This window comes from Citrobacter sp. CK202 (assembly GCF_030333225.1).
Lineage (GTDB): Bacteria > Pseudomonadota > Gammaproteobacteria > Enterobacterales > Enterobacteriaceae > Citrobacter_B > Citrobacter_B koseri.
Window position 1 is genome coordinate 1 of record NZ_JAOWGI010000020.1, and the last position, 56533, is coordinate 56533.

The following is a 56533-nucleotide window of genomic DNA, read 5'->3' on the forward strand; positions in this document are numbered from 1 at the left end:
AAGCGGGAATAGCTCAGTTGGTAGAGCACGACCTTGCCAAGGTCGGGGTCGCGAGTTCGAGTCTCGTTTCCCGCTCCAAATTCTTATCTCCATAAAATTATCCACAGCGTATTTTCACGTTGGGGACCTTTTGTTTTGCCTCTGAAACACTCTTGTAAACAGACTTATCCACAGGTCCAGGCATTATTCCTGGAATATAAAAAACTTCGCCTGGTGAATAGTAACTTTGTAACTTATTGAAATTAATAAATTAATTATCATTTCGAAATGTTAATGCGATCACTTGACGATTTTTTCCCTCTTGAATCGCAATGTCTTTTTATTTTTATACACAAGCTGTGGATGACTCAGGCGTCGCGCGGCAGTCCCTTTTCAATGACCCTGACCAGGCGTTGTTTCTTCGGTAATTGCACCTCCACCACGCAGGCATTTCGCTTCTCAATTTGCTGCGCAATCGCCCACTCTATGTGTTCATCGAGAAGTGGGTGCTCACCCCGGCGACTTTCCAGGGCGGTAATTACGGCGTTATCCCAGGGCGCATTGCCTAACGCGACGGCAATATTTCGCAGCCAGCGTAAGTGACCAATGCGGCGAATCGCCGATCCTTCCGTAACTTTTAAAAACCAGGCTTCGCTCCAGCCAAACAGTTCAATCAGCTCTGGCGCGTGAAGATGCTTGCGGGGACTGAAATCTTCTTCATCGGTCAGTTGCGAGTAGCGGTTCCACGGGCAGATAAGCTGACAATCGTCGCAGCCGTAAATCCGGTTGCCCATTAATGGCCGAAGCGCTTCTGGTATCGCCCCCTCCAGCTCAATCGTGAGATAGGAGATGCAGCGGCGCGCATCCACCGTGTAGGGCTCGACGATTGCGCCGGTCGGGCAGATGGTCAGACAGGCAACGCATTTCCCGCAGCCTTCTTCAACTGGCGCATCAATGGGGAGAGGCAAATCAATTAACAATTCCCCCAGGAAAAAGAACGAACCGGCTTCGCGGTTAAGGATTAGTGAGTGCTTACCTGTCCAGCCAAGCCCGGCTTTTTCAGCCAGCGGACGTTCCAGAATGGGCGCAGAATCGACAAACGGTCTAAAATTCAGCGAAACGCAGTGCTGCTGAATCCTCTCGCCGAGTTTTTTGAGACGGTTACGTAACAGCTTATGGTAATCACGGCCCAGCGCATAACGGCTGACGTAGCCCAGAGAGGGATTTTTTAGGGTACTGGCGAAAGCGGCATTGGCAGGCAGATAATTCATGCGCACACTGATGACGCGCAGCGTGCCGGGCAATAATTCGTGAGGGCGGGCGCGCATCATTCCGTGGCGAGCCATCCAGTCCATTTCGCCGTGGTATTGTTTATCCAGCCATGCCTGTAATTTGGGTTCGCTGGCGCTGAGATCGGTATCGGTAATACCGACCTGCTGAAAGCCCAGTTCCAGCCCCCACTGTTTAATATTTTGCGCTAACTGATTGAGATCGAGGGGCTCTGACATGACGGACCATACAATGAAGAAAAACCCCGCAAGTATACCACACTCCATCTGGCCCGCCGATGAGATCAAACGGGCGGAACGCGAGGCGGCGGACAGCTTAGGGCTGACGCTGTATGAGCTGATGCTGCGGGCGGGGGAAGCCGCATTTCAGGTTGCACGCGACGCGTACCCCGATTCCCGGCGCTGGCTGGTGCTTTGCGGTCACGGTAATAATGGCGGCGACGGCTACGTGGTGGCGAGGCTGGCGAAAGCCGCAGGTATTGAGGTGACTCTACTGGCGCAGGAGAGCGATAAGCCGCTTCCTGAAGAGGCGGCGCAGGCGCGCGAGGCGTGGCTCAATGCCGGGGGCGTCATTCATGCGTCGGATATCATCTGGCCGGATCATATTGATGTGATTATTGACGCCCTGCTGGGGACCGGCCTGACGCAGGCTCCGCGCACCTCCCTCTCTACGCTTATTGAACGAGCGAACAGCCATCCAGCGCCGGTGGTGGCTATTGATATCCCCTCCGGTTTGCTGGCGCAAACGGGCGCCACGCCTGGTGCGGTGATGAATGCCGCGCATACCGTTACCTTCGTTGCGCTGAAACCCGGTTTGCTGACGGGCAAGGCGCGGGATGTCGTGGGAGCGCTGCACTTTGACGCGCTGGGTCTGGAAAGCTGGCTGGCAGGACAAGAGGTACGTATCCAGCGCTTTGCGGCTTCGCAACTTTCCCACTGGCTGACACCACGCCGTCCGACGTCGCATAAAGGCGATCATGGTCGGCTGGTCATTATTGGCGGCGACCACGGGACGGCGGGAGCGATACGTATGACCGGCGAAGCGGCGCTGCGTGCCGGAGCAGGATTAGTGCGGGTGCTGACGCGTAGCGAAAATATCGCGCCGTTGCTGACCGCCCGTCCCGAACTGATGGTGCATGAACTGACGCCTCAATCTCTTGATGACAGTCTGCAATGGGCGGACGTGGTGGTGATAGGCCCTGGGCTCGGACAGCAGGAATGGGGTAAAAAAGCGCTACAGAAAGCTGAGAATTTTCGCAAACCGATGCTCTGGGATGCGGATGCGCTGAACCTGCTGGCAATCAATCCCGATAAACGTCACAATCGCGTGATCACGCCGCATCCGGGGGAAGCCGCGCGGCTACTGGGTTGTTCTGTCGCAGAAATTGAAAGTGATCGCTTACTTTCAGCACGTCGTCTGGTAAAACGGTATGGTGGCGTGGCGGTGCTGAAAGGTGCGGGAACGGTCGTCGCCGCCCAATCGCATGCGTTGGGCATTATTGATGCCGGTAACGCCGGGATGGCCAGCGGTGGAATGGGCGATGTGCTTTCCGGCATTATTGGCGCATTGCTTGGACAGAAGTTTTCCCCGTATGATGCAGCGTGTGCGGGATGTGTTGCCCACGGTGCGGCGGCGGATGTTTTAGCGGCGCGTTATGGCACCCGCGGCATGCTGGCAACCGATCTCTTTTCTACGCTACAGCGTATTGTTAACCCTGATGTGATTGACGTAAACCATGATGAATCGAGTAATTCCGCTACCTGACGAGCAGGCGACTTTAGACCTGGGACTACGCGTAGCGAAAGCCTGTGACGGTGCGACCGTCATCTATTTGTACGGCGACCTGGGGGCGGGGAAAACCACCTTCAGCCGGGGATTTCTACAGGCGTTGGGCCACAAAGGTAATGTGAAAAGCCCGACCTACACGCTGGTTGAACCCTATACGCTCGATAACTTAATGGTGTATCACTTCGATTTATACCGACTTGCGGACCCTGAGGAGCTGGAATTTATGGGGATCCGTGATTATTTTGCCAACGATGCCATTTGCCTGGTGGAATGGCCGCAACAAGGTAAAGGTGTACTGCCTGACCCGGATGTCGAAATACACATAGATTACCAGGCGCAAGGTCGTGAGGCGCGCATTAGTGCTGTCTCCTCATCAGGTGATTTGTTGCTGGCGCGTTTGGCCGGTTAACCTTAAGGGTGGCGGGATGATTTATCGCATCAGAAATTGGGTGGTGGCAACGCTGGTCCTGCTGTGCGCGCAGGCGGGGGCCGCCAGCCTCTCCGATATTCAGGTATCTAACGGCGATCGGCAGGCGCGGATTACGTTCAGTTTTATCGGCGATCCTGATTATGCGTTTTCGCAAGAAGGTAAACGTACCGTCGCGCTGGATATCAAACAGACCGGCGTGATTCAGGGACTGCCGTTGCAGTTTAGCGGCAACAACCTGGTAAAAGCGATTCGCTCCGGTACGGCGAAAGATGCGCAGTCGTTGCGGTTGGTTGTCGATCTGACGGAGAACGGTAAAACCGAGGCTGTGAAACGACAGAGCGGCGGTAACTATACCGTGGTCTTTACCATCAACGCCGATACGCCTCCGCCGCCACCTCCACCGCCTGTCGTCGCAAAACGCGTTGAGACGCCGGTGGTCGCTCCGCGTCCGACTGAACCTGCGCGAAATCCGTTTAAAACAAACCAGGATCGCGCTACCGCTGTCACCAGCAGCAATACGGTAACGCGCCCGGCAGCGCGGGCGACATCCAGTAACGGCGACAAAGTGGTGATTGCCATTGATGCCGGTCACGGCGGGCAAGACCCCGGCGCTATTGGCCCCGGCGGGACGCGGGAGAAAAACGTGACGATTGCTATCGCCCGTAAGCTGCGCACGCTGTTGAATAACGATCCGATGTTCAAAGGCGTATTGACCCGCGACGGGGATTATTTCATCTCCGTGATGGGGCGCTCCGATGTGGCGCGTAAGCAGAACGCCAATTTCCTCGTCTCCATTCATGCGGATGCCGCGCCAAACCGCAACGCGACGGGCGCCTCGGTATGGGTGCTGTCAAACCGGCGCGCCAACAGCGAAATGGCGAACTGGCTGGAAGAACATGAGAAGCAGTCTGAGCTGCTGGGCGGCGCTGGCGATGTGCTGGCGAACAGCCAGGCTGACCCCTACTTAAGCCAGGCGGTACTGGATTTGCAATTCGGTCATTCCCAGCGCGTAGGGTATGATGTGGCGACAAACATGTTAGGTCAGTTGCAGCGCATTGGTTCGCTGCATAAGCGTCGCCCTGAACACGCCAGCCTCGGCGTGTTGCGTTCCCCGGATATCCCCTCGGTGTTGGTTGAAACGGGCTTTATCAGCAACAGCGGCGAAGAGCGTTTGCTGGCAAGCGATGCTTATCAGCAGCAGCTGGCAGAGGCGATTTACCAAGGGTTGCGTAACTACTTCCAGGCGCATCCGGTGCAATCCGGGCCGCAGAGCGCTCCGGCGCAAACGGCCAGCGCGGTGTCGCCGGGCGAGTCGTTGATTAACTAAGGATTTTACATGCCGATTCAGGTTCTACCGCCGCAACTGGCGAACCAAATTGCCGCAGGTGAGGTGGTAGAGCGACCTGCGTCGGTTGTGAAAGAACTGGTGGAAAACAGCCTTGATGCAGGGGCGACGCGGATCGATATTGATATCGAACGCGGCGGCGCAAAGCTTATTCGTATTCGCGATAATGGCTGCGGAATTAAAAAAGACGAGCTGGCGCTGGCGCTGGCTCGCCATGCTACCAGTAAAATCGCCTCGCTTGACGATCTCGAAGCGATTATCAGCCTCGGATTTCGCGGCGAAGCGCTGGCAAGTATCAGCTCGGTTTCGCGTTTAACCCTCACGTCACGTACCGCGGAACAGGCGGAAGCCTGGCAGGCCTATGCCGAAGGGCGTGATATGGACGTGACGGTAAAACCGGCGGCGCATCCGGTCGGCACCACGCTGGAGGTGCTGGACTTGTTCTACAACACGCCGGCACGGCGCAAGTTTATGCGCACCGAGAAAACCGAGTTCAACCACATTGACGAAATTATCCGCCGCATTGCGCTGGCGCGCTTCGACGTCACCCTTAATTTGTCGCACAACGGTAAAATGGTGCGCCAGTACCGCGCGGTTGCGCAGGACGGGCAGAAGGAACGTCGATTAGGCGCGATTTGCGGCGTACCGTTTCTGGAACAGGCGTTGGCGATTGAATGGCAGCACGGCGATCTGACGCTGCGCGGCTGGGTGGCCGACCCTCACCACACCACGGCGGCGCTGGCGGAAATCCAGTACTGCTACGTGAACGGCCGCATGATGCGCGACCGGTTAATCAATCATGCGATTCGTCAGGCCTGTGAAGACAAACTGGGTGGCGATCAGCAACCGGCATTTGTGCTGTATCTGGAGATTGACCCGCATCAGGTGGATGTGAACGTGCATCCGGCGAAACATGAGGTGCGTTTCCACCAGTCGCGGCTGGTGCATGATTTCATCTATCAGGGCGTATTGAGCGTGCTACAGCAGCAGCTTGATGCGCCGCTGCCGCTGGCGGAAGAAGAGCCTGCGCCGCGTCACATCCCGGAAAACCGCGTGGCGGCCGGGCGTAATCATTTCGCTGAACCGGCCTCTGCGCGGGAACCCGCCGCGCCGCGCTATTCCACGTCGTCAGAGGCAATAGGCGGACGTCAGCCTGCTGCCAGTTGGCCGCATGCCCAGCCGGGCTACCAGAAACAGCAGGGCGAAGTGTACCGCCAGCTGTTACAGACGCCCGCTCCGCGACAACCGGCGCTTGCACCGGAAGCAGAAACGGCAGCGCCGTCGCTGGCAGGGCATAGCCAGAGTTTCGGTCGCGTGCTGACCATTGTCGGCGCGGATTGCGCATTGCTTGAGCGTGACGGCAATATTCACCTGCTGGCGCTGCCCGTGGCGGAACGCTGGCTGCGTCAGGCCCAACTGACGCCGGGGCAGACGCCGGTCTGCGCCCAGCCGTTGTTGATTCCGCTGCGCTTAAAAGTGTCGGCGGAGGAGAAATCCGCGCTGGAAAAAGCGCAAACACCACTGACGGATCTGGGGATTGAATTCCAGTCAGATGCGCAGCATGTGACCATTCGTGCAGTGCCTTTACCCTTACGCCAACAAAATTTACAAATCTTGATTCCTGAACTGATAGGCTACCTCGCGCAGCAGTCAGCGTTTGACGCGGGCAATATTGCACAGTGGATTGCGCGGAATTTGATGAGTGAACATCCGCAGTGGACGATGGCGCAGGCCATTACGCTGTTGGCTGATGTAGAGCGGCTATGTCCGCAACTCGTGAAGGCGCCGCCGGGTGGTCTGTTACAACCTGTTGATTTACATTCGGTGATGAACGCCCTGAAACATGAGTGATGTAAGTAAGGCGAGCCTGCCAAAGGCGATTTTTTTGATGGGGCCGACGGCCTCCGGCAAGACGGCGTTAGCAATTGAATTGCGTAAAGTTTTGCCAGTAGAGTTGATAAGCGTTGATTCCGCCCTTATTTATCGGGGGATGGACATCGGTACGGCGAAGCCGACGGCTTCAGAGTTAAAGGCCGCTCCGCACCGATTGCTGGATATTCTCGATCCGGCGCAAGCGTACTCAGCAGCGGATTTTCGCCGCGATGCGTTAGCGGAGATGGCGGAGATTACTGCGGCGGGGCGTATTCCGCTGTTAGTGGGCGGCACCATGTTGTATTTCAAGGCGTTGCTGGAAGGACTTTCGCCCTTACCGTCGGCGGAACCCGAGATCAGAGCCCGAATTGAGCAACAGGCGGCAGAGCAGGGATGGGATGCGTTGCACCGACAGCTTCAGGATATTGATCCGGTCGCTGCCGCACGGATTCATCCAAATGATCCGCAAAGACTTTCCCGGGCACTGGAAGTTTTTTTCATTTCGGGTAAAACTTTAACGGAACTGACGCAAACGTCAGGAGACGCTCTACCGTATCAGGTGCATCAGTTCGCCATCGCCCCGGCGAGCCGTGAACTGCTCCATCAGCGAATTGAGCAGCGTTTTCATCAGATGTTGGCTTCAGGTTTTGAAGCAGAAGTTCGGGCGCTTTTTGCCCGTGGAGATTTGCATACGGACTTGCCTTCCATTCGTTGTGTGGGATACCGCCAGATGTGGTCATACATTGAAGGCGAAATTTCATATGATGAAATGGTTTATAGAGGTGTTTGCGCCACGAGGCAGTTGGCGAAGCGTCAGGTAACCTGGTTGCGTGGTTGGGAAGGAGTACACTGGCTTGACAGTGAAAAGCCTGACCAGGCGCGAAACGAAGTATTGCAGGTTGTTGGTGCTATCGCGAACTGAATGTGTACAATTGAGACGTATCGTGCGCAATTTTTCAGAATCGAAAGGTTCAAAGTACAAATAAGCATATAAGGAAAAGAGAGAATGGCTAAGGGGCAATCTTTACAAGATCCGTTCCTGAACGCACTGCGTCGGGAACGTGTTCCAGTTTCTATTTATTTGGTGAATGGTATTAAGCTGCAAGGTCAAATCGAGTCTTTTGATCAATTCGTGATCCTGTTGAAAAACACGGTCAGCCAGATGGTTTACAAGCACGCGATTTCTACTGTTGTCCCGTCTCGCCCGGTTTCTCATCACAGTAACAATGCCGGTGGCGGCACCAGCAGTAACTACCATCACGGTAGCAGCGCGCAGGGTACTTCTGCGCAACAGGACAGCGAAGAAACCGAATAAGGTTTTGGCTGTTTTACACACGGGGAGCCAGGGAACCTGCGTTCCCCGCTGATATATATCGAGGGGTTGACGCTTGTTTGACCGTTATGATGCCGGTGAGCAGGCGGTACTGGTACACATCTATTTTTCGCAAGACAAAGATATGGAAGACCTCCAGGAGTTTGAGTCTCTGGTCTCTTCCGCCGGTGTCGAAGCAATGCAGGTGATTACCGGTAGCCGTAAAGCACCGCACCCGAAGTACTTTGTAGGTGAAGGTAAGGCAGTTGAAATTGCGGAAGCCGTGAAAGCGTCTAACGCTGCGGTTGTGCTTTTCGATCATGCTTTAAGCCCGGCCCAGGAGCGTAACCTGGAACGTTTGTGTGAATGTCGCGTGATCGACAGAACCGGTCTTATTTTAGATATTTTTGCTCAGCGTGCACGTACCCACGAAGGTAAGTTGCAGGTTGAACTGGCGCAGCTGCGTCATCTGGCCACGCGTCTGGTTCGTGGCTGGACCCACCTTGAAAGGCAGAAAGGCGGGATTGGTTTGCGCGGTCCGGGTGAAACCCAGCTCGAAACCGACCGTCGTTTGCTGCGTAATCGTATTGTACAAATACAGTCGCGCCTGGAAAAAGTTGAGAAGCAACGTGAGCAGGGGCGGCAGTCGCGTATAAAAGCGGATGTCCCGACGGTCTCGCTGGTGGGATATACCAACGCCGGTAAATCCACCCTTTTCAATCAGATTACTGAAGCCAGGGTGTATGCCGCAGACCAACTGTTTGCGACCCTGGACCCGACGCTGCGCCGTATCGATGTCGCAGATGTGGGGGAAACCGTACTGGCGGATACCGTAGGGTTTATCCGTCATTTACCGCACGATCTGGTGGCGGCGTTTAAGGCGACCTTGCAGGAAACCCGGCAGGCCACGCTCTTGTTACACGTTGTTGATGCCGCTGATGTGCGCGTACAGGAAAACATCGACGCAGTGGATACGGTTCTCGAAGAGATCGACGCTCACGAGATCCCAACCCTGATGGTGATGAACAAGATCGATATGCTGGACGATTTTGAACCGCGTATCGACAGGGATGAAGAGAACAAACCAATCCGTGTCTGGCTTTCCGCGCAAACAGGGGTTGGGATACCACAGCTTTTTCAGGCTTTGACGGAGCGGCTTTCCGGCGAGGTAGCGCAGCATACGTTGCGTTTGCCGCCGCAGGAAGGGCGTCTGAGAAGCCGGTTTTACCAACTTCAGGCAATAGAAAAAGAGTGGATGGAGGAGGACGGCAGCGTAAGTTTGCAGGTTCGCATGCCGATTGTCGACTGGCGTCGCCTCTGTAAACAAGAACCGGCGTTGATCGACTATGTGATCTAATGGCGGCTCGTCTGGAGCATGGAGTAATTTCGCCTTATCCCTCTCGTCGAAAGACAACGGGGATCACCGCATAACAAATATGGAGCACAAACATGGCGTGGAATCAGCCCGGTAATAACGGACAAGACCGCGACCCGTGGGGAAGCAGCAAACCTGGCGGCAACTCTGAGGGAAATGGAAACAAAGGTGGTCGCGATCAGGGGCCACCTGATCTTGATGATATCTTCCGCAAACTGAGTAAAAAGCTCGGTGGTCTGGGTGGCGGTAAAGGTACAGGTTCTGGCGGTGGTAGTTCATCGCAGGGGCCGCGCCCGCATATCGGAGGTCGTGTCGTTACCATCGCAGCGGCAGCGATCGTCATTATCTGGGCTGCCAGCGGTTTCTACACCATCAAAGAAGCGGAACGCGGCGTGGTGACACGCTTCGGTAAATTCAGCCACCTGGTTGAGCCGGGTCTGAACTGGAAGCCGACGTTTATCGATGAAGTTACCCCGGTGAACGTGGAAGCGGTTCGCGAACTGGCGGCGTCCGGTGTGATGCTGACTTCTGATGAAAACGTTGTGCGCGTTGAGATGAACGTGCAGTACCGTGTGACCGATCCGCAACGTTATCTGTTCAGCGTGACCAGCGCGGATGACAGTCTGCGTCAGGCGACCGACAGCGCCCTGCGTGGGGTTATCGGTAAATACACGATGGACCGCATTCTGACGGAAGGTCGTACCGTTATTCGTAGCGATACCCAGCGTGAACTGGAAGAGACCATTCGTCCGTACAACATGGGTATTACCCTGCTGGACGTCAACTTCCAGGCAGCGCGTCCGCCGGAAGAGGTAAAAGCGGCGTTTGACGATGCTATCGCGGCGCGTGAGAACGAACAGCAATACATCCGTGAAGCGGAAGCGTACACCAACGAAGTTCAGCCGCGTGCGAACGGTCAGGCGCAGCGTATTCTTGAAGAAGCGCGTGCATACAGAACCCAAACCATCCTGGAAGCGCAGGGTGAAGTGGCTCGCTTCGCTAAAATTCTGCCGGAATATAAAGCCGCACCAGAGATTACTCGCGAGCGTCTGTATATCGAGACGATGGAAAAAGTGTTGAGCCATACGCGTAAAGTTCTGGTCAACGACAAAGGTGGCAATCTGATGGTTCTGCCATTGGATCAGATGCTGAAAGGCGCTAACGCGCCTGCGGCAAAAGACAGCACGGGTAACAATCTGCTGCGTCTGCCGCCGGCTTCATCGTCCAGCACGAGCGGAGCAAGCAATACCTCGTCCACCAGTCAGGGCGATATTATGGACCAACGCCGCGCTAACGCGCAGCGTAACGACTACCAGCGTCAGGGGGAATAACGATGCGTAAGTCAGTTATTGCGATTATCATCATCGTGCTGGTAGTGCTGTACATGTCTGTCTTTGTTGTCAAAGAAGGCGAGCGCGGAATTACGCTGCGTTTCGGTAAAGTTCTGCGTGACGATGAAAACAAACCGCTGGTTTATGAGCCGGGCCTGCACTTTAAGATCCCGTTCATTGAGTCGGTGAAAACGCTTGATGCGCGTATCCAGACGATGGACAACCAGGCCGATCGCTTTGTAACCAAAGAGAAAAAAGACCTGATCGTTGACTCCTACATCAAATGGCGCATCAGCGATTTCAGCCGTTACTACCTGGCGACTGGCGGCGGCGATGTTTCTCAGGCCGAAGTGCTGCTGAAACGTAAGTTCTCTGACCGTTTGCGCTCTGAGATTGGTCGTCTGGATGTGAAAGACATCGTGACCGATTCCCGTGGCCGTTTAACGCTGGAAGTGCGTGACGCGCTGAACTCCGGTTCTGCGGGAACGGAAGATGAAGTGGCGACTCCGGCGGCGGATAGCGCGATTGCCGAAGCGGCTGAACGCGTTGCGGCAGAAACCAATGGCAAAGTGCCGGTGATCAACCCGAACAGTATGGCGGCGTTAGGTATCGAAGTGGTGGATGTGCGTATCAAGCAGATCAACCTGCCGACCGAAGTATCCGAGGCGATTTACAACCGTATGCGCGCCGAGCGTGAAGCGGTAGCCCGTCGTCACCGTTCACAGGGTCAGGAAGAAGCGGAGAAACTGCGCGCGACCGCCGACTATGAAGTGACCAGAACGCTGGCGGAAGCCGAGCGTCAGGGCCGCATTTCGCGTGGTGAAGGTGATGCCGAAGCCGCGAAACTGTTTGCCGATGCCTTCAGTCAGGACCCGGACTTCTACGCCTTTATCCGTAGCCTGCGTGCTTACGAGAAGAGCTTCGAAGGCAATCAGGACGTGATGATCATGAGCCCGGACAGCGATTTCTTCCGTTACATGAAGACACCGAATACGGCAACACGTTAAAATCGTATCAACGGTTTTAGATGAACAAAACCACCGGCATCCTCAGGGAGGCGGTGGTTTTCTTTTTATATAAGGACGATGGATGAATTCAACTATCTGGCTGGCGCTTGCCCTCGTTTTGGTGCTGGAAGGTTTAGGCCCGATGCTGTATCCCCGCGCCTGGAAGAAAATGATCTCTGCCATGACGCAACTGCCGGAAAATGTTTTACGTCGTTTTGGCGGCGGTCTTGTGGTTGCCGGAGTTGTTGTCTACTACATGTTGAGGAAAACGATTGGCTGATCAAAAAGTAGTCGTATTTGCCGATCTTGGCATGCAAAAAGTGCTGTATATCTGAAAAAGCGATGGTAGAATCCATTTTTAAGCAAACGGTGATTTTGAAAAATGGGTAACAACGTCGTCGTACTGGGCACCCAATGGGGTGACGAAGGTAAAGGAAAGATCGTCGATCTTCTGACTGAACGGGCTAAATATGTTGTACGCTACCAGGGCGGTCACAACGCAGGCCATACTCTCGTAATCAACGGTGAAAAAACCGTCCTCCATCTTATTCCATCAGGTATTCTTCGTGAGAATGTTACCAGCATCATCGGTAACGGCGTTGTGCTGTCTCCGGCTGCGCTGATGAAAGAGATGAAAGGACTGGAAGACCGTGGTATCCCTGTCCGTGAGCGCCTGCTGCTGTCTGAAGCCTGTCCGCTGATCCTTGATTATCACGTTGCGCTGGATAACGCGCGTGAGAAAGCGCGTGGTGCGAAAGCGATCGGCACCACCGGTCGTGGTATCGGTCCGGCTTATGAAGACAAAGTGGCTCGTCGCGGTCTGCGCGTTGGCGATCTGTTCGATAAAGCTACCTTCGCTGTAAAACTGAAAGAAGTGATGGAATATCACAACTTCCAGCTGGTGAACTTCTACAAAGTGGAAGCCGTTGACTACCAGAAAGTGCTGGATGATGTGATGGCAATTGCCGACATCCTGACCTCTATGGTTGTTGATGTTTCCGATCTGCTGGACCAGGCGCGTAAGCGTGGCGATTTCGTCATGTTCGAAGGCGCGCAGGGTACGCTGCTGGATATCGACCACGGTACTTATCCGTACGTTACCTCCTCTAACACCACTGCGGGTGGCGTAGCGACCGGTTCTGGCCTGGGACCGCGTTATGTGGACTACGTTCTGGGTATCATCAAAGCTTACTCCACTCGCGTGGGTGCGGGTCCGTTCCCGACTGAGCTGTTTGATGACACCGGCGAGTTCCTGTGCAAGCAGGGTAACGAATACGGTGCCACCACCGGTCGTCGTCGTCGTACCGGCTGGCTGGACTCCGTTGCTGTGCGCCGTGCGGTGCAGATCAATTCCCTGTCTGGCTTCTGCCTGACCAAACTGGACGTGCTGGACGGCCTGGAAGAGGTGAAAATCTGCGTGGCTTACCGTATGCCGGATGGCCGTGAAGTAACCACCACACCGCTGGCAGCGGATGACTGGGAAGGCATCGAGCCGATCTACGAAACCATGCCGGGTTGGTCTGAGTCCACCTTTGGCGTGAAGGATCGCAGCGGCCTGCCGCAGGCGGCGCTGAACTACATCAAACGTATCGAAGAACTGACCGGCGTGCCGATTGATATTATTTCTACCGGCCCGGACCGTACTGAAACGATGATTCTGCGTGACCCGTTTGACGCATAATTTGGGGTCATGGCGCAGTGCCTGATGGTGCTGCGCTTATCAGGCCTGTACACACTGTAGGCCGGATAAGGCGCTTTTCACCGCCATCCGGCTTAATACAGCGTAAGATCCTCGCTTTTTTCCTTCCCGAACTGAAATAAATTAGCGACCTGGCTGGTGGCTGGTTTATCATCAATGTAATTAATACAACCTGGTTTATCCCGTTTTCCCCTTTTCCTGAGGTTGATGTGCAGTTAACGAGTTTCACCGATTACGGATTACGTGCGCTAATCTATATGGCGTCGCTACCCGAAGGACGTATGACCAGTATTTCTGAGGTGACAGAAGTCTACGGCGTGTCCCGTAATCATATGGTCAAAATAATCAATCAACTTAGCCGGGCGGGCTTCGTTACTGCTATTCGAGGAAAAAATGGCGGTATCCGCCTGGGTAAACCAGCTAATGTTATTGTTATCGGTGATGTGGTTCGTGAGCTGGAACCTTTATCTCTGGTAAATTGCAGCAGCGAATTTTGCCACATTACTCCTGCCTGCCGACTCAAGCAGGCACTTTCGAAGGCCGTGCAAAGTTTTCTCAAGGAACTGGATAACTACACGCTTGCCGATTTGGTTGAAGAGAATCAACCGCTTTATAAATTATTGCTGGTGGAGTGACGAAAATCTTCATCAGAGCTGACAACGGAGGAACCGCCATGTCACAAGATCCTTTCCTGGAACGTGAAGCTGAAAAATACGCTAACCCTATCCCGAGCCGGGAATTTATCCTCGAACATTTAACAAAACGTGAAAAACCAGCCAACCGTGATGAGTTGGCTGCGGAACTGAACATTGAAGGTGAAGAGCAGCAGGAAGCCCTGCGCCGCCGTCTGCGCGCGATGGAACGCGACGGACAGCTGGTCTTTACCCGCCGCCAGTGCTATGCGCTGCCGGAACGCCTCGACCTGCTGAAAGGTACCGTTATCGGCCACCGTGATGGCTACGGCTTTTTGCGTGTCGAAGGACGTAAAGATGACCTGTATCTCTCCAGTGAGCAGATGAAAACCTGCATTCATGGCGATCAGGTACTGGCGCAGCCGCTGGGGGCCGATCGTAAAGGCCGCCGCGAAGCGCGTATCGTGCGCGTTCTGGTGCCGAAAACCAGCCAGATTGTCGGTCGTTACTTTACCGATGCTGGCGTGGGCTTTGTGGTGCCGGACGATAGCCGTCTGAGCTTCGACATCCTGATCCCGCCTGAAGAGGTGATGGGCGCGCGCATGGGCTTTGTGGTGGTGGTGGAACTCACCCAGCGCCCGACCCGCCGCACTAAAGCGGTCGGTAAAATCGTTGAGGTTCTCGGCGATAACATGGGCACTGGCATGGCTGTCGATATGGCGCTGCGCACCCATGAAATTCCTTATATCTGGCCGCAGGCGGTAGAACAGCAGATCGCCGGCCTGAAAGAAGAGGTGCCGGAAGAGGCGAAAGCAGGCCGTGTGGATCTGCGCGACTTACCGCTGGTGACGATTGATGGCGAAGACGCCCGTGACTTTGACGATGCGGTTTACTGTGAGAAGAAACGCGGTGGCGGCTGGCGCCTGTGGGTGGCTATCGCTGACGTAAGTTATTACGTGCGTCCGCCAACGCCGCTGGATCGCGAAGCGCGCAACCGTGGGACGTCGGTCTATTTTCCGTCGCAGGTTGTGCCGATGCTGCCGGAAGTGCTCTCCAATGGCCTGTGCTCGCTGAACCCGCAGGTTGACCGCCTGTGTATGGTCTGCGAAATGACCGTTTCATCAAAAGGGCGTTTAACCGGCTATAAATTCTACGAAGCGGTGATGAGTTCTCATGCGCGCCTGACGTATAGCAAAGTCTGGCATATGCTACAGGGCGACCAGGACCTGCGCGAGCAGTATGCGCCGCTGGTCAGGCACATCGAAGAGCTGCATAACCTCTACAAAGTGCTGGATAACGCCCGCGAAGAGCGTGGCGGCATCTCATTTGAAAGCGAAGAAGCGAAGTTTATCTTCAATGCTGAACGTCGCATTGAACGTATCGAGCAGACGCAGCGTAATGACGCACACAAGCTGATCGAAGAATGCATGATTCTGGCGAATATCTCGGCGGCGCGATTCGTTGAGAAAGCCAAAGAGCCTGCGCTGTTCCGTATTCACGACAAGCCGAGCACCGAGGCGATTACCTCCTTCCGTTCCGTTCTGGCGGAGCTGGGGCTGGAATTGCCGGGCGGCAATAAGCCGGAACCGCGTGATTATGCGGAGCTGCTGGAGTCGATTGCCGACAGGCCTGACGCGGAAATGCTGCAAACTATGCTGCTGCGCTCAATGAAACAGGCAATTTACGATCCAGAAAACCGTGGTCACTTTGGTCTGGCATTGCAGTCTTACGCGCACTTTACCTCGCCGATCCGCCGTTATCCTGACCTGTCGCTGCACCGCGCCATTAAGTATCTGCTGGCGCATGAGCAAGGGCATAAGGGCAATACGACGGAAACGGGCGGCTACCACTATTCGATGGAAGAGATGCTGCAACTGGGCCAGCACTGTTCTATGACCGAGCGCCGTGCTGACGAAGCCACGCGCGACGTCTCTGACTGGCTGAAGTGTGACTTCATGCTGGATCAGGTGGGGAACGTCTTTAAAGGGGTGATTTCCAGCGTAACCGGGTTCGGCTTCTTTGTTCGTCTGGATGAACTGTTTATTGATGGTCTGGTACACGTCTCTTCGCTGGATAACGATTACTACCGTTTCGATCAGGTAGGGCAGCGTCTGATGGGGGAATCCAGCGGCCAGACCTACCGTCTGGGCGACCGCGTGGAAGTCCGCGTCGAAGCGGTCAATATGGATGAGCGTAAAATTGACTTTAGCCTGATCTCCAGCGAACGCGCCCCGCGCAACGTCGGTAAAACCGCGCGTGAGAAAGCGAAAAGAGGCGAAACGGCTAAAAATGCCGGTAAGCGTCGTCAGGTGGGCAAAAAGGTGAATTTCGAACCGGATAGCGCCTTCCGCGGCGAGAAAGCGAAAGGTAAGGCGAAGAAAGAGAAGAAAGCCAAAAATCCATCGGCAAAGACGCAGAAAATCGCTGCCGCGACAAAAGCGAAGCGCGCGGCGAAGAAAAAGTCAGCTGAGTAATTTCCCCTTCTCCCCCTGCGTGGAGAGGGCGTTTGTACTGTAGACCGGGCAGGCATCGCGCCGCCCGGCAAAATTGATCAATGAGAACCATCAATGAGTGAAATGATTTACGGCATCCACGCGGTGCAGGCTCTGCTGGAACGTGCGCCAGAGCGCTTTCAGGACGTCTTTATTCTGAAAGGGCGGGAAGATAAACGCCTGCTGCCGCTGATCCATGCGCTGGAAGCGCAGGGCGTGGTGATCCAACTGGCAAACCGCCAGTATCTTGATGAAAAAAGCGAGGGTGCGGTACATCAGGGGATCATTGCGCGCGTGAAGCCGGGACGCCAGTATCAGGAAAACGATCTTCCTGATCTGATCGCGAAGTTCGACAATCCCTTCCTGCTGATCCTCGACGGCGTGACCGATCCGCATAACCTCGGCGCCTGTCTGCGTAGCGCAGACGCCGCTGGCGTACATGCGGTCATTGTGCCGAAAGATCGTTCCGCACAGCTTAACGCAACGGCGAAAAAGGTGGCCTGCGGCGCAGCCGAAAGCGTGCCGCTGATCCGTGTGACCAACCTGGCGCGTACCATGCGTCTGTTGCAGGAAGAGAATATCTGGATTGTCGGTACGGCGGGCGAAGCTGACCATACGCTGTTCCAGAGCAAAATGACCGGCCGGATGGCGCTGGTGATGGGCGCTGAAGGCGAAGGGATGCGTCGTCTGACCCGCGAGCACTGTGATGAGCTGATCAGCATTCCGATGGCGGGCAGCGTGTCGTCGCTGAACGTCTCCGTCGCGACCGGGATCTGCCTGTTTGAAGCGGTGCGACAGCGCAGCTAAGCGCTTTTGACTGATGAAGCCATCCCTCGGGATGGCTTTTTTGTGACCGTTATCCCAGGCGCGTCCCCCGCAGGCTGACCATACTTAATGCGACTGCCATTGACGGAGGGAAACACAATGCACTGGCAAACGCATACCGTTTTTAACCAACCGGCACCGCTCAACAACAGCAATTTATTCCTGTCTGATGGCGCGCTTTGCGAAGCGGTCGCCCGTGAAGGCGCGGGCTGGGACAGCGATCTTCTCGCCAGCATCGGTCAACAACTGGGCACTGCGGAGTCGCTGGAGCTGGGGCGGCTGGCGAACGCCTTTCCACCTGAACTGCTACGTTACGATTCACAAGGGCAGCGGCTGGACGATGTTCGTTTTCATCCCGCCTGGCATCTGCTGATGCAGGGCCTGTGCGCTAACCGCGTGCATAACCTGGCCTGGGAAGAGAACGCCAGGCAGGGGGCGTTTGTCGCGCGGGCTGCGCGTTTCATGCTGCATGCGCAGGTGGAAGCAGGCACGTTGTGTCCAGTCACGATGACTTTTGCCGCCACGCCGCTGCTGCTACAGATGCTGCCGCCCCCCTTCCACGACTGGTTAACGCCGCTACGCAGCGATCGCTATGATTCACACCTCCTGCCTGGTGGGCAAAAACGCGGCCTGCTGATTGGCATGGGCATGACGGAAAAGCAGGGCGGCTCCGATGTGCTGAGTAACACCACCCGGGCAGAGCGACTGGACGACGGCGCCTGGCGCCTGGTGGGGCACAAATGGTTTTTCTCCGTGCCGCAAAGCGACGCGCACCTGGTGCTGGCGCAGACGAAAGGCGGATTATCCTGCTTTTTTGTCCCGCGTTTTTTGCCTGACGGGCAGCGAAACGGCGTTCGCCTTGAGCGGTTGAAAGACAAACTGGGCAACCGCTCTAATGCCAGTTGCGAGGTTGAGTTTCAGGATGCGGTAGGCTGGCTACTGGGTGAGGAAGGCGAGGGGATTCGTCACATACTGAAGATGGGAGGGATGACTCGCTTTGATTGCGCGTTGGGCAGTCATAGTATGATGCGCCGGGCGTTTTCCGTGGCGATTTACCACGCGCATCAGCGGCAGGTGTTCGGCAAGTCTTTGATTGATCAGCCCATGATGCGGCAGGTTTTAAGTCGTATGGCGCTCCAGCTTGAAGGCCAGACGGCGCTGCTGTTTCGTCTGGCTCGTGCGTGGGATCGTCGTGGCGACCCGAAAGAAGCGCTCCGGGCGCGTTTGTTCACGCCAGCCGCGAAGTTTGCTATTTGCAAAAGCGGCATTCCCTTTGTTGCCGAGGCGATGGAAGTGCTCGGTGGCGTTGGCTATTGCGAGGAGAGCGAGCTGCCGCGCCTGTATCGTGAGATGCCGGTCAACAGCATCTGGGAAGGGTCGGGAAACGTCATGTGTCTGGACGTGCTGCGGGTGCTGAGTAAACAGACCGGCGTCTATGAGCTGCTCAACGAGGCTTTTGCGGAGGTCAAAGGGCAGGATCGGCATTATGATCGGGCGGTACGTCAGCTGCAACAGCGCTTGCGCAAACCCGATGAAGCGCAGGGGCGGGAGATAACGCAGCAGCTGTTCCTGCTCGGCTGCGGGGCGCAAATGCTGCGCTATGCTTCTCCGCCGTTGGCACAGGCCTGGTGCCAAATGATGCTGGACACGCGCGGCGTGTTACGCCTGTCTGAACAGGTGCAAAATGATCTGTTGCTGCGGGCAACGGGGGGATTGCGATAACGATTTGCCTGATGGCGGCGCGGGCACGTCTTATCATGCCTGCGATCGGTGCAGGCCAGATAAGTTTACGCCATCAGGCAATCTGTTACGCATAAAGTATGGCTTGTACGCGCCAGTTATCGGGCTGCTGTTCTTCGTACATCTGGATAATCCGATACCACGAAGCGCCCTGCTCATCGGCTTTTAACGCAATGATACGTTCCACATCCTGCTGATTTCCCGAAATATTACTCACGGATATCAGACCAATTTCATTCAGGCCCGTTACGCAGTCCGCGCTGGCGAATTCGGCAGACTGCGCCGTCGTACTCACCAGACCGGCAGAAAGCAGCAGTGAGGATAAGGCAAGAGATCGTTTCATCGTCAGCTCCTTTTACGTGACCCCGCGTTCAACAGGGCATTCCATTGCGGTCATCCCATGATTTCATTGTGCACAGGTAAACGCATAGAGGCGCAAAGCAATGTAAAGCTGACTAAATTTCAACCTTCCGCTATTTACGATACAGGATGGCTTGCGAATACCATTGGCCTGTTACGATGGTTTCATCAACCAACAAAATAACGTAATAATCTGCTTTAGCGGCGGCGGCTTTCGCTCTGATCTCTGCCACAGCATCGTCAGGAGAACCCCGAACCATTGAGCTTACCGTTCCCAGGCGCTGCAACCCTTGTGTCTGGTCATGGCGAATTTCCTGAGGATGGTCAGCGACTGGCGGTGCTGGTTGCGGCGTCCCTTGCAATACGCTACAGGCGCTTAAAAACAGTACCAGCATCAATGGGGCGAACCGGCGCATAACTCTATCTCGTTTACTGATAGCCATAGTGTAGTGCCTTATTAATTTCCTTTAGGGGGAATGTTCCCAAATTGTTATCTCTCACGCGATTTTCGAATGAAAATAGGGTGAAAGCGTAATCCACTTCTCAACATTATGAATCATTGCCGTACTCATTAACTTGAGTTATGTATTTCTCCGTGGCATATCAGAGAAAGGGGGATATATGATAAAAATAGAAACACGGTACCTGGCAGGACATTCCATACTCCACGCGTTTCCTGACGGTAAACGTGACACGCCTCTTCCATGTATTATTTTTTACCACGGTTTTACCTCTTCCAGCCTGGTCTATAGCTACTTTGCTGTTGCCCTGGCGCAGGCCGGGTTCCGGGTTATCATGCCGGATGCGCCCGAGCATGGCGCGCGGTTTAGCGGTGATACGCAGGGGCGAATGACCCAATTCTGGCAGATTCTGCGGCAAAACATGCAGGAATTCGCTGCGTTACGTGCGGCAGTTCAACAGGAAAACTGGGTGCTGGAAGAACGTCTGGCCATGGGGGGCGCATCAATGGGCGGTATGACGGCGCTGGGGATCATGGCCCGCCACCCGGAGGTAAAATGCGTCGCCAGCCTGATGGGGTCGGGTTATTTCACCCGACTGGCGCATACGCTTTTTCCGCCATTAATTCCTGAGACGCCTGAGCAACAGCGAGAATTTGACGACATTATTGCTCCCCTGGCTGAGTGGGAGGTGGCGCATCAGTTGCCAAAACTGGCCGACCGGCCGCTGCTGCTATGGCATGGACAGGAAGATGACGTCGTCCCTGCGGTGGAAACGTTTCGCTTACAACAGGCGCTGATTCAGGCGAACAGGGATCAGAACCTGACCTGTCTGTGGGAAGCAGGCGTACGCCACCGTATTACGCCAGAGGCGCTGGCGGCAACGGTGTCGTTTTTCCGCCAGCATCTTTAAACGCGCAGAATGCTAACGCCTTGCGCTTCAAGCTGTTGCAGAATGTCAGGGTTAGCATTTTTGCCCGTAATCAGCGTGTCTATTTGATCGGCGCGGCTGAACAACATGCCTGCGCGCTCGCCGATCTTGCTGCTATCCACCAGCACCACCAGCTTTCCGACCACGCTGAGCATTTTCTGCTCGGCCATAGCGGTGAGCATATCGGTTTTATACAGACCGTCTGCGGTCAGGCCTTTGCCGCTGGTAAACATCCAGTGCCCGGCATACAGGCTGTTTTCGCTGCCCTGGGGACTAAGCGTGATGGACTGGCTCTTGTTGTACTGACCTCCCATGATGATCACGCTTTCATGTTCCTGATCGATCAGATAGTTCGCCAGCGGGAGATAGTTGGTGATGATCTGCACCGGCTTACCGCATATTTCTCTGCCCAGCAGAAAGGCGGTCGATCCACAGTTGATCACCACGCTTTCCCCAGGATTCACCAGTTGCGCTGCCGCTTTAGCAATGCGCACTTTTTCATCGTGGTTCTGCGCCTGATGCAGATTCATCGGCGTCCAGCGCGGACGTTGCTGAGCGATCGCTTCGGCGCCATTACGCACTTTTTTGAGCTTTCCGCTCTCATCGAGCTTGTTGATATCCCGACGCGCCGTGGCCGGGGAGATCCCCAGACGTTCGATCACATTCTCGACGGTAACAAAGCCCAATTGCGCCAGCATATCCAGCAATATTTGATGTCTTTGTGCTTCAGTCATGAGCTATTCCGATACGAATTGATTTTAAAAGATGATATTTGAAATAGCCTGAAAATACTAAAGTAAATATAGAAAAATGCCGGGAAAACCCGGCATCGGAGAACAATTACAGGAAGGATTTGAACGGTAAATCCGGTTCCATCGTGAAGCAGTCATCAAAACCACGCGGGTAGTGATATTCAAAGTTGTCTTTATCCAGTGGCCAGGTGAACTTACCGCCAACCTGCCAGATAAACGGCTTGAAGCCATACTTCAGGCGATCTTTTTTCATTTCCCACAGAACGCGGATTTCCTGCGGATCGGCCTGGAAGTTCGACCAGATATCATGGTGGAACGGAATCACGACTTTCGTGTTCAGCGCTTCCGCCATACGCAGCATGTCGGCGCTGGTCATCTTGTCGGTGATGCCACGCGGGTTCTCGCCATAGGAGCCGAGCGCCACGTCGATCTGATGCTCATTGCCGTGCTTCGCATAGTAGTTGGAGTAGTGGGAGTCGCCGCTGTGATACAGCGTACCGCCCGGCGTTTTGAACAGGTAGTTCACCGCGCGCGCGTCCATGCCGTCCGGCAGTACGCCCGCCGCCTTTTGATCGGCCGGAAGCGTGATGAGCGCAGTACGATCAAACGCATCAAGCGCATGAATTTCGATGTCTTTCACTTTCACAACATCGCCCGGTTTGACCACGATGCAGCGCTCTTTCGGCACGCCCCAGCCAATCCACAGGTCAACGCAGGTTTGCGGCCCGATGAAAGGCACATCGTCAGCGCAGTTTTGCATCACCGCTGCGGCGACGTTGACGTCGATATGATCGTTATGATCGTGAGTGGCCAGCACGGCATCGATCTGGCGAATCGCGAAAGGATCGAGAACAAACGGCGTGGTGCGCAGGTTCGGCTGCAATTTCTTCACCCCTGCCATGCGCTGCATCTGATGGCCCGTTTTCATCAACGGATTGCCGTGGCTTTGTTTGCCGGTGCCGCACCAGAAATCAACGCATACGTTGGTGCCGCCTTCTGATTTCAGCCAGATGCCGGTGCAACCGAGCCACCACATAGCAAATGTGCCGGGCGCGACCTGTTCCTGTTCGATCTCTTCATTCAGCCAGCTTCCCCACTCAGGAAAGGTGCTCAGGATCCATGATTCACGCGTGATACTTTTCACTTTACTCATCGCATTTACCTTCATGTTTGTTCAAATTGAATCAGTGTGTGATTGGTTTTGATTAATCCTGACATTATTTTTTCAAGATGGCAACGGCATATTTTTGCTTGTGAAGGGCGGTCTGGAAGTAAAGGAGAACGTAATGAAGGGCGTATAACTATTGAAATTAAATATATCTATTTGATTAAAATGAGTTTTATTGATGACTGGTTAATGTCGAGTTAATCCTTTTCTGAAGTGTGGGAATTATTTGCGTGGTGCGTCACAATTAATCAAATTCAATCTTGTTGTGATTACTTTTGAAAATTAGAGTGGTGACACAACAACCTGAGCGTACGCAGAGCTCAGCAACTTCGTCTACTGGAGATCGTTATGGAGATCCTCTACAACATCTTTACCGTTTTCTTTAACCAGGTTATGACCAATGCTCCGCTGCTACTGGGTATTGTCACCTGTCTGGGCTATATCCTCCTACGCAAAAGTGTCAGCGTTATTATCAAAGGTACGATAAAAACCATTATTGGTTTCATGTTATTACAGGCAGGGTCCGGCATCCTGACCAGTACCTTTAAGCCCGTCGTGGCGAAGATGTCTGAGGTGTATGGCATCAACGGCGCGATTTCTGATACTTACGCCTCCATGATGGCGACGATCGAGCGCATGGGCGACGCCTACAGTTGGGTCGGGTATGCCGTGCTGTTAGCGCTGGCATTGAATATCGGCTACGTGCTGCTGCGCCGGATTACCGGGATTCGCACCATCATGCTTACCGGACATATCATGTTCCAGCAGGCGGGGCTGATCGCGGTGTTCTTCTACATCTTCGGTTATCCGATGTGGACCACCATTATCTGCACGGCGGTTCTGGTGTCTCTGTATTGGGGGATTACCTCCAATATGATGTATAAGCCGACGCAGGAAGTCACGGACGGCTGTGGTTTCTCCATTGGTCACCAGCAACAGTTTGCCGCATGGCTGGCGTATAAAGTCGCGCCATATCTCGGTAAAAAAGAAGAGAGCGTTGAAGATCTCAAACTGCCCGGCTGGCTGAATATCTTCCACGACAATATCGTCTCCACGGCAATTGTCATGACCATCTTCTTCGGCGCGATCCTGCTCTCTTTTGGCCTGGATGTGGTTCAGGCGATGGCGGGTAAAACGCACTGGTCTATCTATATCCTGCAAACCGGCTTCCAGTTCGCTGTCGCTATTTTCATCATCACGCAGGGCGTGCGCATGTTTGTCGCCGAACTGTCCGAAGCATTTAACGGTATCTCTCAGCGTCTGATCCCCGGTGCTGTGCTGGCGATTGACTGTGCGGCGATTTATAGCTTCGCGCCGAACGCGGTGGTCTGGGGCTTTATGTGGGGCACGATTGGTCAGCTGATCGCCGTTGGTATTCTGGTGGGTTGCGGCTCCTCCATTCTGATCATCCCTGGCTTTATCCCAATGTTCTTCTCTAACGCCACGATTGGCGTGTTCGCTAACCACTTTGGCGGCTGGCGCGCGGCGCTCAAGATTTGCCTGGTTATGGGCATGATCGAAATCTTTGGCTGCGTCTGGGCGGTGAAACTGACCGGTATGAGCGCCTGGATGGGAATGGCGGACTGGTCGATTCTGGCGCCTCCGATGATGCAAGGCTTCGTCAGCATCGGGCTGATGTTTATGAGCGTCATGATACTGATTTCACTGGCTTATATGTTCTTCGCAGGGCGCACATTGCGCGCTGAAGAAGATGCAGAAAAACAACTGGCAGAACACTCTGCTTAATAAGGAGTTCCGATTATGACCGTACGTATTCTGGCTGTTTGTGGTTGTGGGCAAGGCAGTTCAATGATCATGAAAATGAAAGTTGACCAGTTTCTGACGCAGCAGGGCGTTGCGCACACGGTAAATAGCTGCGCGGTGGGTGAGTACAAAAGTGAGCTGAACGGCGCGGACATCATTATTGCCTCGACGCACGTCGCCAGCGAAATCACCGTCTCCGGTAATAAATATGTGGTGGGCGTGCGCAATATGCTTTCCGCCGCTGATTTTGGTCCGAAACTGATGGAAGTGATCAAAGAGCACTTTCCGAACGACCTGAAATAAGGACGCAGCATGAAATTACGTGATTCGCTGGCGGAGAATAAGTCCATTCGCCTGAATGCAGAAGCGAGCACCTGGCAGGAGGCGGTGAAAATCGGCGTAGACCTGCTGGTGGAAGCGGATGTTGTGGAGCCGCGTTACTACCAGGCCATTCTTGATGGCGTAGAGCGTTTTGGTCCGTATTTTGTGATTGCGCCAGGCCTGGCGATGCCGCATGGCCGCCCGGAAGAGGGCGTCAAAAAAACCGGCTTCGCGCTGGTGACGCTGAAAACGCCGATGGTCTTCAACCACGAAGATAATGACCCGGTCGATATCCTCATCACGCTGGCGGCAGTGGATGCCCGCGCGCATCAGGAAGACGGCATCATGCAAATCGTCAACCTGTTTGAAGATGAAGCCAACTTTGACCGTTTACGCGCCTGCCGTACCGAGCAGGATGTGCTGGATTTAATTGATAACGCCACTGCGGCGGCAGTTTAAGTAAGGAATAGAAATGTCATTACCTATGTTGCAAGTTGCGCTGGATAACCAGACGCTGTCCCACGCTTACGAAACGACCCGCCTGATCGCGGAAGAAGTCGATATTATCGAAGTTGGCACCATCCTGTGCGTGGGTGAAGGCGTACGTGCGGTACGCGATCTGAAAGCGCTCTATCCGCATAAGATCGTGCTGGCTGACGCCAAAATTGCGGACGCGGGGAAAATTCTTTCTCGTATGTGCTTTGAAGCCAACGCGGATTGGGTGACGGTTATCTGCTGCGCGGATATCAACACCGCCAAAGGCGCGCTGGAAGTGGCGCAAGAGTTTAACGGCGATGTGCAGATTGAACTGACCGGCTACTGGACCTGGGAGCAGGCGCAGGAGTGGCGCGATGCGGGGATTCAGCAGGTGGTTTATCACCGTAGCCGTGATGCACAGGCCGCTGGCGTGGCCTGGGGCGAAGCGGATATCAGCGCGATCAAACGTCTCTCTGATATGGGCTTTAAAGTGACCGTGACCGGCGGTCTGGCGCTGGAAGATCTGCCGCTGTTTAAGGGCATTCCAATCCATGTCTTTATTGCTGGTCGCAGCATTCGCGACGCCGCCTCTCCGGTTGAAGCTGCGCGTCAGTTCAAACGTTCTATCGCCCAGTTGTGGGGATAAGGAGCGGATATGCTGTCTAAACAGACTCCGCTTGGCATCTACGAAAAAGCGCTCCCCGCCGGGGAGTGCTGGTTGGATCGCCTGCGGCTGGCGAAAGAACTGGGCTTCGATTTCGTTGAAATGTCTGTCGATGAAACCGATGCCCGCCTGGCGCGCCTCGACTGGAACCGTGAGCAGCGCCTGGCGCTGGTGAGCGCTATCGCTGAGACCGGCGTGCGGGTGCCGTCCATGTGCCTGAGCGCGCATCGTCGCTTTCCGTTGGGCAGCGAAGATGATGCTGTACGTGCGCAAGGGCTGGAGATCATGCGTAAAGCCATTCAGTTTGCGCAGGATATCGGTATTCGCGTCATCCAGCTTGCGGGTTACGACGTGTACTATCAGGAGGCCAACAATGAAACGCGCCGTCGTTTTCGTGATGGGCTGAAAGAGAGCGTCGAGATGGCAAGCCGTGCCCAGGTCACGCTGGCGATGGAGATCATGGATTACCCTCTGATGAACTCCATCAGCAAAGCGCTGGGTTATGCGCACTATCTTAATAACCCGTGGTTCCAGCTTTATCCTGATATCGGCAACCTGTCAGCCTGGGATAACGATGTGCAGATGGAGTTGCAGGCTGGAATGGGGCATATCGTTGCGGTTCATGTCAAAGATACGAAGCCAGGCGTGTTCAAGAACGTGCCGTTCGGTGAAGGTGTCGTCGATTTTGAACGCTGTTTCGCCACGCTCAAGCAGAGTGGGTATTGCGGGCCATACCTGATTGAGATGTGGAGTGAAACGTCGGACGATCCGGCGCGTGAGGTGGCGAAAGCGCGTGATTGGGTGAAAGCGCGTATGGCCAGCGCCGGTCTGGTGGAGACAGCATAATGCAAAAACTCAGGCAGCACGTTTTTGAAGCCAATATGGATTTGCCGCGTTATGGCCTGGTGACTTTCACCTGGGGCAACGTCAGCGCGATCGACAGGGAGCGCGGGCTGGTGGTCATTAAGCCTAGCGGGGTGGCTTATGAAACCATGAAAGCGGACGATATGGTGGTGGTGGATCTCCAGGGCAATGTGGTGGAAGGGCAGTGGCGGCCTTCTTCCGATACCGCCACGCATCTGGCGCTGTACCGTCGTTACCCTTCGCTGGGCGGTATCGTGCACACGCACTCTACGCATGCCACGGCGTGGGCGCAGGCAGGGCTGGCGATCCCGGCGCTGGGCACGACCCATGCGGACTACTTTTTTGGCGATATCCCCTGTACCAGGGCGTTAACCGAAGAAGAAGTGCAGGGTGAATATGAGCTGAACACCGGCCATGTGATTATCGAAACGCTGGGTGACGGTCAGCCGCTGCATACGCCTGGCATCGTGGTGTATCAGCACGGGCCGTTTGCCTGGGGCAAAGATGCGCATGACGCCGTGCATAATGCGGTGGTGATGGAAGAAGTCGCGCGGATGGCATGGATTGCTCGCGGTATCAATCCGGCGCTCAGCCCGATCGACGATTATTTAATGAATAAACATTTTATGCGTAAGCATGGTCCTGACGCCTATTACGGACAAAAGTAAGACACGTGCCCTGGAATCATTACTTCCTTCGGGATGTTACCGGCCTGATTCCGGGGCCGCTTTTGCCATAAAAAAGCCCCCGGTGAAGGGGGCAAGTCAAACTATGGCAATGTTCTCGTTGGTTTTTCCTGGTGCTAGCGATAAATATCCGCGCTGGCGCGCATGTTGCCGTTACTTCCCGGTTCCCGGGTCAGGATGGCGTGGTAGTACGTTGCGCCTCGCGCATCTGTCTCTTCATTCAATGCCTGATCTGCTTCACTTTCAGTGGCGAAGTTATGGTTTATATAAATCACGCCTAAGCTCTGCACATCATCCATATTTCGTGCCTGGTGATTATCGATTTTGATGGCTGCCATCGCGTTTGCACTGAGCAAAAGCGCAGCCAGAAGGGTCATAACACGCGCTCGCATACTGTACCTCCTCGACTGCTGTGTCTGGTTAGCAATATCTCCTGTAAGTGAATTGCTTCTGATTTAATTTTAATCGCTACTAGCGAAGTCGATAGCGACCATTTCTGATGCAGTTGTTCAAAAAATTGGCGCGATGCCATGTGATTAATTTTAAATCACATGGTTAACCCGTCTTTGCGCTTCGTGTGAATTTTTGCGCAATCAACTTGTGTTTCCTCATGGGCGCAAGTATTATGACGCGTCATTTTTCAGCCGACCTTTAACACGTTCCTTGCCTCCCCGGGATTCGGCTGACCCAGACAGGAGGCTGAATAATCCGTAAGGAGCAATTCGATGCGTCATTACGAAATCGTTTTTATGGTCCATCCTGACCAGAGCGAACAGGTTCCGGGCATGATCGAGCGCTACACTGGTGCAATCACTGGTGCAGAAGGCAAGATCCACCGTCTGGAAGACTGGGGCCGCCGTCAGCTGGCTTACCCGATCAACAAACTGCACAAAGCTCACTACGTTCTGCTGAACGTTGAAGCGCCGCAGGAAGTGATCGATGAGCTGGAAACTAACTTCCGCTTCAACGATGCCGTTATCCGTAGCATGGTAATGCGTACTAAGCACGCTGTTACCGAAGCATCTCCGATGGTTAAAGCGAAAGACGAGCGCCGTGAGCGTCGCGATGATTTCGCAAACGAAACCGCAGATGATGCAGATGCTGGGGATTCTGAAGAGTAATTTCTGATGACCAACCGTCTGGCGTTGTCCGGCACCGTGTGCAGGATGCCCCTTCGAAAGGTCAGTCCATCAGGAATTCCGCACTGCCAGTTCGTGCTTGAGCATCGTTCTGTGCAGGAGGAAGCCGGGTTTCACCGGCAGGCGTGGTGTCAAATGCCCGTTATTGTTAGCGGACACGAAAACCAGGCCATTACTCACAGTATAACGGTCGGCAGCCGCATAACCGTTCAGGGGTTCATCTCTTGCCACAAGGCAAAGAACGGTCTGAGCAAAATGGTTCTGCATGCCGAGCAGATTGAATTGATAGATTCTGGAGACTAGCCATATGGCACGTTATTTCCGTCGTCGCAAGTTCTGCCGTTTCACCGCGGAAGGCGTTCAAGAGATCGACTATAAAGATATCGCTACGCTGAAAAACTACATCACCGAAAGCGGTAAGATTGTCCCAAGCCGTATCACCGGTACCCGTGCAAAATACCAGCGTCAGCTGGCTCGCGCTATCAAACGCGCTCGCTACCTGTCCCTGCTGCCGTACACTGATCGTCATCAGTAATCGGCCACGGTCCATTAATACGACTTTGAGAGGATAAGGTAATGCAAGTTATTCTGCTTGATAAAGTAGCAAACCTGGGTAGCCTGGGTGATCAGGTTAACGTTAAAGCGGGCTACGCTCGTAACTTCCTGGTACCACAGGGTAAAGCTGTTCCTGCTACCAAGAAAAACGTTGAGTTCTTCGAAGCACGTCGCGCTGAACTGGAAGCTAAACTGGCTGACGTTCTGGCTGCTGCAAATGCACGCGCAGAGAAAATCAACGCCCTGGAAACCGTAACCATCGCGTCCAAAGCTGGCGACGAAGGTAAACTGTTCGGTTCCATCGGTACTCGCGACATCGCTGACGCTGTAACAGCAGCAGGCGTTGAAGTGGCTAAGAGCGAAGTTCGTCTGCCGAACGGCGTTCTGCGTACCACTGGTGAGCACGAAGTGAACTTCCAGGTTCACAGCGAAGTATTCGCTAAACTGACTGTAAACGTAGTAGCTGAATAAGTTTTATTCTTCTATCGCGTAAAAACGCCGGCCTTGCGCTGGCGTTTTGCTTTTCTGCCCCCCTGTTTTTCGCACTGGCTATTCTTTACCCTTTTCGGGATAATAAAAAATAAAACATTATTTCAAAGTGGTGATGGAATGGAGATAACCCACCAGCAGCCCCTGTTCGCGCGTAAAAACGTTGTCTATCTGGGGGCGGCATTTTGTTGTCTGTTATGGGGAAGCGCCTACCCGGCGATAAAAAGCGGGTACGAGATCTTTCAGATTGCGACAGATGATATCCCGTCAAAAATTGTCTTTGCCGGATACCGTTTCTTGTTCGCGGGGTTATTGCTGCTGTTGCTGGCGATGGCGCAGCGTAAACCGATCGGCCGCTTAAGCCCGCGCCAGTTTGGTCAACTGACCCTGCTGGGGCTGACGCAAACCTCGCTGCAATATATCTTTTTCTATATCGGTCTGGCGTTCACCACGGGCGTGAAAGGATCGATCATGAATGCCACAGGCACTTTTTTTAGCGTGCTGCTGGCGCACTTCATCTACCAGAACGACAAACTGAGCTACAACAAAACCCTCGGCTGTATTCTTGGCTTTGCCGGGGTGATGGTGGTGAACTTCAACAGCGGGCTGATGGATTTCAGCTTTAGCCTGTTGGGTGATGGCTCCGTGGTGCTGGCTGCTTTTATTCTTTCTGCCGCGACCCTTTACGGTAAACGTATTTCGCAGACGGTTGACCCAACGGTGATGACGGGCTATCAGCTTGGCATCGGCGGCCTGGCGCTGGTGATTGGCGGCTATGCCTTCGGCGGCTCGCTCTCCGTGCACGGCCTCGCTTCTGTGGCGATTCTGGGCTATCTGACGCTGCTCTCGTCTGTTGCTTTTGCGCTGTGGAGTATTTTGCTCAAGTACAACCGCGTCGGGATGATTGCGCCGTTTAACTTCCTGATTCCGGTTTCCGGTGCGGTGCTGTCGGCGATTTTCCTCGGCGAAAATATTTTTGAATTGAAATATGCGGTTGCGTTGGTGCTGGTGTGTTCGGGGATCTGGTGGGTGAACAAGGTGAAGCGGTAACGCCTGATGGCGCTACCGCTTATCAGGCCTGCAATCGCGGGTGCCGTAGGCCGGATAGGGCGACGCCGCCATCCGGCAATTTGCGCGTTTAACGGGCGCGAATAAAGCTGCCGTTTGGCTGACGGGTAAACAGAACCTGTTGGTCATTACCGGTATCGATGGTCAATCCTGTCACCACGCCATTCGCATTCTGGCGGATCTGCACCATCTGGCCATCTTTCAGATTGCTCAGCGGCTTGCCTGCGCCTTCAACCTGCGCCATCGCGTAAACGTCCGTTGGCGGCAGGCCGTGGTCACGGAACAACTGCGCCAGCGTTTTACCTGACTCCACGCGATAGGAGCGCCACTGCTGGTCAATTCCCCCATTCTGCTGGAAAGGCTGTGTTTGCGGCTGGGATTGCTGCGTCTGCGGCGGCTCTTCCGGTTGACCTTCCTGGATGGGTTCCGGCGCTACGGGGGCGACCTGTCCCGGATCGTTTTGCGGGGCGACCAGTTGCGCCTGAAGTTCGGCTTCCGTCGGCGGTTGCGACTGTGACTGGATATCTGTCTGGACATTACGCGTGACGACGGGCGTATCGCGGGTATCATTCGAGGGAAGCAGAAAACCGACCACCAGCACGATAGCGGCAATAATAATGCCACGGCGATGCATAGGCGGCAGCGGGTCCATGATGCGAAAATTGTCCGGTGCATGCCAGATTTTCGCCAGGGTTGGTTTTAGTTCAAAGCGCCCGGGCATGGCTTTCCTCCTGCTCCGCGTCTCGTTCCTCAATCATAGAGTATAGATGCCTAACGCTATGATGTTCGTAGTTATACCCGCTTTCGTGACATCAGCATGGGTTATTCTTATTGTTTCTTTTTCCCCGCGATTTGTCATCTCTTCCCGAGACAAAGTTTTACCGGAAGAGACGTGGCTGCTATGCTGCCCGCTACTTTACCTCCGATGAAAGGAAATATGATGGCAACCCCGACTTTTGACACTATCGAAGCGCAAGCAAGCTATGGCATTGGTTTACAGGTAGGGCAGCAGCTGAGCGAATCCGGTCTGGAAGGTCTGTTGCCTGAAGCGCTGGTGGCAGGTATCGCTGATGCGCTGGAAGGCAAACACCCGGCAGTGCCTGTTGATGTGGTGCATCGCGCGCTGCGTGAAATTCACGAACGTGCGGATGCCGTACGTCGCGAACGTTTCCAGGCAATGGCGGCAGATGGCGTCAAATATCTGGAAGAAAACCGTGAGAAAGAGGGTGTGAACAGCACCGAATCCGGTCTGCAATTCCGCGTGATCACCCAGGGTGAAGGCGCGATTCCGGCGCGTACTGACCGTGTACGCGTACACTACACCGGCAAACTGATCGACGGCACCGTCTTTGACAGCTCCGTTGCGCGCGGTGAACCGGCTGAATTCCCGGTGAACGGCGTGATCCCAGGCTGGATTGAAGCGCTGACCCTGATGCCGGTTGGTTCCAAATGGGAACTGACTATCCCTCAGGAACTGGCCTACGGCGAGCGTGGCGCGGGCGCGTCTATTCCTCCGTTCAGCACTCTGGTGTTTGACGTAGAACTGCTGGAAATCCTGTAAGCAGTGACTTCTGTTCCCCTCTTTGTTGGGGGGAACAGAAAATATGCAAGAAAACCGTAAGTTAGCCAGATGTCGATATTTTATCTTGCAAATGTAGCCATTGCGTGTATTTTTGTGAGCTAATTCGCGTTGCCAGAGTGATATGACACTCACTTTAAACATATAATTAACATTATATCTAAATCTTAGTATTCATCCCGCCGATTCTTACCTAATATCGATGAGTCCTGATAACAGGATCGTCGTATCATATGACGCACTAAAGGCCGCAGAGCCTGCACAACACAGACAGGTACAGGAAGAAAAAACATGGTAGATCAGGTAAAAGTCGTTGCCGACGAACAGGCACCGGCTGAACAGTCGCTACGGCGCAATCTCACAAACCGTCATATTCAGCTTATTGCGATTGGCGGCGCCATCGGCACCGGCTTATTTATGGGCTCCGGTAAAACGATCAGCCTCGCCGGGCCGTCGATCATTTTCGTTTATATGATCATCGGTTTTATGCTCTTTTTCGTCATGCGGGCAATGGGTGAATTGCTGCTCTCGAATCTGGAATATAAATCCTTCAGTGATTTCGCTTCCGACCTGCTCGGGCCGTGGGCGGGATATTTCACCGGCTGGACTTACTGGTTCTGCTGGGTGGTCACCGGGATGGCGGACGTCGTTGCGATTACCGCCTATGCGCAGTTTTGGTTCCCCGGCCTTTCCGACTGGGTCGCCTCGCTGGCGGTCGTTGTTCTGCTGCTGAGCCTTAACCTTGCGACCGTGAAAATGTTCGGCGAGATGGAGTTCTGGTTCGCGATGATCAAGATTGTCGCCATCGTGGCGCTGATCGTCGTCGGTCTGGTGATGGTTATGATGCACTTCAAATCACCGACCGGGGTTGAAGCGTCGTTTACTCATCTGTGGAATGATGGCGGCTGGTTCCCGAAAGGGATCAGCGGCTTCTTTGCGGGCTTCCAGATAGCGGTATTCGCGTTCGTGGGGATTGAACTGGTGGGCACCACCGCCGCAGAGACCAAAGACCCGGAGAAATCCCTGCCGCGCGCGATTAACTCAATCCCGATTCGTATCATCATGTTCTACGTTTTTGCGCTGATCATCATTATGTCGGTCACGCCGTGGAGCTCGGTAGTACCAACCAAGAGCCCGTTTGTTGAGCTGTTTGTACTGGTAGGGCTGCCGGCCGCCGCCAGCCTGATTAACTTCGTGGTGCTGACGTCTGCGGCCTCTTCCGCCAACAGCGGCGTGTTCTCTACCAGCCGTATGCTGTTTGGTCTGGCGCAAGAGGGTGTGGCGCCGAAAGCGTTCGCTAAATTGTCTAAGCGCGCGGTGCCGGCGAAAGGGCTGACCTTCTCCTGTATCTGTCTGCTGGGCGGCGTGGTGATGCTGTACATCAATCCGAGCGTGATTGGCGCGTTCACCATGATCACGACGGTGTCGGCTATTCTGTTCATGTTTGTCTGGACCATCATTCTCTGCTCGTACCTGGTGTATCGTAAGCAGCGTCCGCACCTGCATGAGAAGTCCATCTATAAGATGCCGCTTGGTAAGCTGATGTGCTGGGTGTGTATGGCGTTCTTCGTCTTTGTGCTGGTACTGCTGACGCTGGAAGATGATACCCGTCAGGCGCTGATCGTCACGCCGCTGTGGTTTATTGCGCTGGGGCTGGGCTGGCTGTTTATCGGTAAGAAACGTATGGCAGGAGTGCGTTAATCTTGATGCCCGGTGGCGCAAAGCTTACCGGGCCTACGGATTGTAGGCCGGATAAGCGTTAGCGCCATCCGGCAACACATCATTCCCCGGCCAGTGCGCGCGGGAACAAGACGTTGTTTTCCAGACTGATGTGCTCCATCAGATCGTCAATCATTTCATTAATGCCGTTGTACATCGCTTTCCAGGTGGTGCAGGCTTCTGGCGGCGGCGTGACGTTGTTGGTGGTGTGTTTGATCACTTCCAGCAATTCGCCAGCGTCATCGTGTTCGCTTTCCATGACGCTAATCGGGCCCATTGCCTGGCTTCCCATGCCTTGTTTGATCATCGGGAACAGGATCTGCTCTTCTTTCATCATGTGGCTGGAAAGTTCCTGATGCAGCATAGTCAGGTATTTCGCCAGACCTTTCGGTACGCTGGGTTTGTCTGCGTGAACGCGTTCCACTTTGGTGGCTTGCAGGATCAGCTCCGGCAGCTGCTCGCGGTGTCTGTCGTGGTAGCGCACGATAATATGGTCGATAATTTCGGCCAACGGCGCGGTACGCCAGTCCTTCTCAATCGGTTGTTCAGCCAACTGTGCCAGTTCTGCTTCAATGGCTTCTACATCCAGCTCTTTACGTGCAGCAGCGCGCGCGAGCGTCTGCTTACCACCGCAGCAGTAATCCATATCGTACTTACGAAACAGCGCCGAGGCGCGAGGAATAGAGAGCGCCAGTTCACCTAAAGGTTGATCGCGAAAAGACATAGCCGTTACCTCATTCTCAATAATATAAGATGTATTTTAAATACATCTTTAAGCCGAAGATATAACCCTTTCGGGTCAGAATAAAACGTGATGACCATCACAAAAAAATGTTTGTGCCTTAACGTGCTGAATCTTATTGAAAAGGGCAGGAATACGCGCGGCAAGTCGCCGGGCAAAATTAAATATGCCGGCGGCACTGCCGATAGTTAGACCTCTGACAATACCTGCATAGTAAAAGGCAACAAATGTTCAAACGAATCAAAGTTATAACCTTACTGATTATCGTATTACTCGCCCTCGGCGCGATGCAGCTTATTTCGGCGGGCGTTTTTATCAGCGCGCTCAATAACGATAAGCAAAATTTTACCGTATCGCAGCGTTCCAGCCAGAACGTCGCGGAGTTTACCGATGCCTGGATCAGCCTGAACCAGGCGCGCGTCACGCTTAACCGCGGCATGTTGCGCCTGCAAAGTAGCATGGCCAATGAGATCAACGGCGGTCAGCTAAATGAACTGGTGAAGACGGCGAATGCCCTGCTGGCTGATGCGCAGCGTCATTACGATAAATACTACGCGCTGCCAGAAACGCCGGGGCTGGATGAACACCTGGCCGACCGTCTGGAAGAGCAGTACGGCATCTACTCCGCGACGCTGGCGAAAATGAATACCTTCCTTGCCGCAGGACAACTGGAAGAGATGTTCAAACAGAATGCGGAACAAAAACAGACGGCGATGCAGGACGTGTACCTGGAATGGCGTGCCGCGCAGGCCGAACTGACGAACGCGGGCATTCAACAAAATGAACAGGACTACCAGCGCATTCTGTGGATTCTGGCGGCCGTTATGCTGGCGGTTGTCGCGGTGATCGTGATTAGCTGGCTGGCAATGCAGCGTGTCTTACTTAAACCGTTGCATGATGTTATGGAACATATCCGCCATATTGCGGCAGGCGACCTGACGCGCAATATCCATACCGAAGGCAGTAATGAAATGGCGCTACTGGCGCATAACGTACATGAGATGCAGCAGGCGCTGGCGAACACGGTCAGCGTGGTACGTGAAGGCGCTGACACGATCTATACCGGTGCGGGTGAAATTGCGACAGGCAGTAGCGATCTCTCTTCGCGTACTGAACAGCAGGCCGCATCGCTGGAAGAGACTGCCGCCAGTATGGAACAACTCACCGCAACCGTGAGACAGAACGCCGACAACGCGCGTCAGGCGTCCAGCCTGGCGAAAAATGCCTCTGAGACGGCGCAGAAGGGCGGCAACGTAGTGGACGGCGTTGTGCGCACGATGGATGAAATTGCCACCAGCTCCAGCAAAATCGCGCAGATTACCAGCGTTATCGACGGTATCGCATTCCAGACCAATATCCTGGCGCTGAACGCGGCGGTGGAAGCCGCTCGCGCGGGCGAACAGGGCCGTGGCTTTGCGGTGGTCGCTGGCGAGGTGCGCACGCTGGCGCAGCGTAGCGCGCAGGCGGCGAAAGAGATCAAAACGCTGATTGATGACTCCGGTAATCGGGTCAGCGCGGGTTCCGCGCTGGTGCATGAAGCGGGGGAAACGATGGCGGAAATTGTCAGTGCGGTAACCCGTGTGACCGACATCATGGGGGAGATTGCCTCTGCATCTGATGAACAAAGTCGCGGCATTGACCAGGTTGGCCTGGCGGTGGCGGAGATGGATCGCGTGACGCAGCAGAACGCCGCGCTGGTGGAAGAGTCGGCGACTGCCGCCGTTGCGCTTGAAGAGCAGGCGGCACGTCTGACCCAGACGGTAGCGGTGTTTAAAGTTTAACCTCTGCTCCGGCCTACAGGATAATATCTTGTAGGCCGGATTAACGCAGCGCCATCCGGCACATTATGATTGTGAAACCACGACGACGCCGGGTTTCTGCGGTCTGGCTCTGACGGCTATCACCACCCCAACAATCAGCAGCGCAATGCCGCTTACCGTCAGCAGCGGTGGAAATTCCTCGCGCAGTATAAAGGTGTACAACAGGCCAGCCAGCGTTTCGAACACGATCAAGGGCCCCAGAATCACCGTCGGCAGCTTCTGGCTGGCGACGTTCCAGCATAGCGCCCCCACCCATGAACAGAGCACGGCAATGGCGACCATCAGGGCGACAAAGACATCAGGTCGGGGGCCAAAGGGGAGAGGAAAGCCGGGCATCTGCTTACCCAACCAGATGCAGGCCGCAACATAACCCAGCAGCGAAACGGGAAGCGTCACTAGCGCCTGTGCTGTTGCCCACATCATCGGATGTTTATCCGGGTTTTCCCGCAGCCAGCGGGCATTACGCAACGCGTACCATGCCCAGCACACAACGGAAACCAGCGCCAGCGCGATACCTGAACCGTAGCGCCAGCCGCTAAACTCCGGCAGCCCCTGATTCAGCTCCGCAATATTGACGCACAGCAGGCCAACGCCGATGAGCGCCAGCGCAGGCGCCAGACGCCGCCAGGATAACTTACCATCTCGCTGGCTGTAGAGCAGGTTGGCAAACACCGGGATCACCACCGGCAACGTGCCGATGATCATGGTGGAAACGGGGGCTCCCGTGCGCTGGATAGCGCTCGCCAGGCAGACGTAATAGATCAGATTGCCCATCATCGTCAGCGCGAGTGCGGTTATCCAGTCTTTGCGCGTCAACTGGCGCAGGCGCGCACGCCCCAGCCACGCCAGGGGCACAGCAATTAACCCCAGCGCCAGATAGCGCCCCATCGACTGCAATACCGCCGGATACTCCGGTACGATCAACGGTCCGACAAAAATCAGTCCCCACATTAACCCTGCCAGCAGGGCATACAACACGCCGCTAATCATCGTTGATATCCACATCGTTTCACATTGCGAAAAGTGTAGGCAGGAGAAATGCGCCAGTATTGTATGAGATTGCGCATTAGCGCGGATAAACCTGTTTTTGATAGCGCACTGGCGTAATGCCGTAGCGATGGGTAAAGGCGCGCGTGAGATGAGATTGATCGGTTAGCCCGGTGGCGGCCGCCACATCCGCTGCGGGCATCCCGAGCGTGAGAAACGCCTTTGCCCGCCACAGACGGATCGCCATCAGCATTTGGTGCGGCGTAACGTGGAAATGGGCCTTGAACTGACGCTGAAAATGCCAGGGGCTTAATGAGGCGACCCGCGCCAGTTCGTCAAGCGTGACCGGATGCATATAGTTGTCGTGCAGATAGTCCCGCACGCGCTCAAAGCGATGCCCGCCTTCCCGCACTTCCGGCGCATGGCGCGCCAGCGGCTGGAAGGTGTCGATCAGATCGAGCAGCAGCCCTTTTTGCGCCAGCGGATCGTCGGTATGCCACAGGCCGTGGATCAGCGTGCAGATCTGGCGTGAGCGCAGCGGATCGTGGCGCGTGACCTCATGAAACCACCAGTGACGAACCCCGGTCACCTCTTCCAGCAGATCGGGATCGAGATAAATCATCCGATAGCGCCAGCCGTCGGCGGTTTCCGCTTCGCCGGTATGCAGCTCATCGGGATTCATGGTGACAACGGAGTGAACGGGAGCAACGTACTGCGTGCCGCGATAGCGAAAGCGTTCGGCGCCGGCTTCAATTGCGCCGATACCGAAGGCTTCGTGGGTGTGAGGCTCGAAAGCGTAACGCGAGATATGCGCATGATACAGCTCAACCCCCGGCACCTGCGCCAGATGGTGAAAGCGGGCGCTGTCTTTCTCATCGCTAAACTGTTCGGGTACGCCTTGCACGTTGTCTCTCCCTGAAAGCCATCTGCTCATTATCAGAGATGGCCAGCAGGGATGCCACAACAATTAACCTGTTTTTAACACTTACAGGATGCTTTTGACGCTTTCCGCCAGCGAGGTTGTCGGGCGACCGATCAGTGCGCTCAGAGTATGGCTGTCGTCAAACAGGCCGCCTTTTGCGGCGCCCGCGTCAGAATCAGCCAGCATATCCGCCAGACCCGCTGGCAGGCCCACGCCTTTCAGCGCGGCGGCGAAATCGGCTTCATTCAGGTTCTGATAGACGACCTTTTTCCCGCTCTGTTTTGCCAGTTCGGCGGCTAACTGGCTCAGCGTCCAGCCTTCGTCGCCTGCCAGTTCATACACTTTACCGGCATGGCCTTCTTCGCTGATGACGCGAGCGGCTGCGGCAGCGTAATCGGCACGGGTTGCAGAGGCGATTTTGCCTTCTCCGGCCGCGCCGATAAAGACGCCGTGCTCCAGAGCCGCTGGCGCGCTCGCCAGGTAATTTTCGGTGTACCAGCCGTTGCGCAGCAGGGCGTAAGGAATGCCTGAATCCGCCAGCATTTTTTCGGTTTCCACATGTTCAACATGCAGGCCCAGCGGGGAACGGTCTGCGTGCAGCAGGCTGGTATAGGCAATGAATTTCACGTTTGCGGCTATTGCCGCGTTAATCACGTTGCGGTGCTGAGCGGCACGTTGCCCGACTTCGCTTGATGAGATCAGCAGCAATCTGTCGATGCCCTGCAACGCTGCCGTGAACGCGGCTTCGTCGCTGTAGTCCGCCTGGCGTACGGTAACGCCCAGTCGGGTTAGCGCGTCAGCTTTCGCGGGGTTACGGACAATCGCCGCAATCTGGCTGGCAGGAACGGTTTTCAGTAAGGTATCGATAACGTGTTGGCCCAGTTGGCCGGTCGCGCCGGTAATTGCAATCATGGGGGATCTCCCTGTGTTCGTCTTGTGTTTCATTAAGCTAGCACTTAAACTTACTTTTAGTAAGTACGTACAAAAAGGTAAGTGTAAAGATGACGAACCCGACGCTTTCTCAGCAGCTTCGCGATGGCAATTTGTTTGCCGAGCAGTGTCCTTCTCGCGAGGTGTTAAAGCATGTCACCAGCCGCTGGGGCGTATTAATTCTTGTGGCGCTGCGTGATGGAACGCACCGCTTCAGCGATTTACGCCGCAAGATGGGCGGCGTGAGTGAAAAAATGCTGGCGCAGTCATTACAGGCGCTGGAGCAGGATGGATTTATTCATCGGGTGTCGTACCCGGTGGTGCCGCCGCATGTGGAGTACAGTCTGACGACGCTGGGTGAACAGGTGAGTGAGAAGGTCGCCGCGCTGGCAGACTGGATCGAACTCAATTTGCCGCAGGTGCTGGCACAGCGGAAAGAGCGAGCGGCATAACGGCTTGCCGGATGGCGCTGCGCTTATCTGGCCTACGGCATGTCGATCGCGTAGGCCGGGTAAGGCGAAGCCGCCACCCGGCGTGGTTTTACTTACTCAAATCCAGCTGATAAATCGCAAAACCGATGTCATCGGTAGCGACTTTATTCATCGGATATTGTCCCTTCTCTTTGATAAACGCGGCAGCCTTATCGGACGGCGAGGTTTCGAAGCGGATATCCAGTTTCGTGTCGCTGTGAACTGGCGCCAGACGCCAGTTGTTGTCCGCCGCCGGGTGGATTTCCCCCGCACGCTTCGACTCCGCGCCAATCCACGCCGCCAGTACGGAGCGGTTCTCATCCGGTGATGCAAAAGCGATGTGGCTGTCGCCCGTACCGGCAAATTTGCCGCCGTAGGCGCGATAGTTATTGGTCGCGACCAGGAATATAGCGTTCGGATCGACAGGCTTGCCGTTGAAGGTCAGATTTTTAATACGTTCCGCTTGCGGATTCACCGTCTGGCATTCGCCGTCGTAGCGTGCAGGCTGCGACACATCAATCTGATACTCCACGCCGTCAATCACATCAAAGTTATAGGTGCGAAAACCGTCCCAGTTGATCAATGACTGCGGTTTACTGCTGTGGACATCAATCTGATTGAACTGCCCGGCGGAACATTCCAGCCACTCTTTCACCTCTTTGCCGCTGGCTTTTACGACGACCAGCGTGTTCGGATAGAGGTAAAGATCGGCGGCGTTGCGGAAGGTAAGCTGACCTTTTTCCACTTCAACAAAGCTGGCAGGATCGTTTTTACGTCCACCGACTTTAAACGGCGCAGCGGCAGAGAGCACCGGCAGTTTCGCCAAGTCCGGGTCGCCCTGAATAAAGTGTTCGACATACGCTTTCTGCGCATTGTTCACCACCTGCACGGTAGGATCGTCCTGCACCAGCGCCAGGTAGCTGTACATGTTATCGGCGGACTTACCGATCGGTTTGCTAACGAACTCGCGGGTGGCATCGTGGTCGGCTTTCAGGATACCCACCAGTTTTTTATCTTCTGCGGCCAGCGATTTTTTCGCGGCGGTATCGTAAATGGGCCGCGCTTCGGCTTTCGCACCGGTCACCTGCCATTTGCCGCTGTCGTTGTTGAGCACCAGATCCACCACGCCCAGATGATCGCCCCACATACCCGGCATGACCGCCGGTACTCCGTTAAGCGTACCTTTTGCGATATCCGCGCCGTTGATATCGGCAAAATCTTTGGAAGGGAAGACCGCGTGCGCATGGCCGAACATGATGGCGTCAACGCCGGGGACTTCGCTCAGGTAATACACGGAGTTTTCCGCCATCGTCTGGTACGGATCGGCAGAAAGCCCGGAGTGGGCAATCACCACCACAACGTCGGCGCCGTTGGCCCGCATCTCCGGCACATACTGACGAGCGGTTTCGGTAATATCGTTGACGGTGACTTTGCCGCTCAGGTTGGCTTTATCCCAGGTCATAATCTGCGGAGGGACAAAACCGATATAGCCAATTTTCAGCGTCTGCGTGTTGCCCTCTTTATCGACCACGTTAGTCTCTTTGATCAGATAAGGCGTAAACAGCGGCTTTTTGGTCTTAACGTCGATGATATTGGCATTCACGTAAGGGAATTTCGCGCCCGCCAGCGCCTTATGCAGATAGTCCAGACCGTAGTTAAATTCATGGTTACCGAGGTTGCCGACCGCATAATCCAGCGTATTCAACGCCTTGTAGACAGGGTGAATATCACCGGCTTTCAGCCCCTTTGCCGCCATGTAATCGCCCAGTGGACTCCCCTGAATAAGATCGCCGTTATCGACCAGCACGCTATTTTTGACTTCATTTCTGGCGGCGTTAATTAAACTTGCTGTGCGTACCAGTCCGAATTTTTCGGTCGCTGTATCTTTGTAATAATCGAAATCCATCATGTTGCTATGCAAATCAGTGGTTTCCATAATCCGAAGATCGACGGTCGCCGCATTCACGCTGGCGGCGATCAGCGTGGCCAGGAGCGTTGCGCTAAACTTAATCATCAGGGGCATCCTTTTTTAGATCTGAAACACAAAAGAAAATGTATATAAGTCTTGTTGCTTACAGAACTGTGAATCATGACATGAATTCAGCCATTAAAACCGCAATCGCTATCACAGATGGCGGATTCATTTACGATGGGGTATAAGTAAAACAAAGAGTTAAACGCCACTGCCATAAACGAGGTGGAGAATGCTAGAACATGTATGCCAGCTTGCACGGAATGCGGGCGATGCCATTATGCAGGTCTACGATGGAATCAAACCGATTGAAATCACCAACAAGCAGGATGATTCTCCGGTTACTGCGGCGGATATTGCCGCCCACGCGGTGATACTGGAAGGGTTACAGGCGCTGACGCCGGATATCCCGGTTTTGTCGGAAGAAGATCCGCCCTCCTGGGATGTGCGCCAGCACTGGCAGCGCTACTGGCTGGTTGACCCGTTAGACGGCACCAAAGAGTTCATCAAACGTAACGGCGAGTTTACCGTCAATATTGCGCTGATTGATAAAGGTAAACCGGTTCTGGGCGTGGTCTACGCGCCCGTCATGAAAGTGATGTACAGCGCTGCGGAAGGAAAAGCCTGGAAAGAAGAGTGCGGCGTACGTAAACAGATTCAGGTGCGCGACGCGCGACCGCCGCTGGTGGTGATTAGCCGCTCCCATGCCGACAACGAGTTGCAAGAGTACCTGCAACAGCTGGGCGAACATCAGACGACCTCCATCGGCTCATCGCTGAAGTTTTGTCTGGTGGCGGAAGGGCAGGCGCAGTTATATCCGCGCTTTGGGCCGACCTGCGTCTGGGACACTGCCGCAGGCCATGCCGTTGCCGCTGCGGCCGGGGCGCACGTTCACAACTGGCAGGGGAAACCCCTGGACTATACCCCGCGTGAATCGTTCCTTAACCCCGGCTTCCGGGTCTCTATCTATTAATTATTCAGCAACTTATGCAGCAGGGCGATCACCTGCTGCACCTCTGCCGGGCTTAACCCGCCGTCTTTGGCATACTGAATACGCCCGTCTTTATCGAGCACCACAATGGCGGAGCTCTCTTCTTCAAGCTGCCATGCCTTACGCGCCACGCCATTGCTGTCGACAATAAATTGTGACCAAGGATAGAGTTTTTTATTGCTCTCTATGCTGCTGCGCACAAACATGCTGGTGCCCGGAATCGCGTCGTCGGTATTGACGATGGTTGTCGTCTGGTAGCGGTCATGCGGGAGATTCGCGGATTTAATCGCTTCTATCAGCGCGGCGTTTTTCTCTTTCGCTGACGTTCGCCCGGCGATGTGCTGCAACACCCGAACTTTCCCGGGGAGCTGCGCGCTATTCCAGCTTTTGTAGCTAAACTTGTTGTTATCAAGAATCAGTTCGCCGCGATCGGTGATCCCAATCGGTGATACGCGCTGATGGGTTTCAAAGTTATGCGCGGAGGCCATCATCGGCAGTAACAGGCACGACAGCGCCAGCAGTTTACGTAAGGTCATGGGGTTTCCTTCTTTATTTTTTTGCAGGTGATCCGACCACTTGGGTCTGAAGTTTAATCATATGTGCGAATGATGCTTTTTCCCGCAAGCGTGATGCCAGTTTGCGGACGGGCGCACAAATCCTGCGAAAAATGAAGACTTATACTGAAGACAGCGAATCGGTGAATAGATAATTCTGAATAACTGTAATGAAAAGGTAAATAAACTTATACACACTGGAAACATCGTAGAGATAGTCTATAGTCATATGGCATTAAAATTTGCGCCTTAGAACAGCTGGGCCGAATGTGGCACCGCAAAGGCGTAACGCTCAGCAGGAGATAACAATGAAAATTTTCCAACGGTACAACCCGCTACAGGTGGCGAAGTACGTGAAGATCCTGTTCCGTGGACGGTTATATATCAAGGACGTTGGCGCTTTTGAGTTTGATAAGGGCAAGATTCTTATCCCAAAAGTGAAGGATAAGCAGCATTTGTCTGTGATGTCCGAAGTTAACCGTCAGGTTCTGCGTCTGCAAACTGAGATGGCTTAACCAAAGTGCTATGCAGTAGTTTAAAGTAGTATAAAAAAACGGCTCCCAATGGGAGCCGTTGATGTTTCCAGGGCCTGGCATTTATGCCGGGCCTTCTTCTTTCTCTTTGCTATCCGGCAGTTTAGGGACCAGGATGCTGGTTTTAGTGTCGAGGCGCGTTACCAGTAGCTGATCGATACGGTAGTTGTCGATATCCACCACCTCAAATTTATAACCCGAGAACTTCACCGAGTCGGTGCGTTTCGGGATTTTACGCAGCATAAACATCATAAAGCCGCCGATGGTCTCGTAGTTGCCGGACTGCGGGAACTCGTCGATATCCAGCACGCGCATGACGTCGTCAATCGGCGTTCCGCCGTCGATCAGCCAGGAGTTTTCATCGCGCGCCACGATTTGTTCTTCCAGACCCTGGCCGACCAGGTCGCCCATCAGCGTGGTCATCACGTCGTTCAGCGTGATAATCCCGACCACCAGCGCGTATTCGTTCATGATCACCGCGAAGTCTTCCCCCGCCGTCTTAAAGCTTTCCAGCGCTTCAGAGAGGGTCAGGGTGTCCGGCACGATTAATGTGTTGCGGATCTGCACGCCGCTGTTAAGCGCCATACTCTGGTTTGCCAGAACGCGGTTGAGCAGATCTTTAGAATCAACGTAGCCGATGATGTGGTCGATATCTTCATTACACACCAGGAATTTTGAGTGCGGATGCTCTGCGACTTTATTTTTCAGGCTTTGCTCATCTTCATGCAGATCGAACCAGATGATGTTTTCACGCGACGTCATGGAAGACGGCACGGTACGCGATTCCAGCTCAAACACGTTTTCAATCAGCTCGTGTTCCTGCTTACGCAGCACGCCAGCAAGCGCCCCGGCTTCCACCACGGCGTAAATATCGTCCGAGGTGATATCGTCTTTACGCACCATCGGGATTTTAAACAGGCGGAAAATGCTGTTTGCCAGGCCGTTGAAGAACCACACTAAGGGGCGGAAGACGAACAGGCAGAAGCGCATCGGGTTGATGATACGCAAAGCCACGGCTTCTGGCGCAATCATACCGATGCGTTTCGGGGTTAAATCGGCGAACAGGATGAACATACCGGTAACTAACGAGAAGGAGAGCACGAAGCTTAACTGCTCGGAGAGTTCTGGCGACATATAGTTCGAGAACAACGAATGAAAGGCCGGAGAGAATGCGGCATCGCCGACGATACCGCCCAGAATGGCGACAGCGTTAAGGCCAATTTGCACCACGGTAAAAAACGTCCCGGGGTTTTCCTGCATTTTCAGGATGCGTTGCGCATTGATGTTGCCTTCATCAGCCAGCAACTTGAGTTTTATCTTTCGTGAAGCGGCAAGTGAGATCTCGGATATCGAGAAGAACGCACTCACAGCGATCAGGCAGAGTATAATTAAAATACTGTTTAACATATCTTATCCGACCGTTCAGGTCAGATCCTCGGAAGGGGAAGTTGATAAATCCGTGTGATATACACATTGAAAACCGGCCCGAAGGATGTGGGCCGGTAATTTCAGTCGCTAGTATAGCGTAAGGAACTGTAAAGCCGCCAGAGGCGCTGAATTAACCTTGCGGCGGTAAGCACACGCCGATCCCGCCAATGCCGCAATAGCCATACGGATTCTTGTGCAGATACTGCTGGTGATCGTCCTCGGCATAGTAAAACGGGGTGGCGGTGTTGATCTCGGTGGTGATGTGGCGATCGTCGTTTGCCGCAGTCATCGCGCTCTGGAAACGCGCCAGGCTGGCATGTGCGGCGGCGTTCTGCTCTGGCGTTAACGGATAAATCGCCGAGCGGTACTGCGTTCCGTGATCGTTGCCCTGCTGCATACCTTGCGCCGGATCGTGATTTTCCCAGAAGACCTGCAACAATTGTTCATAGCTGATAACCTGCGGATCGTAGACGACGCGTACCGCTTCGGCGTGGCCGGTTTGCCCGGAGCAGACTTCCCGATAGGTTGGGTTTGGCGTATAGCCGCCGGTGTATCCCGCTGCGGTGCTGTAAACGCCGGGTAATTGCCAGAACAAACGCTCGACGCCCCAGAAGCAACCCATGGCGAAGAGGGCAATTTCCATCCCTTCGGGCACGTTTGTCATTGAGTGTCCGTTTACCGCATGTAAAGTTGTCACTGGCATCGGGGTATTGCGTCCAGGTAGGGCATCTGCTTGTGAAACAAGATGCTTTTTATCAAATAAACTCATGGGCCATTCTCCCGAAATCAGTAATTGGGGTTAAGGTTGTAACGAGACGCGTCTTTGCACACAATAGTTACAGTGAATGCGTCTAGAGTAAACATAAGAAATATTTGGGTTGTCGTCTGTTTTTCAATCCCGGTTGTTGGGTTTTTGTTAAGCCGTGGAGCGGCATTGTGATTTCCTTCCAGGGGTGGGAATAAGGGATATTCAGGAGAAAACGTGCCATATATCCGTCAGTTATGCTGGGTTAGCTTACTGTGCTTAAGCGGTTCTGCCGTAGCCGCAAACGTCCGTTTACAGGTCGAGGGGTTATCGGGCGAGCTGGAAAAAAACGTTCGTGCGCAGTTGTCTACGATTCAAAGTGATGAAGTGACGCCGGACCGGCGTTTTCGCGCGCGCGTTGATGATGCCATCCGCGAAGGATTAAAAGCGCTGGGCTACTACGAGCCGACCATTGATTTTGAGCTGCGCCCGCCGCCGGAGAAGGGGCGTCAGGTCTTGCTCGCCAAAGTGACGCCAGGCGAACCGGTTCGCATCGGCGGAACAGAAGTGATTTTACGCGGCGGCGCGCGTACCGACAGGGATTATCTGGATTTGCTGAAAACGCGTCCGGCCATCGGAACCGTGCTGAATCATGGCGACTATGACGGCTTCAAAAAGTCATTAACCAGCGTGGCGCTACGTAAAGGCTATTTCGACAGTGAATTTAATAAAAGCCAGTTAGGCGTGTCGCTCGATCGTCATCAGGCGTTCTGGGACATCGATTACAACAGCGGCGAGCGCTATCGCTTTGGCCAGGTCACTTTCGAAGGTTCGCAGATTCGCGACGAGTATCTGCAAAACCTGATCCCGTTCAAAGAGGGAGATTACTACCAGTCGAAAGACCTGGCGGAACTGAACCGCCGTCTGTCGGCCACCGGCTGGTTTAACTCGGTCGTCGTGGCGCCTGAATTTGATAAAGCGCGCGAAACCAAAGTATTACCGCTGCACGGCGTCATGTCGCCACGTACTGAAAACACCATTGAAACGGGCGTCGGCTACTCTACCGACGTCGGGCCGCGTGTGAAGGCGACGTGGAAAAAACCGTGGATGAACTCCTACGGCCACAGTCTGACCACCAGCGCCAGTATCTCCGCCCCGGAGCAGCAGGTCGATTTCAGCTATAAAATGCCGCTCTTAAAGAACCCGCTGGAACAATACTATCTGGTTCAGGGAGGGATTAAGCGCACCGATCTCAACGACACCGAGGCGGACTCCTCCACGCTTGCCGTTTCCCGCTACTGGGACCTTTCCAGCGGCTGGCAGCGCGCCATCAATCTGCGCTGGAGCCTCGATCACTTTACGCAGGGTAACGTCACCAACACCACCATGCTGCTCTATCCGGGCGTGATGATCAGCCGTACCCGTTCGCGCGGCGGCCTGATGCCGACGTGGGGGGATTCCCAGCGTTACTCCATCGATTACTCAAACACCGCCTGGGGTTCGGACGTGGATTTCTCGGTATTTCAGGCGCAAAACGTCTGGATTCGCTCGCTGTATGACCGCCATCGCTTCGTGATGCGCGGCAACCTGGGCTGGATTGAGACCGGCGATTTCGACAAAGTGCCGCCGGATTTGCGTTTCTTCGCCGGTGGCGATCGCAGTATTCGCGGTTATAAATACAAATCTATCTCGCCGGAAGACAGCGACGGCAACCTGAAAGGGGCGTCGAAGCTGGTGACGGGCTCGCTGGAATACCAGTACAACGTGACCGGAAAATGGTGGGGGGCGATGTTCGTCGACAGCGGCGAAGCCGTCAGCGATATCCGTAAGAGCGACTTTAAAACCGGCGCCGGGGTTGGCGTGCGTTGGCAGTCTCCGGTCGGGCCAATCAAGCTCGATTTTGCCGTGCCGGTTGGTGACAAAGACGAACACGGTTTACAGTTTTACATCGGTCTGGGGCCTGAATTATGAGTTTATGGAAGAAAATAAGCCTCGGCGTACTGATTTTTATTCTGCTGCTGCTGGGAACCGTGGCGTTCCTGGTGGGCACCACGACGGGGCTGCATCTGGTCTTTAACGCGGCGAACCGCTGGGTGCCGGGGCTGGAGATCGGTCAGGTAACTGGCGGCTGGCGTGACCTGTCGCTGAAAAATATTCGTTACGATCAGCCCGGCGTGGCGGTGAATGCCGGTGAAATCCACCTGGCGGTGAAACTCGGCTGCCTGTGGGACAGCAGCCTGTGTGTTAACGATCTGTCGTTGAAGGACATCAACGTCGCCATCGACAGCAAAAAAATGCCGCCTTCCGAACCGGTGGAGGAAGAAGAGGACAGCGGGCCGCTGAATCTTTCCACGCCGTATCCCATCACGCTTTCGCGCGTGGCGCTCAGCAATATCAATCTCAAAATTGATGATACGACCGTCTCGGTGATGGATTTCACCTCCGGCCTTAACTGGCAGGAGAAAACCCTGACTCTGAAGCCAACTTCGCTACAGGGACTGCTAATCGCGTTGCCAAAAGTGGCGGAAGTGGCGCAGGAAGAGGTGGTTGAACCGAAGATTGACCATCCCCAACCGGATGAAAAGCCGCTTGGCGAGACGCTGAAGGATCTGTTCTCAAAGCCCGTGTTGCCGGAGATGGCCGATGTGCATCTGCCGCTCAACCTTAATATTGAGGAGTTTAAGGGCGAACAGCTGCGCGTGACGGGCGATACTGACCTGACGGTGCGCAACATGCTGCTGAAAGTCAGTAGCATCGACGGCAATATGAAACTGGATGCGCTGGATATCGACGCCAACCAGGGCACCGTCAATGCGACCGGAACGGCGCAGTTGACCAACTCGTGGCCGGTGGATATCACCCTCAACAGCACGCTGAATATCGATCCGCTGAAAGGCGAAAAGGTGAAGCTGAAGGTAGGCGGCGCGCTGCGTGAACAGCTGGAGATCGGCGTTAACCTCTCCGGGCCGGTGGATATGGATCTGCGCGCCCAGACGCGTCTCGCCGAGGCCGGGTTGCCGCTGAACGTTGAAGTGGCAAGCCGCCAGGTTTACTGGCCGTTTACCGGCGACAAGCAGTTCCAGGCCGACGATATCAAACTCAAACTTACCGGCAAGATGACCGACTACACGTTGTCGATGCGCACGGCGGTGAAGGGGCAGGACATTCCGCCCGCCACCATTACCCTGGATGCAAAAGGCAACGAACAGCAGATCAATCTCGATAAGCTCACCGTGGCGGCGCTGGAAGGGAAAACCGAGCTGAAAGCGCTGGTCGACTGGCAGCAGGCGATCAGCTGGCGCGGCGAACTGACGCTGGACGGCATCAACACGGCGAAAGAGATCCCGGACTGGCCTTCTACGCTTAATGGCCTGATCAAAACCCGGGGAAGCCTCTATGGCGGCAGCTGGCAGATGGATGTGCCTGAGCTGAAACTGACCGGTAACGTGAAGCAGAACAAGGTCAATGTTAACGGCTCTCTGAAGGGTAACAGCTACATGCAGTGGGTCATTCCGGGTCTGCATCTGGAGCTGGGACGCAATAGCGCCGATGTGAAAGGTGAACTGGGCATTAAGGATCTCAATCTCGACGCCACGATTGATGCGCCGAATCTGGATAACGCGCTGCCGGGGCTGGGCGGTACCGCCAAAGGGCTGGTGAAAGTCCGTGGTACGGTCGATGCGCCGCAGCTGCTGGCGGATATCAACGCGCGCGGATTACGCTGGCAGGAGCTGTCGGTGGCGCAGGTGCGTGTGGAAGGGGACATCAAATCCACCGACCAGATCGCCGGGAATCTTGACGTTCGCGTTGAGCGGATTACGCAGCCGGACGTCAATATCAACCTCGTCACCCTGAATGCCAAAGGCAGCGAAAAGCAGCATGAACTGCAACTGCGGATTCAGGGCGAGCCGGTCTCCGGGCAGCTTGCGCTTGCGGGCAGTTTTGACCGTAAAGAAGCGCGCTGGAAAGGCACGCTCAGCAATACGCGCTTCCAGACGCCGGTGGGGCCGTGGTCGCTGACGCGCGCCATTGCGCTGGATTACCGTAACCAGGAACAGAAAATCAGCATCGGGCCGCACTGCTGGACGAACCCGAATGCGGAGCTGTGCGTACCGCAAACGATCGATGCCGGGGCAGAAGGACGGGCGGTGGTGAATCTCAACCGTTTCGATCTGGCGATGCTGAAGCCGTTTATGCCGGACGCCACGCAGGCCAGCGGCGTCTTTAGCGGAAAAGCGGATGTCGCGTGGGACACCACCAAAGAGGGGCTGCCGCAAGGGCAGGTTACACTGTCGGGTCGTAACGTGAAGGTAACGCAACGGGTCAATGACGCGCCGTTACCGGTGGCTTTCGACACGCTGAACCTGAATGCCGATCTGCACAATAACCAGGCGCAGTTAGGCTGGATGATCCGTCTGACCAATAACGGCCAGTTCGACGGGCAGGTACAGATAACCGACCCGCAAGGGCGGCGTAATATTGGTGGTAACGTCAATATCCGCAACTTCAACCTGGCGATGGTCAACCCTGTCTTCTCGCGCGGCGAAAAAGCGGCGGGCATGTTGAACGCAAACCTGCGTCTGGGGGGCGACGTGCAAAGCCCACAGATGTTTGGTCAGCTACAGCTGAGCGGCCTGGATGTGGATGGCAACTTTATGCCGTTTGATATGCAGCCAAGCCAACTGGCGATGAATTTCAACGGTACGCGCTCAACTCTGCAAGGCGTGGTGCGCACACAGCAGGGGCAAATTAATCTGAGCGGCGACGCCGACTGGAGCCAGATAGATAACTGGCGCGCCCGCGTGGCGGCGAAAGGCAGCCGCGTGCGTATCACCGTGCCGCCGATGGTGCGGCTGGATGTTTCCCCGGATGTGGTCTTTGAGGCGACGCCGAGCCTGTTCACGCTGGATGGACGCGTGGATGTGCCGTGGGCGCGTATCGTGGTGCATGAACTGCCGGAAAGCGCGGTAGGCGTCTCCAGCGATGAAGTCATGCTCAATAACGATTTACAGCCTGAAAATCCGCAGAGCGCGTCGATTCCGATCAACAGCAACCTGATTGTCCACGTAGGGAACAACGTCCGCATGGATGCGTTTGGCCTGAAAGCGCGTCTGACCGGCGACCTGAAAGTTGCGCAGGACAAACAGGGACTGGGGCTTAACGGGCAGATCAATATTCCTGACGGGCGCTTCCATGCGTATGGGCAGGATCTGATCGTGCGTAAGGGGGAACTGCTGTTCTCTGGCCCGCCGGATCAGCCGCTGCTCAACATCGAGGCGATTCGTAATCCTGAATCGACGGAGAACGACGTTATTGCCGGGGTGCGCGTGACTGGCACCGCAGATGAGCCGAAAGCGGAAATCTTCTCTGACCCGGCGATGTCCCAGCAGGAGGCGCTGTCTTACCTGCTGCGCGGCCAGGGGCTGGAGAGCGATCAGAGCGACAGTGCGGCGATGACCTCAATGCTTGTTGGTCTGGGGGTTGCACAAAGTGGTCAGGTTGTGGGTAAAATCGGGGAGACATTTGGCGTAAGCAATCTGGCGCTGGACACGCAAGGGGTGGGCGACTCATCCCAGGTTGTGGTCAGCGGATATGTGCTGCCAGGTCTGCAAGTGAAATATGGTGTGGGTATATTTGACTCTTTGGCGACGCTCACGTTACGTTATCGCCTGATGCCTAAGCTATATCTGGAAGCAGTGTCTGGCGTAGATCAGGCACTTGATTTGCTCTATCAGTTCGAGTTTTAGCAATGCGAATATTTGTTTACGGCAGTTTACGACGCAAACAGGGCAACAGCCACTGGATGACCAACGCCCAGTTGCTGGGCGATTACAGTATCGATAACTACCAGTTGTATAGCCTGGGCCACTATCCAGGCGCAGTTCCGGGAAACGGATCGGTACACGGTGAAGTTTATCGTATTGATAACGCCACGCTGGCCGAACTTGATGCCTTGCGCACCAGGGGCGGCGAATATGCACGCCAGTTAATCCAGACACCGTACGGAAGCGCATGGATGTATGTGTACCAACGTCCGGTCGAAGGGTTAACGCTGATTGAAAGCGGTAACTGGTTAGACAGAGACCAGTGCTGATAAAAAAACACGCCACCTTCGGGTGGCGTTGTTTTATGTGGTGCCAGCTGTCGCCCTGGATTATCAGGACGTACTTATCTTTTTGTTCATTAGGCAAAATGCTTATTAACTGAAACACTAATTAGTGTGAATTATTATTCTTCTTAAAATATTATCTTGTATTATTATAGAGTAATATGATCCCGCTAGCGGAAATAGTTTTATTTCAGTCGCATTCTCGTTCTACAAAATAATTATCCAGGTAAGGATAGTAATGGATGAGTGATATTGTTTATCTTAAACTCATTGGTGAGCAACAAGGTGATATTTCTGATGGGTGTGGCACAACTGATTCAGTCGGTAATCGTTGGCAACGAAATCATGTGAATGAAATATTTGTATTTTCTTTGAGTTCGGGGGTAACGAATACAGGTAAAGGTGCGAATCTACAGAACTTAACATTCAGCAAGCAAATAGATAAAAGTTCACCGCTGTTAGCTAATGCGATTAATAACAATGAAAACCTGTTTCTGGCGTTTTGGTTTTACCGCATAAATAGATATGGTCAATGGGAGAAGTATTATTATATTCAGCTCAGAGGCGCTTCAATATCAAGGATTCAGCTTCGCATTATAAAAGACGAGATAGATACAGAAACAATATCTGTTGATTATGATTATATTCTCAGTAAACATCTGATAAGCAATACCGAGTGTAGTTATCTTGCCCTACCAGCGGAATACAATAAGCTGTTTGTTCCAACGCCGAAAGCCCAGACTCATACCCATACCCTTAACAGCGCTGGCGTAGGGCGACTGCTGGCGGCCGGGGGGATTTATAATGGTAATGTCGGGGGATTCAGGGACACCGCTGAGAAACTGGGTGGCGATGCTGTTGAGGGTTACGATCAGATTCTTAACGAGAAAACAGTCGGTGTTGCCATAACGGCAGCCTCAATTGCCGCAGTGTATGGGTTGGGGAGGGTGGGGTTAGAATCAGAGGTTCGAGCACTTGAGGAATCGAGGCGAATTGAAACCAGGACCGCTGTAAGATTTAATGATTTTAAATTTTCTACAAAGCAGTTACAGAAAAAATTTAAACATGCTATAGACTTTGGCATTTCTGGTACAACTAATAAGCAAAATCTGGTGTCGTTTGAAAATGCGGTGAGGAAACATATGGATATGGTTGATACTATTAAAATAAAGGGGAAGTATCGATGGGATTCTGATGTCTGTCACTATTTTAATCCATCAACTAATCTTAATGTAATGACAGATTTTGATGGAAATTTTATCTCAGGTTGGAAGCTGTCTGAAAGACAACGGCATGATTTACTGGCGTTAGAGAATGTGTTCTAAGGGGGATGTTATGAATTTACTCAGGTTAATAGATAAATTCCTTTCTGGAGACTTATCAGCATTAGCATTTGAGATTGAATATATGGATGCCTGGAGAAGCTACAGGGACTCCAGTGATATCATCAAAGTTGATGAAAAAACGCAATTGTATATCGATCGTGTATTTACAGCTTTAGATACTTATTGCGCTGATCCTGAGTTAAGGGATGATGGCGATCTGGATGAGAATGAACTATTGAGTGAAGTCATTCGTTTGAACAAGCAGTGGCGAGACGTCGATTGACTTATTTTTCTGGTTACAAGTTTAGACATGCAGAAACATTTTCTGGTGCAGAAAATAAAGATATTACATTTTACTGAAAGAAAAACTCGACGTTCCTGCAAACAAGGTTTGTCGATAATCTCTCTTAGGCAGTTTTACCCGGCATAAAAAAAGCCCTCGCAAATATGAGGGCTTTTGAAAAATTACGTTGAGCTCAAGCGAAAACGAACTTATTTCTTCGCTGCGCGCTCGAAGGAAGCAACGATCTCAGCTTTAGCCGCTTCAGCGTTGTCCCAGCCGTCAACTTTCACCCATTTGCCTTTTTCGAGGTCTTTGTAGTGCTCGAAGAAGTGCGTGATCTGCGCTTTCAGCAGTTCCGGCAGGTCGTTCACGTCGTTGATGTGATCGTATTCTTTGCTCAGTTTGGTGTGCGGTACGGCAACCAGCTTCGCATCTTCACCGGATTCGTCGGTCATTTTCAGAACGCCAACCGGACGGCAACGGATCACAGCACCCGGTTGCAGCGGATACGGCGTCGGAACCAGAACGTCTACCGGATCGCCATCCAGAGACAGGGTGTTATTGATGTAGCCGTAGTTGCACGGATAGAACATCGCGGTGGACATGAAGCGGTCAACGAACAGTGCGCCGCTCTCTTTGTCAACTTCGTATTTGATCGGATCTGCGTTAGCCGGGATCTCAATAACAACGTAGATATCTTCCGGCAGATCTTTACCCGCAGGGACGTTGAGTAAGCTCATGTCTGTTTCCTTTAAATATATATGGCAAACAAGTGGCGAGTATTATAGCCAACTCGCGCTGAAAGTCTCCGCTTGTTTTCGTCTTCTTTCCCCTCCGGCTGCGATTTTCAGACGGTTTACGTGACAGGAAAATCCATAACAACAGCTGCTTTTTTCATAGGCGAATGAAAGCGATTACAAAGTTGTGATTAACCTTTTATTTACTTTTTTGAAGTGTGATGTAACGCAATCCGTTACATCACCTATTGTCTATAGTTTTCCTCGCGAATGCTTTTCACCCAACAATAACCTGGGCTACGAGGACATCATTATGTGGAAGCGCTTACTTTTAGTCACAGCAGTTTCGGCAGCCATGTCGTCTATGGCAATGGCCGCCCCCTTAACCGTAGGATTTTCGCAGGTCGGCTCTGAGTCCGGCTGGCGCGCCGCCGAAACTAACGTGGCGAAGAGCGAGGCCGAAAAACGCGGCATCACGCTGAAAATTGCCGACGGTCAGCAAAAACAGGAAAACCAGATTAAAGCCGTACGCTCATTTGTCGCTCAGGGCGTGGACGCCATCTTTATTGCGCCAGTGGTCGCGACAGGCTGGGAACCGGTCTTAAAAGAAGCCAAAGATGCGGAAATTCCGGTCTTTCTGCTCGACCGCTCCATTGATGTTAAAGACAAATCGCTCTATATGACCACCGTCACCGCCGACAACGTGCTGGAAGGCAGATTGATCGGCGACTGGCTGGTAAAAGAGGTGGATGGTAAGCCGTGTAACGTTGTTGAGCTGCAAGGCACCGTCGGGGCCAGCGTGGCGATCGACCGTAAGAAAGGGTTTGCCGAAGCCATCGCCAAAGCGCCAAACATCAAAATCATCCGCTCTCAGTCTGGCGACTTTACCCGTAGTAAAGGGAAAGAGGTGATGGAGAGCTTTATCAAAGCGGAAAACAACGGCAAAAACATCTGCATGGTTTACGCCCATAACGACGACATGGTGATCGGCGCGATCCAGGCGATTAAAGAAGCGGGCCTGAAGCCAGGCAAAGATATTCTGACGGGCTCTATCGACGGCGTGCCGGATATCTATAAAGCGATGATTGATGGCGAAGCCAATGCCAGCGTTGAACTGACGCCGAACATGGCCGGGCCCGCTTTCGATGCGCTGGAGAAATACAAAAAAGACGGCACGATGCCTGAGAAGCTGACCATCACCAAATCGACGCTGTACCTGCCTGACACCGCAAAAGAAGAGTTAGAGAAGAAGAAAAACATGGGCTACTGATTTTGCTGTTGGTCTTCTGTAGGCCGGATAAGGCGTTACGCCGCCATCCGGCATTTATTGCCTGATGGCGCTGCGCTTATCGGGCCTACGGAAAGGCCGCGCTTTCGAACCGGAGGAATGCCATGACCATCGACCAAAATCAGGAAATCCTCCGTACCGAGGGACTCAGTAAATTCTTTCCCGGCGTTAAGGCGCTGGATAACGTCGATTTTAGCCTGCGCCGGGGCGAAATCATGGCGCTGCTCGGGGAAAACGGGGCGGGAAAATCAACGCTGATTAAAGCATTAACCGGCGTATACCATGCCGATCGCGGCACAATCTGGCTGGAAGGTCAGGCGATTTCACCGAAGAATACCGCGCATGCCCAGCAACTGGGGATCGGAACCGTCTACCAGGAGGTTAACCTTCTGCCCAATATGTCGGTGGCGGATAACCTGTTTATCGGTCGTGAGCCCCGGCGTTTTGGCCTGCTGCGGCGCAAAGAAATGGAGAAACGCGCTACAGAATTGATGGCCTCTTACGGCTTTTCGCTGGATGTGCGTGAGCCGCTCAACCGCTTTTCCGTTGCAATGCAGCAGATTGTCGCTATCTGCCGGGCCATCGA

Annotated in this window: 56 protein-coding genes and 1 tRNA gene (1 of these 57 cut by a window edge); 41 read left to right on the forward strand and 16 right to left on the reverse strand. The window is 54.1% G+C overall.

Annotated features, from left to right (window positions below; genetic code table 11):
- The first annotated feature begins 2 nt into the window (after positions 1–2).
- Positions 3–78: transfer RNA gene (locus tag OGX84_RS03610), tRNA-Gly, on the forward strand.
- Positions 79–347: 269 nt separating this feature from the next.
- Here the strand turns inward: OGX84_RS03610 and queG are convergent.
- Positions 348–1487, reverse strand: a complete 1140-nt coding sequence (gene queG, locus OGX84_RS03615; protein WP_012134445.1) for a tRNA epoxyqueuosine(34) reductase QueG — start codon at positions 1485–1487, stop codon at positions 348–350.
- Between queG and nnr the strand changes: the two genes are divergently transcribed.
- The 15 genes from nnr to OGX84_RS03690 all read left to right on the forward strand — a co-directional run bounded on the left by nnr (position 1486) and on the right by OGX84_RS03690 (position 19099).
- A complete protein-coding gene (gene nnr / locus OGX84_RS03620; RefSeq protein ID WP_012134444.1) occupies positions 1486–3033 on the forward strand; it encodes a bifunctional ADP-dependent NAD(P)H-hydrate dehydratase/NAD(P)H-hydrate epimerase in 1548 nt (515 codons plus the stop codon). The genes queG and nnr overlap by 2 nt on opposite strands.
- Positions 3005–3466, forward strand: coding sequence for a tRNA (adenosine(37)-N6)-threonylcarbamoyltransferase complex ATPase subunit type 1 TsaE (gene tsaE, locus OGX84_RS03625; RefSeq protein ID WP_012134443.1), 462 nt, complete (start codon positions 3005–3007; stop codon positions 3464–3466). Before nnr ends, tsaE begins: the two co-directional genes overlap by 29 nt.
- A gap of 16 nt (positions 3467–3482) precedes the next feature.
- Positions 3483–4814, forward strand: coding sequence for an N-acetylmuramoyl-L-alanine amidase AmiB (amiB, locus tag OGX84_RS03630; protein WP_012134442.1), 1332 nt, complete (start codon positions 3483–3485; stop codon positions 4812–4814).
- A 9-nt stretch (positions 4815–4823) separates the two neighbouring features.
- Positions 4824–6683, forward strand: coding sequence for a DNA mismatch repair endonuclease MutL (mutL, locus tag OGX84_RS03635; protein ID WP_112001317.1), 1860 nt, complete (start codon positions 4824–4826; stop codon positions 6681–6683).
- Positions 6676–7626 (forward strand): tRNA (adenosine(37)-N6)-dimethylallyltransferase MiaA, encoded by a 951-nt coding sequence (miaA, locus tag OGX84_RS03640; protein ID WP_130028947.1) that lies wholly within the window; start codon positions 6676–6678, stop codon positions 7624–7626. The genes mutL and miaA overlap by 8 nt, the downstream gene beginning before the upstream one ends.
- A gap of 84 nt (positions 7627–7710) precedes the next feature.
- Positions 7711–8019, forward strand: a complete 309-nt coding sequence (gene hfq / locus OGX84_RS03645) for an RNA chaperone Hfq (RefSeq protein WP_012134439.1) — start codon at positions 7711–7713, stop codon at positions 8017–8019.
- Between the two features lie 73 nt (positions 8020–8092).
- On the forward strand, positions 8093–9373 hold the full coding sequence (hflX, locus tag OGX84_RS03650) for a ribosome rescue GTPase HflX (protein ID WP_047459460.1): 1281 nt from the start codon (positions 8093–8095) through the stop codon (positions 9371–9373).
- 92 nt (positions 9374–9465) lie between these two features.
- A complete protein-coding gene (gene hflK, locus OGX84_RS03655; protein WP_012134437.1) occupies positions 9466–10722 on the forward strand; it encodes an FtsH protease activity modulator HflK in 1257 nt (418 codons plus the stop codon).
- A gap of 2 nt (positions 10723–10724) precedes the next feature.
- Positions 10725–11729 carry a protease modulator HflC gene (gene hflC, locus OGX84_RS03660; protein WP_012134436.1) on the forward strand — a complete coding sequence of 335 codons (1005 nt, stop codon included), beginning with the start codon at positions 10725–10727 and terminating at the stop codon, positions 11727–11729.
- Between the two features lie 82 nt (positions 11730–11811).
- Entirely contained in the window at positions 11812–12009 is a 198-nt protein-coding gene (locus tag OGX84_RS03665; RefSeq protein ID WP_024130795.1) for a DUF2065 domain-containing protein, read from the forward strand.
- Between the two features lie 102 nt (positions 12010–12111).
- Positions 12112–13410, forward strand: a complete 1299-nt coding sequence (purA, locus tag OGX84_RS03670) for an adenylosuccinate synthase (protein WP_012134433.1) — start codon at positions 12112–12114, stop codon at positions 13408–13410.
- 227 nt (positions 13411–13637) lie between these two features.
- Positions 13638–14063 (forward strand): nitric oxide-sensing transcriptional repressor NsrR, encoded by a 426-nt coding sequence (nsrR, locus tag OGX84_RS03675; protein WP_024130794.1) that lies wholly within the window; start codon positions 13638–13640, stop codon positions 14061–14063.
- A gap of 38 nt (positions 14064–14101) precedes the next feature.
- Entirely contained in the window at positions 14102–16534 is a 2433-nt protein-coding gene (gene rnr, locus OGX84_RS03680) for a ribonuclease R (RefSeq protein ID WP_286457385.1), read from the forward strand.
- 93 nt (positions 16535–16627) lie between these two features.
- Positions 16628–17359, forward strand: a complete 732-nt coding sequence (gene rlmB, locus OGX84_RS03685; protein ID WP_012134428.1) for a 23S rRNA (guanosine(2251)-2'-O)-methyltransferase RlmB — start codon at positions 16628–16630, stop codon at positions 17357–17359.
- Between the two features lie 117 nt (positions 17360–17476).
- A complete protein-coding gene (locus OGX84_RS03690) occupies positions 17477–19099 on the forward strand; it encodes an isovaleryl-CoA dehydrogenase (RefSeq protein WP_200031291.1) in 1623 nt (540 codons plus the stop codon).
- Positions 19100–19184: 85 nt separating this feature from the next.
- Here the strand turns inward: OGX84_RS03690 and yjfN are convergent, their stop codons facing one another.
- Positions 19185–19460, reverse strand: coding sequence for a DUF1471 family protease activator YjfN (gene yjfN, locus OGX84_RS03695; RefSeq protein WP_012134425.1), 276 nt, complete (start codon positions 19458–19460; stop codon positions 19185–19187).
- A gap of 130 nt (positions 19461–19590) precedes the next feature.
- Entirely contained in the window at positions 19591–19920 is a 330-nt protein-coding gene (gene bsmA, locus OGX84_RS03700; protein ID WP_286457386.1) for a biofilm peroxide resistance protein BsmA, read from the reverse strand.
- 178 nt (positions 19921–20098) lie between these two features.
- Between bsmA and yjfP the strand changes: the two genes are divergently transcribed.
- The gene (yjfP, locus tag OGX84_RS03705) at positions 20099–20848 is read left to right on the forward strand and encodes an esterase (protein ID WP_286457387.1); all 750 of its coding nucleotides are present in this window, start codon (positions 20099–20101) and stop codon (positions 20846–20848) included.
- Here the strand turns inward: yjfP and ulaR are convergent.
- Positions 20845–21600 carry an HTH-type transcriptional regulator UlaR gene (gene ulaR, locus OGX84_RS03710; protein ID WP_012134422.1) on the reverse strand — a complete coding sequence of 252 codons (756 nt, stop codon included), beginning with the start codon at positions 21598–21600 and terminating at the stop codon, positions 20845–20847. The genes yjfP and ulaR overlap by 4 nt on opposite strands.
- Positions 21601–21706: 106 nt before the next feature.
- Positions 21707–22771: an L-ascorbate 6-phosphate lactonase gene (gene ulaG / locus OGX84_RS03715; protein WP_024130791.1), complete on the reverse strand. Its 1065-nt coding sequence runs from the start codon at positions 22769–22771 to the stop codon at positions 21707–21709.
- Positions 22772–23134: 363 nt separating this feature from the next.
- On the opposite strand from ulaG, the gene ulaA reads away from it, so the two are divergent.
- The 6 genes from ulaA to OGX84_RS03745 are packed head-to-tail and all read left to right on the forward strand — an operon-like array spanning position 23135 to position 27544.
- Complete coding sequence (ulaA, locus tag OGX84_RS03720; protein ID WP_012134419.1) at positions 23135–24532, forward strand: PTS ascorbate transporter subunit IIC; 1398 nt, start codon at positions 23135–23137, stop codon at positions 24530–24532.
- Positions 24533–24547: 15 nt separating this feature from the next.
- Entirely contained in the window at positions 24548–24853 is a 306-nt protein-coding gene (gene ulaB / locus OGX84_RS03725) for a PTS ascorbate transporter subunit IIB (RefSeq protein WP_024130790.1), read from the forward strand.
- A 9-nt stretch (positions 24854–24862) separates the two neighbouring features.
- Positions 24863–25330: a PTS ascorbate transporter subunit IIA gene (gene ulaC, locus OGX84_RS03730; protein WP_012134416.1), complete on the forward strand. Its 468-nt coding sequence runs from the start codon at positions 24863–24865 to the stop codon at positions 25328–25330.
- 13 nt (positions 25331–25343) lie between these two features.
- Positions 25344–25994: a 3-keto-L-gulonate-6-phosphate decarboxylase UlaD gene (gene ulaD, locus OGX84_RS03735; RefSeq protein ID WP_024130789.1), complete on the forward strand. Its 651-nt coding sequence runs from the start codon at positions 25344–25346 to the stop codon at positions 25992–25994.
- Positions 25995–26003: 9 nt separating this feature from the next.
- On the forward strand, positions 26004–26858 hold the full coding sequence (locus OGX84_RS03740; RefSeq protein ID WP_012134413.1) for an L-ribulose-5-phosphate 3-epimerase: 855 nt from the start codon (positions 26004–26006) through the stop codon (positions 26856–26858).
- On the forward strand, positions 26858–27544 hold the full coding sequence (locus tag OGX84_RS03745) for an L-ribulose-5-phosphate 4-epimerase (RefSeq protein WP_049010941.1): 687 nt from the start codon (positions 26858–26860) through the stop codon (positions 27542–27544). Before OGX84_RS03740 ends, OGX84_RS03745 begins: the two co-directional genes overlap by 1 nt.
- Before the next feature lie 134 nt (positions 27545–27678).
- Here the strand turns inward: OGX84_RS03745 and yjfY are convergent, their stop codons facing one another.
- On the reverse strand, positions 27679–27954 hold the full coding sequence (gene yjfY, locus OGX84_RS03750; protein WP_024130788.1) for a DUF1471 family protein YjfY: 276 nt from the start codon (positions 27952–27954) through the stop codon (positions 27679–27681).
- 333 nt (positions 27955–28287) lie between these two features.
- Here yjfY and rpsF point away from each other — a divergent pair, with 333 nt between their 5' ends.
- The 5 genes from rpsF (at position 28288) to OGX84_RS03775 (ending at position 30795) form a co-directional block, all read left to right on the forward strand.
- Positions 28288–28683 carry a 30S ribosomal protein S6 gene (gene rpsF, locus OGX84_RS03755; protein WP_012134408.1) on the forward strand — a complete coding sequence of 132 codons (396 nt, stop codon included), beginning with the start codon at positions 28288–28290 and terminating at the stop codon, positions 28681–28683.
- Between the two features lie 6 nt (positions 28684–28689).
- Positions 28690–29004 carry a primosomal replication protein N gene (gene priB / locus OGX84_RS03760; RefSeq protein WP_012134407.1) on the forward strand — a complete coding sequence of 105 codons (315 nt, stop codon included), beginning with the start codon at positions 28690–28692 and terminating at the stop codon, positions 29002–29004.
- A gap of 4 nt (positions 29005–29008) precedes the next feature.
- The gene (rpsR, locus tag OGX84_RS03765) at positions 29009–29236 is read left to right on the forward strand and encodes a 30S ribosomal protein S18 (RefSeq protein WP_000135199.1); all 228 of its coding nucleotides are present in this window, start codon (positions 29009–29011) and stop codon (positions 29234–29236) included.
- A gap of 41 nt (positions 29237–29277) precedes the next feature.
- Positions 29278–29727, forward strand: coding sequence for a 50S ribosomal protein L9 (gene rplI / locus OGX84_RS03770; RefSeq protein WP_012134405.1), 450 nt, complete (start codon positions 29278–29280; stop codon positions 29725–29727).
- Between the two features lie 138 nt (positions 29728–29865).
- Positions 29866–30795 (forward strand): DMT family transporter, encoded by a 930-nt coding sequence (locus OGX84_RS03775; RefSeq protein ID WP_049010943.1) that lies wholly within the window; start codon positions 29866–29868, stop codon positions 30793–30795.
- Between the two features lie 88 nt (positions 30796–30883).
- On the opposite strand, the gene OGX84_RS03780 is transcribed toward OGX84_RS03775, so the two are convergent.
- Positions 30884–31534 carry an OapA family protein gene (locus tag OGX84_RS03780; RefSeq protein ID WP_012134403.1) on the reverse strand — a complete coding sequence of 217 codons (651 nt, stop codon included), beginning with the start codon at positions 31532–31534 and terminating at the stop codon, positions 30884–30886.
- A 219-nt stretch (positions 31535–31753) separates the two neighbouring features.
- Between OGX84_RS03780 and bamJ the strand changes: the two genes are divergently transcribed.
- Both bamJ and cycA read left to right on the forward strand, forming a co-directional pair.
- Entirely contained in the window at positions 31754–32374 is a 621-nt protein-coding gene (gene bamJ, locus OGX84_RS03785) for a BamJ family beta-barrel-assembly machinery protein (protein ID WP_024130787.1), read from the forward strand.
- A gap of 309 nt (positions 32375–32683) precedes the next feature.
- A complete protein-coding gene (cycA, locus tag OGX84_RS03790; RefSeq protein WP_012134401.1) occupies positions 32684–34093 on the forward strand; it encodes a D-serine/D-alanine/glycine transporter in 1410 nt (469 codons plus the stop codon).
- A gap of 79 nt (positions 34094–34172) precedes the next feature.
- On the opposite strand, the gene ytfE is transcribed toward cycA, so the two are convergent.
- Entirely contained in the window at positions 34173–34835 is a 663-nt protein-coding gene (ytfE, locus tag OGX84_RS03795; RefSeq protein WP_012134400.1) for an iron-sulfur cluster repair protein YtfE, read from the reverse strand.
- A 245-nt stretch (positions 34836–35080) separates the two neighbouring features.
- Between ytfE and OGX84_RS03800 the strand changes: the two genes are divergently transcribed.
- Entirely contained in the window at positions 35081–36634 is a 1554-nt protein-coding gene (locus OGX84_RS03800) for a methyl-accepting chemotaxis protein (RefSeq protein WP_012134399.1), read from the forward strand.
- Between the two features lie 63 nt (positions 36635–36697).
- Here OGX84_RS03800 and OGX84_RS03805 read toward each other — a convergent pair whose 3' ends face one another.
- From OGX84_RS03805 to OGX84_RS03815, 3 genes are all read right to left on the reverse strand, one after another.
- Positions 36698–37663, reverse strand: coding sequence for a DMT family transporter (locus OGX84_RS03805; RefSeq protein ID WP_058668467.1), 966 nt, complete (start codon positions 37661–37663; stop codon positions 36698–36700).
- Between the two features lie 76 nt (positions 37664–37739).
- The gene (locus OGX84_RS03810) at positions 37740–38564 is read right to left on the reverse strand and encodes an AraC family transcriptional regulator (protein WP_286457390.1); all 825 of its coding nucleotides are present in this window, start codon (positions 38562–38564) and stop codon (positions 37740–37742) included.
- Positions 38565–38645: 81 nt separating this feature from the next.
- Positions 38646–39494, reverse strand: coding sequence for an SDR family oxidoreductase (locus OGX84_RS03815; protein ID WP_058668468.1), 849 nt, complete (start codon positions 39492–39494; stop codon positions 38646–38648).
- A gap of 89 nt (positions 39495–39583) precedes the next feature.
- On the opposite strand from OGX84_RS03815, the gene OGX84_RS03820 reads away from it, so the two are divergent.
- Positions 39584–39964: a winged helix-turn-helix transcriptional regulator gene (locus OGX84_RS03820; RefSeq protein ID WP_012134394.1), complete on the forward strand. Its 381-nt coding sequence runs from the start codon at positions 39584–39586 to the stop codon at positions 39962–39964.
- An 88-nt stretch (positions 39965–40052) separates the two neighbouring features.
- On the opposite strand, the gene OGX84_RS03825 is transcribed toward OGX84_RS03820, so the two are convergent.
- Positions 40053–41996, reverse strand: a complete 1944-nt coding sequence (locus OGX84_RS03825) for a bifunctional 2',3'-cyclic-nucleotide 2'-phosphodiesterase/3'-nucleotidase (RefSeq protein ID WP_286457392.1) — start codon at positions 41994–41996, stop codon at positions 40053–40055.
- 190 nt (positions 41997–42186) lie between these two features.
- Between OGX84_RS03825 and cysQ the strand changes: the two genes are divergently transcribed.
- Positions 42187–42927 (forward strand): 3'(2'),5'-bisphosphate nucleotidase CysQ, encoded by a 741-nt coding sequence (gene cysQ / locus OGX84_RS03830; protein ID WP_049010955.1) that lies wholly within the window; start codon positions 42187–42189, stop codon positions 42925–42927.
- Here the strand turns inward: cysQ and OGX84_RS03835 are convergent.
- On the reverse strand, positions 42924–43481 hold the full coding sequence (locus OGX84_RS03835) for a YtfJ family protein (RefSeq protein WP_049010956.1): 558 nt from the start codon (positions 43479–43481) through the stop codon (positions 42924–42926). The two genes, cysQ and OGX84_RS03835, sit on opposite strands and share 4 nt — an antisense overlap.
- 326 nt (positions 43482–43807) lie before the next feature.
- Here OGX84_RS03835 and OGX84_RS03840 point away from each other — a divergent pair, with 326 nt between their 5' ends.
- On the forward strand, positions 43808–44014 hold the full coding sequence (locus OGX84_RS03840; protein WP_004857160.1) for a DUF1107 domain-containing protein: 207 nt from the start codon (positions 43808–43810) through the stop codon (positions 44012–44014).
- A gap of 81 nt (positions 44015–44095) precedes the next feature.
- On the opposite strand, the gene paeA is transcribed toward OGX84_RS03840, so the two are convergent.
- Together paeA and msrA are read right to left on the reverse strand one after the other, a co-directional pair.
- Positions 44096–45439: a polyamine export protein PaeA gene (gene paeA, locus OGX84_RS03845; protein WP_012134390.1), complete on the reverse strand. Its 1344-nt coding sequence runs from the start codon at positions 45437–45439 to the stop codon at positions 44096–44098.
- A 151-nt stretch (positions 45440–45590) separates the two neighbouring features.
- The gene (gene msrA, locus OGX84_RS03850; RefSeq protein WP_286457394.1) at positions 45591–46229 is read right to left on the reverse strand and encodes a peptide-methionine (S)-S-oxide reductase MsrA; all 639 of its coding nucleotides are present in this window, start codon (positions 46227–46229) and stop codon (positions 45591–45593) included.
- 213 nt (positions 46230–46442) lie between these two features.
- On the opposite strand from msrA, the gene tamA reads away from it, so the two are divergent.
- The 5 genes from tamA (at position 46443) to OGX84_RS03875 (ending at position 53922) form a co-directional block, all read left to right on the forward strand.
- The gene (tamA, locus tag OGX84_RS03855; protein WP_012134388.1) at positions 46443–48176 is read left to right on the forward strand and encodes an autotransporter assembly complex protein TamA; all 1734 of its coding nucleotides are present in this window, start codon (positions 46443–46445) and stop codon (positions 48174–48176) included.
- The gene (gene tamB, locus OGX84_RS03860) at positions 48173–51952 is read left to right on the forward strand and encodes an autotransporter assembly complex protein TamB (protein ID WP_286457396.1); all 3780 of its coding nucleotides are present in this window, start codon (positions 48173–48175) and stop codon (positions 51950–51952) included. The genes tamA and tamB overlap by 4 nt, the downstream gene beginning before the upstream one ends.
- Positions 51953–51954: 2 nt before the next feature.
- Positions 51955–52299 carry a gamma-glutamylcyclotransferase family protein gene (locus OGX84_RS03865; RefSeq protein WP_012134386.1) on the forward strand — a complete coding sequence of 115 codons (345 nt, stop codon included), beginning with the start codon at positions 51955–51957 and terminating at the stop codon, positions 52297–52299.
- Between the two features lie 257 nt (positions 52300–52556).
- Positions 52557–53639, forward strand: coding sequence for a type VI secretion system tube protein TssD (gene tssD, locus OGX84_RS03870; protein ID WP_275166080.1), 1083 nt, complete (start codon positions 52557–52559; stop codon positions 53637–53639).
- A 10-nt stretch (positions 53640–53649) separates the two neighbouring features.
- Positions 53650–53922 (forward strand): colicin immunity domain-containing protein, encoded by a 273-nt coding sequence (locus OGX84_RS03875; RefSeq protein ID WP_181899698.1) that lies wholly within the window; start codon positions 53650–53652, stop codon positions 53920–53922.
- Between the two features lie 209 nt (positions 53923–54131).
- On the opposite strand, the gene ppa is transcribed toward OGX84_RS03875, so the two are convergent.
- Positions 54132–54662: an inorganic diphosphatase gene (ppa, locus tag OGX84_RS03880; protein WP_012134382.1), complete on the reverse strand. Its 531-nt coding sequence runs from the start codon at positions 54660–54662 to the stop codon at positions 54132–54134.
- Between the two features lie 310 nt (positions 54663–54972).
- On the opposite strand from ppa, the gene ytfQ reads away from it, so the two are divergent.
- Positions 54973–55929, forward strand: coding sequence for a galactofuranose ABC transporter substrate-binding protein YtfQ (gene ytfQ / locus OGX84_RS03885; RefSeq protein ID WP_012134381.1), 957 nt, complete (start codon positions 54973–54975; stop codon positions 55927–55929).
- 122 nt (positions 55930–56051) lie between these two features.
- Positions 56052–56533: the start of a galactofuranose ABC transporter, ATP-binding protein YtfR gene (gene ytfR, locus OGX84_RS03890; protein ID WP_058668471.1), read on the forward strand. 1021 nt of this gene lie beyond the right edge of the window; the window shows 482 of its 1503 coding nt (coding positions 1–482); its start codon is at positions 56052–56054; the stop codon falls past the right edge of the window.

What these genes read in the sequence shown, in the direction of transcription:
- nnr (WP_012134444.1), top strand. Translation starts at nt 1,486, where the DNA reads ATGACGGACCATACAATGAAGAAAAACCCCGCAAGTATACCACACTCC.
- queG (WP_012134445.1), bottom strand. Translation starts at nt 1,487, where the DNA reads ATGTCAGAGCCCCTCGATCTCAATCAGTTAGCGCAAAATATTAAACAG.
- tsaE (WP_012134443.1), top strand. Translation starts at nt 3,005, where the DNA reads ATGATGAATCGAGTAATTCCGCTACCTGACGAGCAGGCGACTTTAGAC.
- amiB (WP_012134442.1), top strand. Translation starts at nt 3,483, where the DNA reads ATGATTTATCGCATCAGAAATTGGGTGGTGGCAACGCTGGTCCTGCTG.
- mutL (WP_112001317.1), top strand. Translation starts at nt 4,824, where the DNA reads ATGCCGATTCAGGTTCTACCGCCGCAACTGGCGAACCAAATTGCCGCA.
- miaA (WP_130028947.1), top strand. Translation starts at nt 6,676, where the DNA reads ATGAGTGATGTAAGTAAGGCGAGCCTGCCAAAGGCGATTTTTTTGATG.
- hfq (WP_012134439.1), top strand. Translation starts at nt 7,711, where the DNA reads ATGGCTAAGGGGCAATCTTTACAAGATCCGTTCCTGAACGCACTGCGT.
- hflK (WP_012134437.1), top strand. Translation starts at nt 9,466, where the DNA reads ATGGCGTGGAATCAGCCCGGTAATAACGGACAAGACCGCGACCCGTGG.
- hflC (WP_012134436.1), top strand. Translation starts at nt 10,725, where the DNA reads ATGCGTAAGTCAGTTATTGCGATTATCATCATCGTGCTGGTAGTGCTG.
- OGX84_RS03665 (WP_024130795.1), top strand. Translation starts at nt 11,812, where the DNA reads ATGAATTCAACTATCTGGCTGGCGCTTGCCCTCGTTTTGGTGCTGGAA.
- purA (WP_012134433.1), top strand. Translation starts at nt 12,112, where the DNA reads ATGGGTAACAACGTCGTCGTACTGGGCACCCAATGGGGTGACGAAGGT.
- rnr (WP_286457385.1), top strand. Translation starts at nt 14,102, where the DNA reads ATGTCACAAGATCCTTTCCTGGAACGTGAAGCTGAAAAATACGCTAAC.
- rlmB (WP_012134428.1), top strand. Translation starts at nt 16,628, where the DNA reads ATGAGTGAAATGATTTACGGCATCCACGCGGTGCAGGCTCTGCTGGAA.
- OGX84_RS03690 (WP_200031291.1), top strand. Translation starts at nt 17,477, where the DNA reads ATGCACTGGCAAACGCATACCGTTTTTAACCAACCGGCACCGCTCAAC.
- yjfN (WP_012134425.1), bottom strand. Translation starts at nt 19,460, where the DNA reads ATGAAACGATCTCTTGCCTTATCCTCACTGCTGCTTTCTGCCGGTCTG.
- bsmA (WP_286457386.1), bottom strand. Translation starts at nt 19,920, where the DNA reads ATGGCTATCAGTAAACGAGATAGAGTTATGCGCCGGTTCGCCCCATTG.
- yjfP (WP_286457387.1), top strand. Translation starts at nt 20,099, where the DNA reads ATGATAAAAATAGAAACACGGTACCTGGCAGGACATTCCATACTCCAC.
- ulaR (WP_012134422.1), bottom strand. Translation starts at nt 21,600, where the DNA reads ATGACTGAAGCACAAAGACATCAAATATTGCTGGATATGCTGGCGCAA.
- ulaG (WP_024130791.1), bottom strand. Translation starts at nt 22,771, where the DNA reads ATGAGTAAAGTGAAAAGTATCACGCGTGAATCATGGATCCTGAGCACC.
- ulaA (WP_012134419.1), top strand. Translation starts at nt 23,135, where the DNA reads ATGGAGATCCTCTACAACATCTTTACCGTTTTCTTTAACCAGGTTATG.
- ulaB (WP_024130790.1), top strand. Translation starts at nt 24,548, where the DNA reads ATGACCGTACGTATTCTGGCTGTTTGTGGTTGTGGGCAAGGCAGTTCA.
- ulaC (WP_012134416.1), top strand. Translation starts at nt 24,863, where the DNA reads ATGAAATTACGTGATTCGCTGGCGGAGAATAAGTCCATTCGCCTGAAT.
- ulaD (WP_024130789.1), top strand. Translation starts at nt 25,344, where the DNA reads ATGTCATTACCTATGTTGCAAGTTGCGCTGGATAACCAGACGCTGTCC.
- OGX84_RS03740 (WP_012134413.1), top strand. Translation starts at nt 26,004, where the DNA reads ATGCTGTCTAAACAGACTCCGCTTGGCATCTACGAAAAAGCGCTCCCC.
- OGX84_RS03745 (WP_049010941.1), top strand. Translation starts at nt 26,858, where the DNA reads ATGCAAAAACTCAGGCAGCACGTTTTTGAAGCCAATATGGATTTGCCG.
- yjfY (WP_024130788.1), bottom strand. Translation starts at nt 27,954, where the DNA reads ATGCGAGCGCGTGTTATGACCCTTCTGGCTGCGCTTTTGCTCAGTGCA.
- rpsF (WP_012134408.1), top strand. Translation starts at nt 28,288, where the DNA reads ATGCGTCATTACGAAATCGTTTTTATGGTCCATCCTGACCAGAGCGAA.
- priB (WP_012134407.1), top strand. Translation starts at nt 28,690, where the DNA reads ATGACCAACCGTCTGGCGTTGTCCGGCACCGTGTGCAGGATGCCCCTT.
- rpsR (WP_000135199.1), top strand. Translation starts at nt 29,009, where the DNA reads ATGGCACGTTATTTCCGTCGTCGCAAGTTCTGCCGTTTCACCGCGGAA.
- rplI (WP_012134405.1), top strand. Translation starts at nt 29,278, where the DNA reads ATGCAAGTTATTCTGCTTGATAAAGTAGCAAACCTGGGTAGCCTGGGT.
- OGX84_RS03775 (WP_049010943.1), top strand. Translation starts at nt 29,866, where the DNA reads ATGGAGATAACCCACCAGCAGCCCCTGTTCGCGCGTAAAAACGTTGTC.
- OGX84_RS03780 (WP_012134403.1), bottom strand. Translation starts at nt 31,534, where the DNA reads ATGCCCGGGCGCTTTGAACTAAAACCAACCCTGGCGAAAATCTGGCAT.
- bamJ (WP_024130787.1), top strand. Translation starts at nt 31,754, where the DNA reads ATGGCAACCCCGACTTTTGACACTATCGAAGCGCAAGCAAGCTATGGC.
- cycA (WP_012134401.1), top strand. Translation starts at nt 32,684, where the DNA reads ATGGTAGATCAGGTAAAAGTCGTTGCCGACGAACAGGCACCGGCTGAA.
- ytfE (WP_012134400.1), bottom strand. Translation starts at nt 34,835, where the DNA reads ATGTCTTTTCGCGATCAACCTTTAGGTGAACTGGCGCTCTCTATTCCT.
- OGX84_RS03800 (WP_012134399.1), top strand. Translation starts at nt 35,081, where the DNA reads ATGTTCAAACGAATCAAAGTTATAACCTTACTGATTATCGTATTACTC.
- OGX84_RS03805 (WP_058668467.1), bottom strand. Translation starts at nt 37,663, where the DNA reads ATGATTAGCGGCGTGTTGTATGCCCTGCTGGCAGGGTTAATGTGGGGA.
- OGX84_RS03815 (WP_058668468.1), bottom strand. Translation starts at nt 39,494, where the DNA reads ATGATTGCAATTACCGGCGCGACCGGCCAACTGGGCCAACACGTTATC.
- OGX84_RS03820 (WP_012134394.1), top strand. Translation starts at nt 39,584, where the DNA reads ATGACGAACCCGACGCTTTCTCAGCAGCTTCGCGATGGCAATTTGTTT.
- OGX84_RS03825 (WP_286457392.1), bottom strand. Translation starts at nt 41,996, where the DNA reads ATGATTAAGTTTAGCGCAACGCTCCTGGCCACGCTGATCGCCGCCAGC.
- cysQ (WP_049010955.1), top strand. Translation starts at nt 42,187, where the DNA reads ATGCTAGAACATGTATGCCAGCTTGCACGGAATGCGGGCGATGCCATT.
- OGX84_RS03835 (WP_049010956.1), bottom strand. Translation starts at nt 43,481, where the DNA reads ATGACCTTACGTAAACTGCTGGCGCTGTCGTGCCTGTTACTGCCGATG.
- OGX84_RS03840 (WP_004857160.1), top strand. Translation starts at nt 43,808, where the DNA reads ATGAAAATTTTCCAACGGTACAACCCGCTACAGGTGGCGAAGTACGTG.
- paeA (WP_012134390.1), bottom strand. Translation starts at nt 45,439, where the DNA reads ATGTTAAACAGTATTTTAATTATACTCTGCCTGATCGCTGTGAGTGCG.
- msrA (WP_286457394.1), bottom strand. Translation starts at nt 46,229, where the DNA reads ATGAGTTTATTTGATAAAAAGCATCTTGTTTCACAAGCAGATGCCCTA.
- tamB (WP_286457396.1), top strand. Translation starts at nt 48,173, where the DNA reads ATGAGTTTATGGAAGAAAATAAGCCTCGGCGTACTGATTTTTATTCTG.
- OGX84_RS03865 (WP_012134386.1), top strand. Translation starts at nt 51,955, where the DNA reads ATGCGAATATTTGTTTACGGCAGTTTACGACGCAAACAGGGCAACAGC.
- tssD (WP_275166080.1), top strand. Translation starts at nt 52,557, where the DNA reads ATGAGTGATATTGTTTATCTTAAACTCATTGGTGAGCAACAAGGTGAT.
- OGX84_RS03875 (WP_181899698.1), top strand. Translation starts at nt 53,650, where the DNA reads ATGAATTTACTCAGGTTAATAGATAAATTCCTTTCTGGAGACTTATCA.
- ppa (WP_012134382.1), bottom strand. Translation starts at nt 54,662, where the DNA reads ATGAGCTTACTCAACGTCCCTGCGGGTAAAGATCTGCCGGAAGATATC.
- ytfQ (WP_012134381.1), top strand. Translation starts at nt 54,973, where the DNA reads ATGTGGAAGCGCTTACTTTTAGTCACAGCAGTTTCGGCAGCCATGTCG.